We start from the raw sequence: 55818 nt of genomic DNA, 5'->3' as shown, positions 1-55818 counted from the left end.
TCGGGCCAGGGTTTGGCCCAGAGTTCGTCTCCGGCGTCAGGCGCGCCAGGGCGGCGGCGACGCCGGCGGCATAGGCGGGGTCCACCTTCTCGAAATGGGCGAGCTGGCGGTCGATGATGGCGCGCGGCACGCCCTGCATCGCGCCCGCGATATTGGCGAAGAGCCGCTGCTGCTGCTCCGCCCCCAGCAGGTGGAAGAGGGCGCGGGGCTGGCTGTAGTCGTCATTGCCGGCGCGGTGGTCGTAATGCGCGGCATCGCCGGAGAGGCGCAGCGGCGGCTCCTTGGCGCCGGGCGCCTCGGCCGGGCCGTTGAAGGAATTCGGCTCGTAATACGCATCCGTCCCCACCGGGGCGTCGAAGCGCATGGCGCCATCGGCGTGGTAGGTGTTCACCTGGCTGCGCGGGCGGTTGACCGGCAGCGCCTCGTAATGCGTGCCGACGCGGTAGCGGTGCGCATCCGCATAGGCGAAGAGCCGGCCCTGCAGCACCTTGTCCGGCGAGAAGCCGATGCCGGGGACGATGTTGGAGGGCGAGAAGGAGGCCTGCTCGATCTCCGCGAAATAGTGCTTCGCGTTGCGGTTCAGCTCCAGGATGCCGACCTCGATCAGCGGGTAGTCGGCATGCGGCCAGACCTTCGTCAGGTCGAAGGGGTTGTAGGGCGTCTTGTCCGCATCGGCCTCGGGCATGATCTGCACGCACATGCGCCAGCGCGGATACGCGCCGCGCTCGATCGCGTCATAGAGATCGCGCTGGGCGCTCTCGCGGTCCTGGGCGATGACGCTGTTGCCCTCGTCATTCGTCCAGGTGCGGATGCCCTGCAGGGACTTGAAGTGGAACTTCACCCAGTAGCGCTCGCCGGCATCATTCCAGAAGGAGAAGGTGTGGCTGCCATAGCCGTTCATGAAGCGATAGCCCTGCGGCAGGCCGCGGTCGCTGAACAGGATGGTCACCTGGTGCAGGCTCTCGGGCGAGAGCGACCAGAAGTCCCACATGGCGGTGGGGGAGCGCAGATGGGTGGCGGGGTGGCGCTTCTGGGTGCGGATGAAGTCGGGGAACTTCATCGGGTCGCGGATGAAGAAGACCGGCGTGTTGTTGCCGACGAGGTCCCAGTTGCCTTCTTCCGTGTAGAACTTCAGGGCGAAGCCGCGCACGTCGCGCTCGGCATCGGCCGCGCCGCGCTCGCCGGCGACGGTGGAGAAGCGCAGCAGCACCTCCGTCTGCTTGCCGATGGTGTCGAAGAGCTTCGCCCGGGTATAGCGGCTGATGTCGTGGGTGATGGTCAGCGTGCCATAGGCGCCGGAGCCCTTGGCATGGACGACGCGCTCGGGGATGCGCTCGCGGTTCTGATGGGCGAGCTTCTCGATCAGGTGGTAGTCCTGCAACAGCAGCGGGCCGCGCGGGCCGGCGGAGAGGCTGTTCTGGTTGTCGGGCACCGGGGCGCCGGCGGTCGAGGTCAGGACCGGGCGGGAAGTCGGGTCGGACATGCGGCAACTCCTTTGGCAGGGCAGGGGAAGCCTTAACAACCGAGCATTGATCGGTGAAATCGATCTTGTATTTTTGTGTGATAGGGAAAACCGAAGGATTCATATGCAGCCCCACAGCCTGGCCGGCCTCTCCCTGCGGGACCTGGAATATGCCGTGACGGTGGCCGAGCTGCGGCATTTCGGCCGCGCGGCGGAGCGCTGCGGCGTCAGCCAGCCGGCACTGTCCGAGCAGATCCGCAAGCTCGAGGCGCTGCTCGGGGTGACGCTGTTCGAGCGGGCCGCGCGCCGGGTGGAGGTGACGCCGCAGGGCGAGGCGCTGCTGGCGCAGGCGCGGGCGGTGATGCGGGAGGCGCGCGGCCTGCTCGACCTCGCGCAGACCCAGTCGGAACCGCTCAGCGGCCCGTTGCGGGTGGGGGTGATCGCGACGCTCGGCCCCTATTACCTGCCGGCGGTGCTGCGCGGGGTGCGGGACCGCTTTCCCCGCCTGGTGCTGCGCCTGCAGGAGGGGCGCACCGCCGGGCTCGTGGCGGCGCTGGAGCAGGGGGAGCTGGACGCGGTGCTGATGGCGCTGCCCCCCGCGGTGGAGACGCTGACGGCCGCGCCGCTGTTCTTCGAGCCCTTCCTGCTGGCCTGCCCGCAGGGCCACCCGCTGCTGGATCAGGCCGAGCTGTCCCTGGCCGATCTCGCCGATGGGGAATTGCTGCTGCTGGAGGAGGGGCATTGCCTGCGCGAACAGGCGCTCTCGCTCTGCGCCGTGCCGCGCGGGGAGCGCGACGGGCGCTTCGCCACCAGCCTGGAGATGCTGCGCCACATGATCGCGGCGGGCGAGGGTTTTTCCCTGTTGCCGCAGCTGGCGGCGCAGGGGCGGAGCGACCTGGGCGGGCTGATCGGGCTGCGGCGCCTCGCCGACCCGGCGGCCGGCCGGCGCATCGGCCTCGTCTGGCGCGGCACGGACCCGCGGCGGGAGAGTTTCCGTGCCCTGTCCCAGTTCCTGCGGGAGACCGCGCCGCTGCCGCTGCACTGAAAGGGCGAAGAGGGGGCGGCGCCGCCTCTTCGCTTCTCCTCAGCCCGCCGCCCGCAGCCGCCCGACCTCGATCCCGTTCCAGTTGCGCAGCACCGGCGCGGCGAGGGCGTCGATGGCCTGCGCCTCGGCCTCGTTCATCGGCAGCAGGCGGCGCAGCAGGGTGGCCATGACGACCTCCGCCGCGCGGCTGGCGCCGTCATCGCATTTGATGGCGACCCCCAGCCCCAGCTCCGGCAGGGCGGCGCAGAAGACGCCTTCCGCCCCCGTCTTGGTGAAGGCGCGCAGGCCGAGCGCCGCCATGGCCAGGGTGTCGAAACGCCCGGTGCCGGCGACCATGAAGGGGTGCCGGGCCACGGCCTCGCGCAGCCGCCGCGCCGCCTGGGCGCGCGTGGCGGGCATGCCCTCGCCAGTGGCGATGCGGGCGAAGCCGCGGGCCAGGGCGCGCAGCGGCACGGCATAGGTCGGGATGGAGCAGCCATCGATGCCGTGGCTGCCCTCGGCCAGGGGGTGGCCCGTCACCTCTTCCAGCGCCGCCTTCACCGCGCGCTGCACGGCGTGCTCGGGCCGCACATAGCCGCGCGGGTCCTCGTCCAGCCCGCAGGCGAGGCAGACGAAGCCGGCATGCTTGCCCGAGCAGTTGTTGTGCAGGGCGCTGGGCTCCTGCCCCGCGCGCGCCAGAGCCTGGGTGGCGGCTGGCAGCATGGGCCAGTGGGCGCCGCATTCCAGGCTGGCGGCATCGCGCCCCAGCCGCGCCAGGGTGCGCGCCGCCACCCCGGCATGGCGGGCCTCGCCATTATGCGAGGCGCAGGCCATGGCCAGGGCCTCGTCATCCAGGCCGAAGCGGTCGGCGGCGCCGCTTTCCACCAGCGGCAGGGCCTGGATGACCTTGACCGCCGAGCGCGGGAAGATGGCGCGGTCGATATCGCCGGCGGAAAGCACGATGCCCCCGGCCGCGTCAGCCACCGCGAAGGCGCCGCGATGGGCCGATTCGACGCGCCCGCCGCGCGTGACCTCGACGAGGATAGGGTCGTGCATCGTCATGCCTGGCTCTCTTGCCCCATGTCTCACGGCTGCCTGTGTCTCACGGCTGTCCCGGCTACTGCGCCGCGATCGGCGTGCTGGCCTCCTGGCGCGGGGCGTGGGCTTCCGCCAGCGCCGCCAGGAACTCCTCCTTGGTGATGACATCGCGCAGGCTGGCGGCGAGGCGGGCATGGGTCTCGGGCTGGGCCGCCTCCAGCAGCACGCGGGCGAGATCGACGGGCGAGGCGCGCTTGAAATGCAGCCCGTCCACCCCGTGCCGCACCTTCTCCGCCATGCCGCCGATGTCGGATGCGATGAGCGGCGTGCCGATGCGGCGTGCCTCCTGGATCACCACGGGCGAGTTCTCCCACCAGATGGAGGGGATCACCACCCAGCCCACGGCGCCCATCAGCGAGAGGACATCGGCCGGGTCGTAGCGCCCGGCGAAGGCGATGCTGTGCGCGGCCTCGTCGAGGACCGGCTTTAGCTCGGGGAAGAAGCGCAGCACATCCTCCCGCTCGGCCCCGAAGATGGTGAGGGTGATGTCCTTGTCCTCGGTGATGGCGAGGGAGAGGCCCTTCACCAGGATGTCGAGCCCCTTGAAGGGCGTGGGCTGGCCGAAGAAGCCGAAGCGGCGCGCCATGGCCGGGGCCAGGGCCGGGGCCGCGCGGCGCGGGATGGCGGCGAGCTCGTCGCCCAGGTAGTTCTCCAGCACGCTGGCGCGCGGGCCGGCGAGGCCCCAGGCCTCATAGCGCTCGCGGATGAAGGCGCTGGGGTAGAGGATGTGATCGAAGCGGCGCAGCGTGTCGAGCAGCACGGCCTTGCGCAGCACCATGGCGTCGATCGCCTTGTCCGGGAAGCAGCCGAGGCAGCGCAGCGGCGCCTCCGCGCGGCACAGCTCGCGCCCGCGGGTGCGGATCATCTGGCCGTGGTGCAGGCAGATGGCGAGCATCTCGTGCAGCGTCATGACGAAGGTGGCGTCGGGGCGCGCCTCCATCAGCTCGGCGATCATGTCGGCGCCGATGCGCCAGTAGTGGTGGAAATGATAGACCTGCACGGGCAGGCCGGCGAGGAAGCGCACGAGGTTGCGGCGCTGGAAGGGGTCGTCCCACCACAGCCGCTCCGGCTCCATGCCGCCGAAGGAGAAGAGATACTCATCCTCCCCATAGGGCGTGACGAGGTCGAGCGGGCGCTGCGCCGCGTAGCTCGTATTGACCTCCGAGGCGCCGACATAGATGGCGCGCTGCCCGGCGCTGCGGTGGGTGAGCACCTGCCGGTAGGCCGAGACCTCGCCGCCGCCCTTGGAGAAATCCGGGTGGGAATGGGCGATGACGCAGATGCTGCGCGGCTCGGTCATCAGGCGTGCGCCTCCTGCGTGCGGGGGGGGAGCGTCCAGAGCCGCTCCAGATGGGCGTTGACGAGGTGGGCGGCCAGCGGGCTGCGCCAGCCATGGCCGGGCGGCTGCCAGGGCTGGCCCGGCGCCTCGCGCTGGCGCAGCAGGCGGGCGAGGCTGTCGGCCAGGTCGGCGCTGCATCCGGCGGCGGCGTGCAGGCCGCGCAGCAGGGCGAGTTCCTCCCCCTCCAGCCGGCGGGCGAAGAGGCTGTCGAGGTCGTTGTCGATGACGGCGCGGCCGAGGCGCAGCGGGTCGAGCGGGACGACGGGCGCGCCGGCCTCCGCCGCGCGGCCGAGGGCGAGGCCGGCATCGCCCTCGGTGCCGGCCTCGATGCGGCCGCGGCGCTGGAAGACCTGCACCGCCTGCTCGGCGCGCCGGCCGATCAGCAGCAGCGAAGCGCAGCGCGCCTCGATGCGGGGCGCCAGGATGTCGAGCAGGGGAACGCAGGCCGGCTCATCCACCCCCACCATGACGGCGAGGCCGGGGCGCGGCGCGGGGCGGGGCGGGGCGGCGGCGAGGCTGTCCAGCGCCGGCTTCAGCGCGCGCTCGCGGCTGGCCAGCACCTCGCGCAGCAGGGCGGCGGCGATGGCGCCATCCATGGCCGGGCCGGGCAGGGCGGCGATGCCGTCGAGGAAGCCGGGCACCTGCTCCTCGCGCGGTTCGGCGCGCAGCCACAGCGTCTCCTCGTCGAAGGTGATCTGGGCGATCACCTCCAGCCGCCGCAGGCGGGGCAGGAGGTCGGGCGCGATGCGGCCATAGAGGCAGCCGAGGCTGGCCGCCTGATGGAAAACGCTGTCCACCAGAGGCACGAGGCGAAGCTCATCGGGCCCGCCATCGGCGGCGCGCAGGGCGGCGATGGCGGTGGCCTCGATCTGCATCAGCCGCTCGGGCCGGCCGGCGAAGTGGATGCCGAGGGCGAATTCGCCGGCCGGGGAGCGGCTGCACTCCATCCGCGCCATGATGCCGAAATTCTCCGCCTGGCCGCGCACCAGGGGCAGGCGGGAGAACCAGGTGGCGAAGGCGCCATAGGGCCGGTACTGGTGGCGCATCAGCGGCAGCGCGTCCTCGCGCTCCGCCGCCGCCCGCAGCAGGCGGTAATTGATGCGCCAGTGCTGGCCGGCGAGCACCGCCTGCAGATCATGGCTGAGGCTGCTGTCCCGCAGGTTGATGCGGCCGCCGGTCTCCCCGGAGGAGAGCAGGATCTCCAGCGGATCATTCTCGGCGACCTGCCCGATCACCAGGGTGAAGCCGCTGACCAGGGCGGCCTCCGGGTCGGCCGGGGTGACGTCGGGGCGGGCGTAGAGGAGGCGGAAATCGGGGCGCTGCTCACGGCCCTGGGCGCCGACCACCCGCATGTCGAAGGGCGTGCCGCGTGGCGTCATGATCCAGCCGCAGACGAGGTGCCGCCGCCCGCCCAGCGCGGCGACGCAATCCACCGCGATCTGCAGGGTCTCGGAGAAGTAAATGACCATCCATCGCTCCCAGCGGCGCCAGCCGGCCCGCCGCGATCCTGCCGCGGCTGGTGGCCCCGGCGGGGCCACGGCCGCGCACCGCGCCTGACGTCCCGCGGCAGGTTACCCCACAGGGCCGGCCGGGCGCCAGAGGCCCCCCGGCCGGTGGCCCGGCGCCACGGCCCCGCCGGGTGGAGGACCCGCCGGAAGATCGGGCGGGAGGCGCCCGTTCAGGCGGCGGCCTGGGGCGCCTGGCGCACCGCGCCGCGGGCGAAATCGGCCATGGCCTGCAGGGCGCGGCGCGACACGGCACGGCCGAACTGCTGCCGCCCGAAGGCATGCGCGGCGAGGGAGAGGCGCTCGCGCAGCGGCGCATCCCGCAGCAGGCGGTCGAGGGCCGCGACATAGTCGAGCCGCGAGCGGGCCAGCAGGAAGGCCGTGCCCGCGCCGCCCTCGATGCCGAAGACGGCTTCCTCCGTCAGCACGGAGGGGATGCCGCGGCAGAGATATTCCACCGTCTTGATCTTCAGCCCGCCGCCATAGAAGACCGGGTTGATGCCGATATCGGCGGCGCTGAGGAAGGCGGTGAGATCCGGCACCTGCCCGTGCAGCACGAGCTGGGCGGTGCGCGGGGCGAGGTCGCGCACCGTCTCGCAGACGCCGCCCGCGACGTGCAGCGTGGCCTCGCGCCCCTCGAAGCAGGGCCAGACCTGTTCGAGGAACCAGCGCAGCCCGTCGCGGTTCATCGGGCTGTCGCCGCCGACGAAGACGACGCGCCGCGCCGGGCGGGCGGTGTCGATGCGCGGCACCGCCGGCTGGCTGTGCGGCAGGTAGAGCGACTTGCCCGGCAGGCTGGAGGAGAGGAAGCGGTGTTCCGCCGCCTGGATGGCCAGCAGCAGGTTGAAGCCGTCGAGGATGCGCAGCTCGTCCTGCACCTCGATGCGGATGTGATGCTCATGCCCGAAATGCGCGAAGTTCAGCGCGCGCAGCGACATCACGTCATGCGTGTCGAGCACGGAGGCGGGCGGGAAGCCGCGCACATGCCGCAGGTAGCTGAGGCGGATATATTCGATGATGCCCATGGCGTAGCTGTGCTTCGCCAGATGCGCCTCCAGCGCGCCGAAGAAGGCGCGGGCGAACTGCGTGCGCTCATAGGGCTGCATCACGCCCTGGGTCTCGATCCAGCAGGGCATCGGGGTGACGCCGGCCGGATAGTCCTTGAAGGAGAAGACGCGGCTGCGCCCGCCGGCGACGCGCTGGGCCGCCGCGCGCTCCGCCGGGCTCAGGCTGCGCAGGACGAAGACGTCGAAATCCATCACCTGGCGGCCGACGCGCAGCATCTCGGTGATGCGGACATGGTTGCCGAGGCTCTCCTGCCAGAAGGGCAGATCGGTCACCAGCAGGGCGCGCGGGCGGCGCAGCAGGCCGCGCAGCGTGGCGGCATCGCGCAGGATGGCGGCCTGCCGCTCCACGGTCGCGACGTAGCGGGCATAGAGCGCCCGGCTCGCCCCGGCCACCTCGGCGCGGAAGGCCGGCTCCCGCGCATAGCGCAGCAGCTGCGGCGCCAGGGCGGTGGCATTGGGCGCGGCGTGGAAGGGGGCCTCCGGCTCCAGCCCCAGGAAGGCATCGGCGGTGCCGAGGATCGGCCGGCCATGCGCCAGCGCCTCCACCGTCTTGATCTTCAGCCCCGTGCCGCCCTGGTGCGGGTTCACCGCCAGGTCGATGCCGGCATAGAAGGCGGAGAGCCGCGCCACCTCGCCCACCGCCTCGACCGGGGGCGGCGCATCGGCCGCGGCGCGGCTGGCGCCGCCGCCCACCAGCAGCCGCGCCCCGCTGGCCGAGAGCGCCGGCATGTCGAGCGCGCCGAACAGCGCCTTCAGCGCCGACTGGTTGATGGGGTTGGCGCTGCCGAGATAGCCGATCACCGCCGGGCCCGTGGCGGCCTCGGGCCGTGGCGGCGGGGCCAGCACCTCCGGCACATGGCCGAGGGTCAGCACCAGGGCGCGGGTGCGCTCCTCCAGCTCGCGCCGCTCCTCGTCCTGGATGGCCAGCACGATGTCGGCGCGGTCGAGGCCACGCCCCTCCTCCTCCGGCGAGGTCCAGAAGAAGGCCGGCTCCAGCCCGATGTCGCGCAGCCGCCGGTCGCGGTTGGCGAAGACGTCGTGCGTGTCGATCACCTTCAGCGTGCCGGCGGGGAACAGCTCCAGCGCCTTGCTGAGGAAGACATACTCGACCAGCACCATGTCATAGCTGCGCGCCTCGGCGATGGCGCGGATGGCCTCCTCCACCGGGGCGGGGAACCAGTCGTCGATGCCGTAGTGGCTGCCCTTGCTGCGCCGCTCCTGCCGCCGGTCATAGGGCAGGGTGGTGAGGGAGTCCCAGGCGCTCCGCATGGCGGCAAGATCCTGTTCCTCCACCGCCTCGCGCATCACGAAGCAGAGATGCACCTCGTGGCCGAAACCCTTCAGCCGGCGCAGCAGCGCCTGGATGCGCTGGCGGTTGCCGGCATTGCCGGGGTGGCTGGGTGTGGGGGAAATCACCAGGCAACGCATCGGGCGGGCATCCCTTCGGGCTCGCGGCCATCTTACCATTCCCGCCGCCCCTGCCCAGCGCCCCGCCGGCCACCGCCCCTCCCTCCCGCCCCCCTGCTGTTGCCCCCCCCGCTGTTGCCCCACTGGTCCATCCCGGCCGGGCCCGCCTATACTGGCCGGGCATTGCCTGCGACCCCTGTCGTCCTCCTTCTCCTTCCTGCCGCGCGAGGCCTTTCCGTCCCGATGCGTATCGCCTTGATCATGAGCCATGCCGACCGTTCGATGGGCGGCGCGACCCGCGAGCTGCATTTCATGCGGACGCTGCGCGAACAGGGGGCGGAGGTCGCGGTCTTCCGCATCCATCCAGGGCGCGAGGTCGAGCAGGAGAGCTTCCTGGAGGGTGGCGTCACCGTCACCTTCTGCCCCGAGGACCTGCCGGCCCCGCCGGTGCCGCACCGCAAGCTCTCCGCCGCCATGGTGGAGGCGCTGCGCGCCTTCGGCCCGGATGTGGTGATGTTCAAGGGGCTGAGCTACGCCATCAATGCCGCCGTGGCCGATGCGCTGGGCCATGCCGTGTTCTATGGCTTCATCGTCGGCGGCGCGGTGACGGACCCGGCGCTGGAGCGCGGCGCCTTCGTCTTCGGCGAGTATGAGGAACAGCTGGACCGCTATTTCGGCCGCTTCCAGGCGCTCGGCGCCGCCTTCATCCTGCCCAAGTATATCGACCTGGCGGCGACGCGCCCGCCCGCGCCGCGCCCGGCGGCGGAGTATGACATCGCCAATGTCGGCAATTTCTATGAGAAGCGGAAGAACCAGAAGGACCTGCTCCGCTTCCTGCCGGATTACCGCCTGCTGCTGGCCGGCGGCGGCAAGCCGGACCCGGCCGTCTTCGGCGAGGCCGCGGCCAGCGGCCGCGCCACCTTCCCCGGCCGGCTGGACCACCAGACCCTCTTCCCCCTGCTGCACCGCAGCCGCATCATGGTGCACACCTCCACCATGGACGGCCTGCCGCGCGCGATGGTCGAGGGCATGGCCTGCGGCCTGCCGGTCATCGCCTATCGCGACACGGTGCGCGGCGGTCTGGAACATGGCGTGCAGGGCTTCCTCATCACGCCGGAGGAACTGGACGCCACCGTCCGCCATCTGCTGGAGGATGAGGCGCTGCGCCAGCGCATGAGTGCCGCGGCGCGTGCCCATGTCGAGGCCACCCACGGCGTGCCGGCGATTCGCGAGGCAGCGCGGGGCTTCCTCGACTTCCTCCGCCGCACGCTCTGACCCTCCGCCCCGCTGCAGCCCGGAAAAACGCCATGCGCACCGTCGAACACATTGTTGTGACAGGCGATTTCCTGCGCCCGGTCGACCGCGAGTTCCGCCCTTCGCAGAACGAGAATATCCGCTGGCTGCACCGGCTGCTGCGCGGGCATGTGGAGCGCGCCAGCGGCCTGCCGGTGCGCCATCTCGCCTGGGGCGAGGGGCTCGACCCGCTGCCTTTCTACGAGGCCTTCGGCGCCGAGTTCAGCGCCGCCGGCTGGGCCTCCTTCTTCGCCGCCGAGGCCGTCCCGCCCGAGGTGCTGGAGGCGCTGGAGAACCGCTTCGGCCGCGCCCTCGTCATCGGCTTCGAACTGGCCGAGTGGTGCAAGGCCGCGCTCTCCCATCTCGGTATCGCCTTCGTGGATCTCAGCATCCACCCGGTGCGCTTCCTGCCCGATGTCTTCTTCGCCGCGCAGACCAACGACCCCGAGATCTTCGCCGCCCTGCTGCCGCACCATTCCGACCCGGATGGCTTCTATGGCTGGGCCGATCTGCTCTCCGCCACGGCGGTGAAGTTCGCGCCGGAGCTGAAGCTCGAATCCGCCCTCCTGCTCGTCGGCCAGACGCGGGTGGACCGCTCCCTGGTGCGCGGGGGGGAGCTGCTCGACCTCTCCCATTTCGCGCCGGAGCTGCAGGCGCTGCAGCAGCGGCACCGCGCCTTCTGCTTCAAGCCGCACCCTTATGGCAGCGGCGATTTCGGCCTCTTCACCGCCGGCGTGCCCTTCCGCCGCGTGCAGATGCTCAAGGCCAACGCCTATGCCGCCCTGGCCCAGGACGGGCTGCGCGAGGTGGTGGGCATCAGCTCCTCCCTGCTGGTGGAGGCGCCCTATTTCGGCAAGAGCGCGACCTTCCTGCACCGCTCGCCCTTCGACCTCGCGGGGGCACCGGGCATGGCGCGGGAGGGGCAGCATCTCAGCCTGGTGGACCGCGTGCTGGATGCCGATTTCTGGCGCGACATCCTCGCCCCGCGCCTGCCGGTGACGGCGCCGGATGGGCGCCGCTTCGTGCTGCCGCCCAACACGCTGCGCATCTCGCTGCGCAATTTCTGGGGCTTCAACGAGCTGAGCAGCGACTTCGTCGTCCAGCTCTACCAGTCCGGCGCCGCCGCGCGGCGCTGAGCGCCGCGCCCCGCGGCACCCGCCGCCGCCTCAGCTGACGGCGGAGAGCACCCGCTCCACCTCCAGCCGCACCAGGCCAGGGCCGAGGGCGCGGCTGTCCCCGCCCGAGGGCGCGGTGTGGCGCGGCGCGATCAGCACCAGCGAGAGCGGGCCGAGCCCGGCATCCTCCTCCAGCACCACCTCCGCCTGGAGCAGGGGCTGGTTGCTGTCCGGCGGCGTCAGCACCGTCAGATGCGCCGGCGTGGCATTGACCACGAGCAGGCTGCGCTCGGCATTCCAGTGCGCGCCGAAGGGCATCATCATCTGCAGCGTCAGCCGCAGCCGGCCGGCGCCCAGGCTCGGCAGCAGCAGCGTGGCGCAATCGCCGTTCAGCCCGCTCCAGCGCCAGTCCCGCGCGCCATCGGTCTCGGCGCCATGCCAGCCACTGCCGGAGAAATGCTCGTCCCGCGGGGAGAGGACGAAGCGCTGCGGCAGGGCCTGGGCCGTGGCCCGGCGGCTGGCCGGGATGTAGCGCAGCGGGTCGAGGCGAACCCATTCCTCGCGGCTGCGGCGGCTGGCCGCCACATCCTGGCGCACCGCCTCGGTCGCCACGCCGATGCGCGCGACCTCCTGCGCCAGCGCCTGGGCCAGGGCCTGCACGCCCGGGTCGAGGCGGGCCAGCAGCGGTTCCAGCCGGCTCAGGATCGGCTCGGCCCGCAGCCGCAGCGCGGCATCGGCCACCAGGGCCTCGGCCCGGCGCAGAGCCGCCAGATCAGTCTCCTGCGAAGGCGCGACGGTGTCAGAGGCCAAGGGGGCGCTCCCGGTTTCTCACGATCAGGGCGGGCAGGATATCACAGCCCGCCGCCCCGGCAATCACGCCCCCCGCCTGCGCGCCGCTCCCCTCGCCCGCCCGGATGGGGGCTGCTGAAGCACTCGTGTCCGGGAGTAAAACTTTTTCGGTGTAGAGACGATGTCGTGGTTTTGCGATGCTGCGCGGTGGCAAGAATTCTGAGGGGGTGTGTGCGATGATCCGGGGCGCGATCGAGAGCCTGGCCGGCAATCAGGTCAATGGTTGGATCTATGCGCCCGTCGCGAATTTCCGCGGCAGCACGGTCCTCGCCTTCGTCGATGATGTCTGTGTGGGCGCCGGCAAGGTCGAGCTCTACCGCGCGGACCTCGCCGAGGCCGGGCTGGGGGATGGCTATCTGGGCTTCTCCTTCTGGGTGACGGTGCGCAACCGGGCCGATCTCGCCCGCCTCGTGGTCCGGCTCGATGGCAGCGATGCCGTGCTGCTCCAGCGTGGCAGCCGCGTGGTGGACGGCACGCCGCACGCCCCGGCGCCGCGCCAGGCCTCGCTCTCCGACCCCGCGGCGCTGGTGCGCTGGCTGCGCACGCGCGGCTGGCTCAGCCAGGCGGATTACGACCTTGCCCGCTACCTGCCGCAATTCGGTGTCTATGACCGCTCCCTGGTGATGCCGGTGGAGCCGCCCGGGCAGGCGGCGCCGCGCCTGGCCGATGTGGTGCCGACGGCGGCCGACCTGCTGCGCCTCGTCACCCTGAGCGATGCGGCGATGGAGCAGGAAAGCCTGGCCGCGCCGGAGGAGATCGCCCGCATCGCCGCCCTGCGTGGCCATGATGGCGGCCTCATCATGGCGCTGTGGAGCAAGGGGCATGGCTGCCTCGACGCCGTGCCGGGCTCCCATCTCGGCCTGGAAGCGGCGGCGGGCGAACTGGCCGAGATCGCCACCCTGGACACCGCCACCCTGGCCGATCAGGCGATCGGGCCGGACCGCCTGCTCTTCGTGGATTCCCGGTGCCGGCTGGGCGCCGGGGCTTTCTTTCCGGCGGAGGGGGTCCAGGCCTTCTTCATTCCGGCCCGCTGAGCGGCGGCCGGGCGGCTGAAGCCGCTGATCAGGCCGTGGCCCCGGCCGGCGCGGCCCAGCGCGCCCAGGTGGCCATCGCGGCCTCGCCGATGGCCAGCAGCGTCTCGCGCGGCGTGCCATCGACGGCCTGGATGGACAGCCCCATCAGCACCGTGCGGTAGAAGGCGGCCATGCCGGCGGTGTCGGTGCCGGGCGGCAATTCGCCGGCGCTGACCGCCGCGTCGAGCCGCGCGCGCAGCGCCGCTTCCCCCCGCTGCCGCCGCTCGCGCAGCGCGTCCCGCACCGCGGCGCTGGCCGGGGAGAAATTGGCCGTCGCCAGATCCACCAGGCAGCCGGCCGGCAGCCCGGGCGTGGTGTAGCGCAGGGCGGCCTCCCGCAGCAGCACGGCCACCGCCTCCCGCGCCGTGGGCAGGGCCAGCGCGGCGCCGCCCCACTGGCAGGTCTCGCTCTCATAGAGTTCCAGCGCCGCGCGGAACAACTGCTCCTTCGAGCCGAAGGCGGCATAGACGCTGGGGGCGCAGAGCCCGCCCATCGCGGCCTTCAGCTGCGCCAGGGTCGCGGCCTCATAGCCCATTTCCCAGAAGACGCGCATGGCCCGGCGCAGCGCCTCGGCGCGGTCGAAACCGGGGGGGCGGCCACGGCGCGGGGTCCTGGGGCATTCCATATCGGCCATTATAGAATGCTTGACACCATCGGCGCCACCTCCCTATGCATTTCTATATCGTTCATTCCAGAAATTCCTGCCCACCCATGAGGTCCGCCTATGACGAGCGCCGAAAGCCTCTTCCAGCCCTTTTCCTACAAGTCCCTGCGGCTGAAGAACCGTATCGTGATGGCGCCGATGACGCGCTCCTTCTCCCCCGGCGGCGTGCCGACCGAGGCGGTCGCCGCCTATTACGAGCGCCGCGCCGCCGGTGATGTCGGCCTGATCCTGACCGAAGGCACGGTGATCGGCCGCCCCGCCGCCTCCAACGACCCCGCCGTGCCGCATATCCATGGCGAGGCCGCGCTGGAAGGCTGGCGCCGCGCGGTGCGGGCGGTGCATGGGGCGGGCGGGCTGATCGCGCCGCAGATCTGGCACATGGGCGCCATTGGCCCGCATGCCTCCGGCTGGGTGGCGCCGGCGCCGCAGGAAGGCCCCTCCGGCCTGCGCGCCCCCGGCGAGACGGTGGGCGTGACGATGAGCGAGGCCGATATCGAGGCCACCATCGCCGCCTTCGCCCGCGCCGCCGCCGACTCCAAGGCCGCCGGCTTCGACGCGGTGGAGATCCACGGCGCGCATGGCTACCTGATCGACCAGTTCTTCTGGTCCGGCACCAATCTGCGGACCGATTCCTGGGGCGGCCCGACCATCGCCGAGCGCAGCCGCTTCGCCGCCGCCGTGGTGCGCGCGGTGCGGCAGGCGGTGGGGGAGGATTTCGTCATCATCCTGCGCCTGTCGCAGTGGAAGCAGCAGGATTTCGCCACCCGCCTCGCCGCCACGCCGGCCGAGATGGAAGCCTGGCTGGCGCCGCTGGCCGAGGCCGGGGTGGATATCTTCCACTGCTCGCAGCGCCGCTTCTGGGAGGCGGAGTTCGAGGGCTCGGACCTGAACTTCGCCGGCTGGGCCAAGAAGGTCACCGGCCGCCCCACCATCACCGTGGGCTCGGTGGGGCTGAGCGGCGAGTTCATCAGCACCTTCCGCGGCGAGACCGCGGACCCGGCCTCGCTGGATGAGCTGCTGCGCCGCTATGACCGGGGGGATTTCGACCTGGTCGCGGTGGGCCGCGCCCTGCTGGGCGATGCCGACTGGGTGCGCAAGGTGCGCGAGGGCCGGGGCGCGGAACTGCGCGGCTTCAGCCGCGACGCGCTCGCCGTTCTGGCCTGAGCGCCTCGGGCGCGGGCGGCGCCGGGGCATCCAGCGCCGCCAGCCCGCGATGCACCTGGCGGATCAGCTCCGGCACTTCCTCCCAGGGGAGATGGCCGCTGCCGGCCAGGGCGGCGGCCAGCCGGGCGGTTTCCACCTGGCGCTGCCGCAGGGCGGGGGAGGCCGCGGGGAAGGCCCCAAGAGAGGCCATAGGGTCCGCCGCCCAGGCGGCCGGCGCTGGCACGGCGGCGGGCGCGGACCAGGGGGCCACCACCTCGGGCCGGGCTGCGGCGGGCGGCTGGCCGGATTGCAGGGCCGCCTCCAGCTCCGCTTCCCAGTGGGGCAGGGGCAGGGGCAGGGCGGCCGCGACCGGCACGGCCTCCTCCGCCACCACCACGGGAGAGGCGGGGGGAGTGGCGGCCGGCTCGGCCTGCGGCGGGGCCACCAGGGCCTCCGGCGCGGCGGCGGGGGCATCTTCCAGCAGTTTTTCCAGCGTGGCGGCGGTTTCGAGGAAACCATCCTCGCGCTGGGCCAGCCAGGGCTTGCCATCCATCCAGAAGATGCGGCGCTGCATCGTCAGGCGTGAGACCTGGGCCGGCTCGGCGGGCAGGAAACGCCGCCCCTGCGCCAGGGCAGCCCGGTACTGATCGCGGGTCAGGTTCAAAGCCAGGATCTTCCTTCGCGGCCAGGGCAGGTCCGGTCTGCCGGAATACAGCGTGTTATAGACCGGACCGCGTCATATCCGAAGCAAGAACACCCTATGGTTGAAACCATTCCACCTTCGTTTAGACCAGATCGCGGAAATAAGGCTCGACCGTGCCCTGCAACTTGATCGTCATCGGGTTGCCCTTGCGGTCCAGCGTGGTGCCGACGGTCAGCCGCACCCAGCCTTCGCTGACGCAATACTCATCGACATTGTTCTTATCGACGCCCTTGAAGCGCACCCCCACGCCGCGCTCCAGCAGCGCCGCGTCATAGAAAGGGCTCTTGGGGTTGGAGGAGAGGCGGTCGGGCGGGGTGTCACTCATCGCGGGGAGCCTTCGCTGTGGGAGGGCGGGGGTGATAGCCAATCCCGCCCGGCTTTCCAAATGCCCCTTTCATGGGTTTTTGAGACGAGGTCAAAACAAATATCCCCTCCGCCGCTTTTCTGCTCATGGCGCGATGAATCAGACGCGGACTTTTGGCCCCGCCTCAGCCATGCTGGCGGCAAAAGGGGGAGAGAGACCGCACCCATGCGCATCGCCTTGATTCACGCCCTGCGCCACTCGCCGCCGCCGGTGGAGGCCGCCTTCGCCCGCCTCTGGCCCGAGGCGCGGCTGATGAACCTGCTGGATGACAGCCTGTCCGCCGACCTCGCCCGCGACGGCGCGCTGACCCCGGCGATGACGGAACGCTTCCTGGCCCTGGCCCGCTACGCGGCCGGCACGGGGGCGCGCGGCATCCTCTTCACCTGCTCCGCCTTCGGCCCCTGCATCGAGGCGGTGCGGGAGGCGCTCTTTCCCCTGCCGGTGCTCAAGCCCAATGAGGCGATGATCGAGGAGGCGGTGGCCGCCGGCCGGCGCATCGGCCTGCTGGCCAGCTTCGCGCCCACCCTGGCCTCCATGCCACCGGAATTCCCGGCCGGGGTGATGCTGCGCCCGGTGCTGGCCGTGGGGGCGCTGGCCGCGCTCGACCGTGGCGACACGGCCGAGCATGACCGGCTGGCGGCCGAGGCGGCCAGCCCCCTGGCCGATTGCGATGCCGTGGCGCTGGCGCAGTTCAGCCTGGCCTCGGCGGCGCCGGCGGTGGCCGCCGTGACGGGCCGGCCGGTCCTGACCACCCCGGACAGCGCCGTGCGCAAACTGCGCCGCATGCTGGAGGGCTGAGCGGGAGCGGAAGCCCGATCTGGAAGATTTGTCTTTAAATAAAGACATTTCGCCCGAAGGCTTTTTGCAAACGGATGCGCGCCCAGGCGCCCGTTTTTCATGCCTTGTTAGAAACAGCTGGCGCATTGCTTCCATGGTCGGCGCGAGGGCCAGCATGAGACTGGCCCGCGCCCCCAATTCGGGATGGAATCATGTTGAGCTTGCTTCGCAATGCCAAGGTCGCCGCCAAGCTGTCCCTGGCCTGCGGGCTCATGCTGCTGATCAGCGCCGCTCTGCTGGGCACCAGTCTGAAGGGGTTGTCGAGCGTTGGCACCACCTCGGCGGAACTGGCGGAAATCCGGGTGCCGCGCCTGATTCACGCACTGACCGCCCTGGCCCAGCTGAACAGCGCTGCGGTGTTCGAGAAGAACGCCATCCTGGAGGAGAACGCCGCGGGCGTGCAGCAGCAGCAGCAGGCCTTCGAAGCCGCCATCGGGCAGGCCACCCGTGAACTCGCCGAGCTGCGTGCCCTGGCCCGCCCGGCGAAGGTGGCCCCGGTCGAGCAGATGCAGAACAACCTCGCCGCCTATCGCGAGGTCACGCGGCGGGTCCTCGCTTTCGCCCTGGCGCAGGATGACAAGGCGGCGACGCAGCTTTCCCTGCATGAAGGCCGGCAGGTCCGCCAGCGCATCACCGAGGAACTGAACGATGCGGTGCGGCTGAACAACAGCGAGATCACCCAGATGGGCCGCGATGCCATGGCCTTCCAGAATTCCCTGCAATTCTGGCTGATCATCGGCGCCGTGGCCGGGCTGGGCCTCGCCGCGCTGCTCACCTTCTGGATCGCCAGCAGCCAGGTCAGCAAGCCCCTCGGCACCGTGACCCAGGCGATGGACCGGCTGGCCCAGGGGGATCTCGATATCCGCGTCGAGGGGCGGGAGCGCCAGGACGAGATCGGCGCCCTGGTGCGCGCGCTGGAGGTGTTCCAGCGCAATGCGCGGGAGGCACGCGACCTCGCCGCCGCCCAGGCCGCCGAGCAGCAGGGCAAGGAACGCCGCGCCACCCGCCTCGCCGAGCTGATCCGCCAGTTCGAGGGCACGGTGAGCGGCCTCACCGGCCATCTTTCCTCCGCCGCCGGCAAGCTGGAGACCACGGCGCGCAGCATGTCGCAGATCGCCCGGCAGACCAACGAGCAGGCCGGCACGGTGAGCAGCGCCGCCCAGTCCACCACCGGCGGCGTGCAGACCGTGGCCGCCGCGACGGAGGAACTCACCGCCTCCATCAGCGAGATCAGCCGCCAGGTGGCCCAGGCCACCGCCGTCACCAGCCGCGCCGTGCAGAATGCCCGCGACACCGATGGCACGGTGCGCGCCCTCGCCAGCTCCGCCAGCAAGATCGGCGATGTCGTCTCCCTCATCCAGAGCATCGCCGGGCAGACCAACCTGCTCGCCCTCAACGCGACGATCGAGGCGGCGCGCGCCGGCGAGGCCGGCAAGGGCTTCGCCGTGGTGGCCTCCGAGGTGAAGAACCTCGCCAGCCAGACCGCCAAGGCCACCGAGGAAATCAGCGCCCAGATCGCCGGTATCCAGGCCGCGACCGGGGCCACGGTGAACGCCATTCAGGCCATCACCATGACCATCGAGGAGGTCGGCTCCATCACCGCCACCATCGCCACGGCGGTGGAGGAGCAGCGGGGCGCCACCAATGAAATCGCCCGCACGGTGCAGAGCACCTTCCGCGCCACGCAGGAAGTGACGGAAACCATCGCCAGCGTCAGCCGCAATGCCGGGGATACGGGCAGTGCCTCCGGGCAGGTGCTCGATGCCGCTGCCGAATTGTCGCACAGCTCGGACAAGCTCTCCGCCGAGGTGAATGGCTTCCTGCGCGAAGTGAGAAGTGCCTGAAAATAATAGAATCTATCTTCTTTTTCTGAAGAAAAAGAACAATCATTTCAAAAAACTATTCAAATTTTCCAAAGCTTTATAAGCGGCCCGGTTGCTCTCCGCCTCCACCTGCCGGTATTCGCGGATGATGGCTTCCCCGGCGGCGGTCAGCTTTGCGCCGCCCCCCCGCGCCCCCCCGGCCGAGGTCTCCACCACCGGGCAGCCCAGCCCGGCCTTCAACTCCTCGACCAGTTCCCAGGCGCGGCGATAGGACATTTTGAGCGCCCGCCCCGCGCCGGAAATGGAGCCGGTGCGGCCGATTTCCTCCAGCAGCCGCACCTTGCCCGGCCCGATTCGCAAGCCGCCGGCCAGATCGAGCCGGATGCTCAGCCGGCCGGGCGGGGTGGGGTCAGTCATCCGGGGCTTCCTCTCCGTCCGGGCCGCTGAGGGCCACGGCTTTGACCAGCGCCCAGGCCGCCTGTCCAGGGGCCAGGGCAAGCCGGGCCACGGCCTCGCGCGTCACCCGCGCCAGAATCAGGCTGGGGCCGGCGCGCAGGCGCAGCATCGCGGCATGCCCCTCCGCCGCGGCCAGCCCCTCCACCACCACGGGCAGGATGTTGCGCACCGAGAGGCCGCGCGGCGCCTCGGTGGCCAGCACGACATCGCGCGCCCGCAGCCGCAGCCGCAGCGGCCCGCCCTCCGGCACCGTGGCGAGCGGCACCGCCAGTTCGCCACCGGGAAAGGCCAGATGCGTCAGCCCCTGCGCCGTGTCGTGCCGCAGCACCCGGCAGGCCAGCACCACCCCCGCATCCCGCCGCGCGCCGAGCAGGGGCAGGTCGGTGCGCGCCGCCACCTCCTCCACCGGCCCGCTGGCCAGCACCCGCCCGGCCTGCATCAGCACCAGCGTATCGGCCAGCCGGTCCACCTCCGCCATGGCGTGGGTGACATAGAGGATGGGCAGGCGCAGCCGCTGCTTCAGCCGCGCCAGGAAGGGCAGCACCTCCGCCTTGCGCCCCTGGTCCAGCGCCGCCAGGGGCTCGTCCATCAGCAGCAGCCGCGGGCGGGAGAGCAGGGCGCGGCCCAGCGCCACGCGCTGCTTCTCGCCGCCCGAGAGCAGGGCCGGGCGGCGGCCGAGCAGCGTGCCGATGCCGAGAAGCTCCACCACCTCGCTGAAATCCGGCCCTTCCGCCCCGCGCGGGGCGCGGCGCAGGCCGTAGCGCAGATTGGCCTCCACCGAGAGGTGCGGGAAGAGCCGCGCATCCTGGAACACCACGCCGCAGCGGCGGCGCTCGGGCGGCAGCATCACGCCCGCGCGGCTGTCGAACAGCACCGCCCCGCCCAGGGCGATGCGCCCCGCCTCCGGCCGCAGCAGCCCGGCCACGGCGGCGAGCAGCGTGGACTTGCCGCAGCCCGAGGGGCCGAAGAGCACCGTCACCCCCTCCGCCGGGGCGGCGAAGCTGGCCTCCAGCGTGAAGCCTGGGAAGCCGTGGCGCAGCGTGACCTCCAGCATCAGCGCGCCTCCCGCCCCAGCCAGGCCTGCAGGCGGCGGCGGGCGAATTCCGCCGCCAGCAGCCCGGCCACCGCCAGGGCGAAGGAGAGCAGCGCCAGCCGCGCCGCCATGGCCTCGCCGCCCGGCGTCTGGGTGGCGCTGTAGATGGCCAGCGGCAGGGTCTGGGTCTGGCCGGGAATATTGGAGGCGAAGGTGATGACGGCGCCGAACTCGCCCAGCCCGGCGGCGAAGGCGGTGATGGCGCCGGAGAGGATGCCCGGGCTGATCAGCGGCAGGGTGATGGTGAGGAAGCGGTCCACCGGCCCGGCGCCCAGGCTGCGCGCCGCCGCCTCCAGCCCCGGCTCCACCGCGTCCAGGCTGAGCCGGACGGCGCGGACGATCAGCGGGAAGGACATCACCGCCGTGGCCAGCGCCGCGCCGCCGGTGGTGAAGACGAGGCGCAGGCCGAACCACTCCTGCAGCAGCGACCCCACCGGCCCGCGCACGCCGAAGGTGACGAGCAGCAGCCACCCCACCACCACCGGCGGCATCACCAGCGGCAGATGCACCAGCGCATCCAGCAGCCCGCGCCCGGGGAAGCGCCCGCGCGCCAGCAGCCAGGCCACCAGCACCGCCGGCGGCACGCCGAACACCACGGAGCGCAGCGCCACGGAGAGGCTGAGGCGCACCGCCTCCCACTCCTCCGGCGAGAGCCAGGGCGGCATCACTCCGTGCGCAGGCCGAAGCCGAAGCGCGTCCAGGTGGCTTCCGCCGCCGGGCTGGTGATGAAGGCGAGGAAGCCGCGCGCCTCCGCATTCCCCGCCGCGCGGGTGGCCAGGGCGAAGGGATAGGTGACGGGCGGGTGGCTCTCCGCCGGGAAGGTGCCGATGACCTTCACCCCCTTCGAGGCCGCGGCATCGGTGGCGTAGACGATGCCCAGCGGCGCCTCGCCGCGCTCCACCAGCAGCAGGGCGGCGCGCACATTGTCGGCCCGCGCGATGCGGGGGGAGAGCGCCTCCCACTGGCCCATCCAGCCCAGCGCCGCGCGGGCATACTGGCCGACGGGGACATGGGCCGGGTCGCCCGTGGCGATGCGGCCCTGGGGGCCGGCCAGGGCGGCGAGATCCGTCGCGCGGCTGAGGGTGAGGGCGGGCTGCGCCGAATCCGCCGGGGCCACCAGCACGAGGCGGTTGGCCAGCGGGCTGCGCCGCGTCTCCGCCAGGATCAGGCCGCGCTGCTGGACATAGTCCATCCACGGCTCATCGGCGGAGGCGAAGAGGTCGGCCGGCGCGCCCTGCTCCATCTGCCGCGCCAGGGCGGAGGAGGCGGCGAAGGAGAAGCGCGGCAGCGGGTGGCCCTGCGCCCGCCAGGCTTCGCCCAGGGCTTTCATGGCATCGGTCAGGCTGGCGGCGGCGAAGACCACGGGGCCTTCCGCGCCCTGCGCCCGCGCCGGCGGAGAGAGGGTCACCGCCAGGGCGGCGGCGAGGAGAAGGGCACGGCGGCGCATGGTGGTGGTTCCTGGCGTTATTCCTGGTTGGATATATCGAATGGTGGAAAGCCGGGCAAGGCGGGAGGGCGCCGCCCTCCCGCACCCTCCCGCCGGGGAGGCAGGGCCTCCCCGGACCCCGCCATCAGGGGCGACGGCTTGACAGGGAGAACAAGCGGTCGGCCTCATGAGCCCCTTCCGCGCGCGAGGCCGAGGCATGACCGTGATCCGCAATTCCCCGCCCATCGAGGAAGGGCTGTGGATGCCCTTCACCGCCATGCGGAGCTTCCACGACGCGCCCATGCTCTTCGAGCGCGCCGAGGGCATGCACTACTTCACCCCGGACGGGCGCCGCGTGCTCGACATGATGGGCGGGCTGTGGTGCGTGAATGCCGGCCACGGCCATCCGCGCATCGTCGCCGCCATCCGCGAGGCGGCGGGGCATCTGGATTACGTCTCCTCCTTCCGCATGGGGCATCCGCCGGCCTTCGCCTTCGCGCGGCGGCTGCTGGATGCCGTGCCCTTCATGGCCCGCGCCTTCTTCTCCAATTCGGGGTCGGAGGCGGTGGACACCGCGCTGAAGATCGCCCGCGCCTATCACCGCGCGCGCGGCGAGGCCGGGCGCACCAAATTCATCGGGCGGCACAAATCCTACCACGGAGTCGGCTTCGGCGGGCTGTCGGTGGGCGGTATCGCCAGGCACAAGCGCGACTTCGGGCCGCTGCTGGCCGATGTCTTCCACATGCCCCTGCCGCACGACCCGGCGCAGCGCTTCCTGCCCGGCCGGCCGGAGGCGGATGCGCGCTGGCTCGCCGGGCTGGAGGACATCCTGGCGGTGCAGGACCCCTCCACCGTGGCGGCCGTGATCGTCGAGCCCGTCACCGGCTCGGGCGGCGTCTATCCGCCGCCGCTGGGCTATCTGGAGGCGCTGCGCGAGATCTGCACGCGCCATGGCATCCTGCTGATCTTTGACGAGGTGATCACCGGCTTCGGCCGCCTGGGCGCCTGCACGGCCTCGGAGGCGCTGGGCGTCACGCCGGATATCCTCACCCTCGCCAAGGGGCTGACCAATGGCGCCGTGCCGATGGGCGCCACCCTGGCCAGCCCACAGGTCTTCGAGGCTTTCATGAACCTGCCGGAGGGCGGGCCGGAATTCATGCATGGCTACACCTATTCCGCCCATCCGCTGGCCTGCGCCGCCGGCATGGCGGCGATGGATGCCTATCAGGAGGAGGGGATCTTCGCCGCCGCCGGCCGCATCGCCGCGCCCTTCGCCGAGGCGTTGCTGGCCCTGCGCGGCGCGCCGCATGTGATCGATGCGCGGCATTGCGGCGTGCTGGGCGCGGTGGAACTGGCGCCGCGCCCCGGCGCGCCGGGCGCCCGCGGCGCCGAGGTGGCGGAGCGCTGCTTCGCCGAGGGCGTGCTGATCCGCGCGGCGGGGGATACCATGGTGTTCTCCCCGCCACTGGTCATCAGCGCGGCGCAGATCGAGCAGGCCACCACCACCCTGGCACGCGCCCTGCACGCCGTCGCCTGACGCTCCGGGCGGCCTTGCGGCGGGGGAGTGCTCCCCCGCCGCGTGCTTGCCGGCCTGCCGGGGGGACGGCATTGTCACGGGCCGCTCCAGGGTGACGCACCGCCACGATGTCTTCGCTCTCCTCTCACACCACGCCGCCCGAGGCCCCCGGGGAGGGGCCGGAACAGGCAGCCGCGCGGGCGATGGCCGCCCTGTGCGGGCTGGACCCGCGCCATTTCAGCTATCCCGGCCGGGTGGCGGGGCGGGAATTCGCCACCTCCGCCCTGGCCGCCGCCTGTGACATCGTGGACGCCTTCCTCCCCCCCCGGGCGGAGGCAGGGCCAGAAGAGGCAGGGCCAGAGACAGAGCCCGGGGCCAGCGACGCCGCCTTGCTGGCGCGGCTGCGCCAGGCCTATGCCAACCGCGTCTGGACGCCGCGCTACCGGGCGATGAACGCGGCCTTCCTGGAGGGCGGGCCTCGGGGAACCCTCTTCTCACCCCTCTCCGGGGTGGAAGTGCCGGTCATCGGCAGCGTGCCCGTGCTGCACTATCAGCTCAGCCCCTGCCAGGAGGCGGAGGGGCTGAGCTTCTTCATCGCCATCGGGCCCATGCCTGTGGGCTTCTTCTACCCGGCGCACCGGCTCTTCCTGGTGCTGACGGAATTCCGCCTGCATTTCCCCGGCGTGCTGCGCCACCTGCTCGACGCGCTGCTGACCCGCCCGCTGGCCTGGGCGGAGTGGCTGCGCCGCGCCCGCACGCTCGGGCTGCGCCGGGCCCTCGCGCTCGGCGACAACCGCCCCACCCATTTCGTCCGCCAGGGCCTCGCCTACCTCGATGCCGAGGAAACGGCGCTGCGGGCCTTCGGCGCCGCCGGCGGCCTCTTCGTGATGATCCGCGACTGGTGCGCCATGGACCCCTTCGTGGTCTTCCCCGCCCTGGCGCAGGCCGACCGCCTGACCGTCGCCAGCCAGCGGGTGACCGAGGCCGTGCTCCTCGCCGGCCTCGACGCGCACCGGGTCTATCGCTTCACCATCCACCCGGATGCCGCCTGGCTGCGCCGCCGCCTCGCCGCCCGCCTCGCCTCCCCCGCGGAGGCCTCCTCCGCCGTGCCGGGCCGCCTGCGCGTGATGATCTCCCTCGATGCCGAGCGGCAGAGGGTGGTCAACGCCGTGGAGGCCTTCCGCTTCGTGCTGCGCCGCCTGGGCGAGGCCTGCACCGCGCGGGGCATGGCGCTCGACATCGTCTGGGATGGCTGGACGGTGAATGGCGAGCCCAGCCCGCAGGATCAGGAGGTGATGGCGCGCATCGAGGCCATGGCCGCCGCCATCCTGGAGGGGCTGCCCCTGCCGCCGGGCGAGCGCATCCGCGTCTTCGGCCGCACCGCCCTGGACAAGATCGCCGATCTGCATCGCTGCGACCTCGCCTTCACCACCCAGGGGGCGGGGGCGCTGGTCTGCTCCTGGCTGCTGCGGCGGCCGACCATCGTCTATCACCGCGGCGCGGCGGTGGCCAACCACGCCAATGTGGATGTGGCCAGCATCGTCGCCGTCGATCCCCGCGCCGTCGGTGGCCCGCCGCCCGGGGACCTGCTGGCGCAGAAGCATGACCGCTTCGTCCTGGCGCCCTGGGGCCTGGAAGCGGCGATGCGGCGCGCCCTGGCCGGCCGGCTGGAATGGCCGCCCGACCCGCTGGGCGAGGGCGAGCCGCCGCCGGGGCTGGAGGCCGGCGGCGCCTGAGCCAGCGCTCGGCCATGGGCGCCCGCCCCTGAGAGTCCGCTCCTGGGAGTCCGGTTCAGGGGGAGGCGGGGCCATCCAGCCGGGCCAGCAGGCGGCGCGCCTCCTCGGCCACGGCGCCACGTCCCTTGCTGACGGCCAGCGCCGCCTCCGCCAGCTCCCGCGCCTCGGCCGCGCGGTCCAGCAGCACGGCCTGCCGGGCGAAGTCCAGCCAGCCCTCCGACTGCCGCGCCGGCGGGGCCTTCGCCGCGCCGCGCCGCATCAGCGCCAGCCCGCGCTCATAGCGCGCCGGCAGGTTGCGCCGCGCCAGCAGCAGTTCCCGCGCCGGATTGGCCCGCCGCGCATGGCGGGCGACGCGTTGCACCAGCTCGTCATCCCGCGCGCGGGCGGCCTCCATCAGCATGGCCAGCAGCGTGGTGCTGGTGAAGGCGCGCACCGTGCCATGGCCGAGGAAGGGCATGCGCACCCGCCGTGTCGGCGCGATATGCTGGGCCACCTGCGCCGCGTGCCAGTCATCCGCCGGCCGGTGCGGGTCGTAGAGCAGGTAGAGCCGCGCCGCTTCCGGGAAATCCACCAGCTCCATGCCCTCATGCCGGTCAGGGCGGTGATACTTGCCATGCAGGTTGGGGATGCCGGGGCCGAGCCGGGCGGGGTCGATGGTCCATTGCGGCGCGCAGGCCACCACGCTGTCCAGGCCGAGCGCCCGGGCGTGGCGGATGGCGCCATGCGCGCCCATCGAGAAGCCATAGCCGATGCGGCAGGCATGCGCCGCCAGCACCGCCCGGCAGGATTCCAGCGCCGGGCGCAGGCTGGCCTCGGGGTACCAGTGCGGCGCCTTGGCCATGAAGCAGAGCAGGGGCACATCCAGCTTCTGCAGCGGCTCGCCCGCCCAGAGGGTGCGGCCATCCGCCAGCATGGCCAGCGGGCCGAAGGTCACCACGAGATAGCGGGCCTTGCCGGGCTGGTAGAAAACCTGGAGGTCCTCATTCTCGTGCAGCATCATTCCCGTGTCGTCTCGATCTGCCGGCTGGCGTTTCCGCCGCGCGGGGCGGCAAGGGCGGCATTCTAGCCGCCCCGGGCGGGGGCGAACACCCGTCCCGCACCGCCCGGCCTGGAGCGCGCCGCGCGCCGGTGGCATGCTGCCCCCCCACCCCGCCGGAGCCGCGCCATTTCCACCCCCCCGTCCCTGTCCTTGCAGGAGCAGGCCTACCGCGCCATCCGCTCGCGCATCATCCGCTGCCTGTATCGCCCGGGCGGGCGGCTGATCGAGGCCGAGGTGGCGGCGCAGCTCGGCCTGGGCCGCACGCCCGTGCGCCAGGCCTTCGACCGGCTTCGGCTGGAGCAGCTCGTCACCATCCATCCGCGCCACGGTGTCGAGGTGCGCGGGCTGGACACGGCGGAACTGCTGGATGTGGTGGAAGCGCGGCTGATCAATGAGGGCCATGCCGCGCGCCTCGCCGCCGCGCGCGCCACCCCGGCCGATCTCGCGGCGCTGGAGGATATCCTGCTGCGCAGCACCGCCGCGACAGGGCCGGAGCACACCGAGACGCTGATGCTGCTGGAACAGGAATTCCATGGCCGGCTGGCGGAGATGGCGGGAAACCCCGTGCTGGCCGGCATCCTGCGCAACCTGCAGGACCGCAGCATCCGCTTCTGGTTCATCGCGGCGGGGCAGCAGTCGCACCGCCGCGCCGTGGTGGCGCAGCATGCCGATATCGTCGGCGCCATCGCCGCCGGGGATGGCGAGGCGGCGGAAGCCATGATGCGCCACCATATCGAGGATTTCCGCCACAGCCTGCTGCGCCAGCCTGGCCCGCGGCGCTGAGCGACGCCTTGAGGGGGCTTTGCCCCCTCACCCCCCTTTCTTTCCCTTGGGCAGGGGACAGGGTCCCCTGCACCCGCCATCAGAAAGGGTTTCCAAAGGCCTCAGGCCTTTGGTGGCTGCGCGGCACTGCCGCGCAGGTTTGAGAGGGGAAAAGCCCCTCTCAAGAGCAGGCCACAGCCGCCTGCGGTGCGGCCGAAGGGTCGAAATGCGGGATGGCGGCGACGAGTTCCGCCGTATAGGCCTCGGCCGGGGCGTGCAGCAGGCGCGTGCTCTCCCCCTGCTCGACGATGCGGCCCTGGCGCAGCACGATGACGCGCTCGCACAGCATGCGCACCACATTGAGGTCGTGGCTGACGAAGAGATAGCCGAGGCCACGCTCCCGCCGCAGCCGGTCCAGCAGTTGCAGCACCACCGCCTGGACGGAGACATCCAGCGCCGCCGTCGGCTCGTCCAGCACCAGCAGGCGCGGTTCGATGGCCAGGGCACGGGCGATGCCGACGCGCGCCCGCTGCCCGCCCGAAAGCTGGTGCGGGAAGCGGTCCAGCAGCGCGCGCGGCAGGCCGACATCCTCGGCGCAGTCTTCGACTTTCCTTTGCAGCGCGGCGCCATCGCGCAGCCCGTCCAGCGTGCGCAGCGGGTCGGCGATGCTGTCGAAGGCGGTGAAGCGCGGGTTCAGGCTTTCCCCCGCATCCTGGAAGACGATCTGCACGCCGCGCCGCTGCGGCGCGCGGTGGAAGTCGCGTGCCGGAATGCCGCCGATATCGCCGCCCTCGAAGAGGATGCGTCCGCCGCTCGGGTCCAGCAGCCGGGTGACGAGGCGGGAGACGGTGCTCTTGCCCGAGCCGGATTCCCCCACCAGCCCGAGGCTCTCGCCCGGTTGCAGGGTGAAGGAGACATCATCCACCGCCACGGTGCCGTCCGGGTAGCGCTTGGCGAGGTTCTGCACCTCCAGCAGCAGCGGCGTGCCAGGAGGCGAAGTGCCGGGCGCGGGGGCTTTGCGCGGCGCGGCGGCGGGGCGGGGTGGCGCCTCGGGTGTCAGGCTGGCGATGGTGGAATCGCGGCGCGGGCAGGCGGCCACCAGCCGCGCCGTATAGGCATGGCGCGGCGTGCCGAAGAGCGCGGCCGGCGGCGCGCTCTCGACGATGCGGCCCTGCTCCATCACCGCCACCTGGTCGCAATACTGCGCGGCGAGGCCGAGATCATGCGTCACCAGCAGCATCGCCATGCCGCGCTCACGCGTCAGCGTGGCGAGCAGGTCCATCACCGCCTTCTGCGTGGTGACATCGAGGCCCGTGGTCGGCTCATCCGCCAGGATCAGGCGCGGCGCGCAAGCCATGGCCATGGCGATGACGATGCGCTGGCACATGCCGCCGGAGAGTTCATGCGGGAAGGCCTGCGCGCGCCGCGCCGCGTCGCGGATGCGCACGGCCTCCAGCAATTCCACCGCCTGCTTGCGTGCCTCGGCGCCGGTGAGCGGGCGGTGGGCGCGCAGCACCTCGGCGATCTGCTCACCGACGCGGCGGATCGGGTTCAGCGCGGCGCGCGGATTCTGGAAGACCATGGAGATCTCGGCGCCGCGCAGGCCGCGCAGTTCGCGCGGGCCGGCGCGGGTGATGTCGCGCCCGTCGAAGCGGATGCGCCCGCCGGTGACGCGCCCGGCGCGGTCCAGCAGCCCCATCACCGCCAGCGAGGTGACGGATTTGCCCGAGCCGCTTTCGCCCACCAGCCCGAGCACGCCGCCCGCCGGCAGGGCGAGGGAGACGCCGCGCAGCGCCTCCACCGTGCCGCGCCGGGTGGAGAAGGAGACGCGCAGATCCTCGACCGAGAGCAGGGGCGTGGTCATGTCCGCATCCTCGGGTCCAGGATATCGCGCAGCCCGTCGCCGAGCAGATTGAAGCAGAGCACGGCGAGCATGAGGGCGAGGCCGGGGAAGGCCACCAGCCACCATTGCCCGGCGGTGATGAAGCGGGCGCCCTCGGCCACCATGATGCCCCATTCCGGCGTCGGCGCCGTGATGCCGAGGCCGAGGAAGGAAAGCCCCGCCGCGTTCAGGATGGCCCAGCCGAGATTGAGCGAGATCTGCACGGCGATGTTGGGCAGGATATTGGGCAGCAGGAAGCCCAGCACCACCCCGGCGCGGCCATGGCCGGCGGCGCGCGCCGCCTCCACCCACCCCGCCTGCCGCCGCACCGCGACTTCCGTGCGGGCGAAGCGGATATAGAAGGGCAGGTTGATGATGGCCGTGGCGTAGACGATGTTCTCCACCCGGTTGCCCAGCGCCGCCACCATGGCCATGGCGAGGACGAAGAGCGGAAAGGCCATCAGCACATCGACGCCGCGGCCCACCGCGCGGTCCAGCCAGCCGCCCTGATAGCCGCAGAAGGCGCCGACCACCGCGCCCACCACGAAGGACAGCCCGACGGCGGAGGCGGCGATGGCGAGATCAAGCCGCGCGCCCATCAGCAGGCGGCTGAGAATGTCGCGCCCCAGCTGGTCCGTGCCGAACCAGTGCGCGGCGGAGGGCGGCTGCATCGCCATGCGCACATTGCTGGCGATGGGGTCATAGGGCACGAGCCAGGGGGCGAGCAGCGCCAGCAGCACCAGCAGCGCCGTGCCGAGCATGGCCAGCGCCGTCACCGGATTGCCGCGCAGCACCCAGCCGGCATGGCGCAGCAGGGGCGGCAGGCCCGAGGTGGCGGCGCTCATCCGGCGGCCCTCGGGTCGGCGAGGCCGTAGAGCAGGTCGATCACCAGATTCACCAGGACGAAGATGCTGGCCATCAGCAGCACGAAGCCCTGCACCGGCGCGTAGTCCGAGGCCTGCAGCGCATCGAGCGCGTAGGAGGCGACGCCGGGCCAGGAGAAGACCTTCTCCACGAGCACATTGGCGCCGAGCATGGTGGAAAAAACGATGCCGGTGATGGTGATGACCGGCAGCAGCGCGTTGCGCAGCGCATGCACGAGGATGACGCGCCAGCCCGGCAGCCCCATGGCCCGCGCCGTGCGGATGAAATCGCCGCCCAGCACGGCCAGCATGGAGGCGCGCGTCATCCGCGCCAGCGGCGCCAGGACGAAGAGCGCCATGGTGCAGGACGGCAGGATCAGCTGTGCCGCGGCGGCGCGCCAGCCCTCGCCATCGCCCACCAGCGCGAAATCCACCAGCAGGAAGCCGGTGATTTCCGGCGGCGAGGCGGCGAAGACATCGATCCGCCCCGTCGGGTCCGGCGCCCAGCCGAGCAGGTAGTAGAAGACATAGACCAGCAGCAGGCCGGAGACGAAGGTGGGCATGCAGACGCCCATGGTGCAGAGGAAGCGCACCAGGTGGTCCACCGCCGAGCCCGGCCGCAGCGCCGCCAGGATGCCGAGCGGCAGCGCCGCCAGCAGCGCCAGCAGCAGCGCGGTGAGGGTGAGTTCCAGCGAGGCCGGCAGGCGCTGTGCGATATCCACCACCACCGGCTGCCCGGTGGTGAGCGAGCGGCCGAGATCGCCGCGCGCGATATCGCGCAGATAGGTGAGAAGCTGCACGGGAAGGGGCTTGTCGAGCCCCATCTGCACGCGCAGGGCGTCGATCTGCTCCTGCCCCGCGCTGGGGCCGCCGGCGAAATACACCGCCGGGTCGCCGGGCAGGACGCGCATCACCAGGAAGGTGAGCACGACCACGCCCAGCACCGCCGGGACCGAACTCAGCAGCCGCCCGCCGACGCGCAGGGCGGCGCGCCGCAGAACCTGCATGCCGCTCAGGCCCGCTTCAGATCGCGGAAATCGACCTGCCGGTAGAACTGGTAGGTGAAGCCCTCGATCGCCTTGTTCATTACCGCATCCATGTTGGGCTGCCAGAGCAGCAGCAGCGGCAGCTGGTCCGCCAGGATGGAAATCATCTCCTTGCACTGTGCCTCATAGGCCGCCGTGTCGCGCTCGAAGCGCGCGGCGTTGGACAGCTCAGTGATGCGCGCATTCTCCCAGTTCGCGAAGTTCCAGCGCTGGTCGCGCGTGAAGTAGAGGTAGAAGAAGTAATAGGTGGCCGGCAGCCAGGCCGTGCCGGAGTCGGTGTAGAAGGCCAGCTTCTTCTCCGCCTGCAGCGTGTTGAGCTGGGCGTCCGGCAGCTTCTGGATCTCGACGCGGATGCCCACCTTGGCCAGCGCCTCCTGCACCAGCGCGGCCAGCGGCTCGGAGGTGGCGGCGGTGCTGGTGCCGAAGGAGAAGGTGGTGGCGAAGCCATCCGCCAGCCCGGCCTCGGTCAGCAGCGCGCGGGCGCGGGCGAGGTCCTGCCTCATCGGCAGGGCCTGCGGGAAATCCGCATTCGGCGGCACTTTCCAGTCGGCGCCGAACAGCACGCGGCCACGGCTGAAGAGCGAGGCCTTGAACATGTCCTCATAAGGCAGCGCGGCGGCGATGGCCTGCCGCACCTTCGGATTGTCGAAGGGGGCCTGCCGCGTGTTGAAGGAAATATGCGTGAAGCCGTTGCTCTGCGGGATGGAGGCCACCTTCACCTGCGCCCGCTGCGTCAGCGCGGCGATATCGCCCGCCTGGAGATCGATGGCGAGGTCCGCATCGCCCTTCTCGATCAGGTTGGCGCGCGTCGCCGCCTCCGGCACGCTCTGCGAGATGACCCGGCGGAAGAAGGGCAGGGGGCCACCCTTCCAGGCCTCGTTGCGCGCCAGCACCACCTGCACGCCGGGGCGGAAGCTTTCCACCTTATAGGCGCCGCCGGCGGCGGTGTTGGCCTGCATCCATTTCTGCGCCCAGGGGTCATCCGGCGTCGCATTCTGCTTCGCCAGCCTGCTGTTGATCATGATGGCATACGGCACGGCGAGGTTGGAGAGCGCCAGCCGGTCCGGCTTGTCCAGCACCACCTGCACCGTATGCGCATCGACGATGCGGAACTGCTCTGTGCTGGTCAGGGAGCCCGTCTGGAACTGCGACACCGCCAGCGACTTCGAACTGACATGGCGGTCGAGCGACCACTTCACATCCTCCGCCGTCACCGGCGTGCCGTCATGCCACAGCGCGTCGCGCCGCAGATGCAGGGTGATGACGAGGCCATCGGCGCTGATCTCGTAGCGCTCCGCCAGCTCGCCGCGGATCTCGGTGTGGTCGAAGACCCAGTTGCCACCGACCATCTTGCGGCCGAAGCCAACAAGGCGGTCATAGACATTCATGCTGATGCCGAAGGACTCGCGCGTCGAGCCCGGCATGGTCGGGTCCAGTGTGTTCACCGCGCCGCCGGTCACCTGGCGGAGCGTCTCGGCGCGGCTCTGGGCGGCGGCCTCGCCGGGCAGCAGGGCCGGCGCGGCGGCCAGCGCGGCAAGGCCCATCAGGCCCTGGCGGCGGGTGATTTCCATGCGTCGCACTCCTTCGTCATGCGCCCGGGGCAAGGCGGGGCGTCGGGTGGGGAAAATCCGGTGCTCAGGCGGTGGCCCTGGCGGGTTCCGGGCGGCGCAGCACCGCCTGCGGCATGTCCCAGGCCCGCAGCGAGGCCCAGTGATGCTCCAGATCCTCGCGGAACAGCGCGCCGGTCAGGCCGGAAACCAGCTTCGGCACCGCCGTCGTCATCGCGTTGATCGAGGAGCCGGAGGCACCGAAGCTCATCGTCGCGGCGATCGAGAAGACATGCAGCCGCGTGATCCACGGCGTCTCCCCCGCCACGCGCTCCTGCAGGGCATAGTCCGGGCCGAGATAGGGGAAGCGGCCGAGGCGTTCATTGCGCTCCGCCTCGGGCGGGGTGTAGCGGTCTGCCCAGCGGGCGATGTTGTGGGCACAGAGGGCAAGTTCCGGCCGCAGCGCCGGGTTCATCTCGATGCCCGTGCCGCAGATCAGGAAATCCGCCTGGAAGGGGCCCTGCGGCGTGTCGATCTCCACGCCATCGCCCGCCACGCGCGCGCCCGTCCAGGGGCGCCCATTGTGCAGGGTGAAGCCGGCATGGCGCGCGCAGCGGTCCCAGGTCGGCTGCGGGAAGCCCTCGCGCAGGCCGAGGATATGCTGCATCATCCGCCAGCGCCAGGAATCCTCCAGCTCCGAGGCATGGCGCAGGAAGCCGGCGAAGGTCAGCCAGAGATAAGGCTGCACCAGCTGCGGCTCCGCCCGGCGGCAGAAGAGATGCACCTCCGCCGCGCCGGCCTCCAGCGCCATGGCGGCATTGTCCATGGCCGAGGCCCCGGCGCCGAGCACCGCGACGCGCCTGCCGCGCAGCGCGGCGAAGTCGATCGCATCGGCGGTGTGGGCGCGCAGCGCGGGCGGCAGCGCCGCGACGAAATCCGGCATGGACCAGCGCCCCATCCCGTCCTGCCCCGTGGCGAGCACGACACGGCGGGCATAGCGCAGGCTCTCCGCCCCCGCCGCGTCGCGCAGCGTCACGGCCAGAAGCTCGCCCGCCGGTGCGATGCCGGTCACCTGCGTGTCATTCAGCACCGGCACGGCGATGACATCGCGCAGCCACAGCAGATAGGCCGCCCAGTCCTCGCGCGGGATACGGTCCAGCGCCTGCCAGTGTTCCGCGCCATAGCGGGCCTCGTGCCAGGACTGGTAGGTGAGGCTCGGCACGTCGAGATCGGGGCCGGTGAATTCCTTCGGGCTGCGCAGCGTCGGCATCCGGGCATAGGTCAGCCAGGGGCCTTCCAGCCCGCGCGGCGCCGCATCCACCAGGAGGATATTGGACACCTGCGCGCGCATCAGGCCGAAGCCGGTGGCCAGGCCGCACTGCCCGGCGCCCACCACCAGCACGTCCAGCGCCGTGCCGCCATCCGGCGCGGCATGGGGCGGCACCCAGGGGCGCGCGGGATGGGCGATGCGCGCCAGATCCTCCCGCGCATGCGCCGCCAGGCGCTGCAGGGCGGGACTGCCGAGCGCGGTCACGCGCGGCCTCGCGGCGGCAGGGAAGGGGAGCGGGATGGGCCGCTGGGAATCATTCGGGGTGGCCTCGGCGCAGGCTGCGCCCGCCCTGGCGGGGCGGGCTGTCTGGAGGGGATGGTGCGGGGCGCACCCCACCGGGTCAACCGCGCGAACACCCCCGGCGCGAGGCAATTGCGCCGCTTTTCGCCCCTGGTGGGATATCACGGCCTCCTGTGCGGCACTCCGCCTTTTTCCTGTGCGGCGGCGGCTTGCCAGCCCGGGCGGGGCGGCACATGGTCAGCCCCGCCGGCGCCGCGCGCACGGCTCAAGGGAAGGAAATCCGCGCATGCTGAAGGGCATTTCGCCGCTGCTCTCGCCCGAGCTGCTCCAGACACTCTGCGCCATGGGCCATGGCGATACCATCGTGCTGGCCGATGCCAATTTCCCCGCCTCCGCCCGGGCGCGGCGCCTGCTGCGCCTGCCGGGCCTCGCCGCCGATGCGGTGCTGGATGCGGTGCTGGCCCTGCTGCCCATCGATACCTTCATTGGCGACCCGGTGCGCACCATGCAGGTGGTGGGCGACCCCGCCGCCGTGCCCGAGGCGGTGCGCGCCTTCACCACCGTGCTGGCGCGCCATGCCGGGCCGGCGCCTGTCGGCATCGACCGTTTCTCCTTCTACGCCCAGGCCGAGCAGGCCTATGCCATCGTGCAGACGGGGGAAACCCGGCTCTATGGCAATATCCTGCTGACCAAGGGCGTGATCGAGGCGCCGCGCGCATGAGCTGGGTGGATGCGCATCATCATATCTGGGACCTCGCCCGCCCCGGCTATGACTGGATCGCGCCCGGCTCGCCGCTGCGGCGCGATTACGCGCTGGCCGATCTGCGTCCCCAGCTCGGCCCGGTCGGGGCCACGCTGCTCGTCCAGGCCGACCCCTCGGAGGCGGAGACGGCCTTCCTGCTGGAGGCCGCCCGCGCCTCGGGCGGGCTGGCGCGGGGCGTGGTGGGGTGGGTGGACCTCGCCGCGCCCGAGGCCCCCGCGCGCATCGCCGCCCTGGTGCGGGACCCGCTGCTGAAGGGCCTGCGGCCGATGTTGCAGGACCTGCCGCGCACGGACTGGATCCTGGACCCCGCGGTGCAGCCGGGGCTGCGCGCCATGGCCGCAGCCGGGCTGCGGCTGGACCTGCTGGTGCTGCCGCGCCACCTGCCGCTGCTGCCTGAACTGGTGGCGCGCCATCCGGACCTGCCGATGATCATCGACCACGGCGCCAAGCCCGCCATCCGCGATGGCGCGATGCAGCCCTGGATGGACGACATGGCACGCGCCGCCGCCTGCCCGGGCCTGCACTGCAAGCTGTCCGGCCTGCTCACCGAGGCCGCGCCAGGGGCCACGGCGGAGACGCTGCGGCCCTTCGTGGCGCATCTGCTCGCCTGTTTCGGGGCGGAGCGCCTGGTCTGGGGCAGCGACTGGCCGGTGCTGACCCTCGCCGCCTCCTACGGCGCCTGGCAGGATATCACCCTGGATTTGCTCCAGGGCCTCACGCCTGTGGAGCAGGCGGCAATCCTGGGGGGGAATGCGCGACGCTTCTATGGGGTATGAAAGAAAGCGTTCTTTTTTGAAAAAAAAGAACCAAAAAACTTTTTCAGAGTGCAGGTGGTATTTAAAAATTATTTATTAATACTGAAAAAGTCTTTTTGTTTCTTTTTCTTCAGAAAAAGAAAATACTGCAATAAATAACCCTCAATTCTGTGCGGAAAAGAAACCATTTTGCGCGGGGTGCGTCAAGAAGAAGACTGGCGCACCCTGTCCGAGCTTCGTAAAGATTCGCTAAGGGCAGAGGGTCTTGCCGGGCATCGCCCCGGCACGGCGGGCCTGTGCCGTCCGCGCGGCCAAGGGGAGCCATCATTGTGACACGCCGCGCCCTGCTGGGCATGCTCACCCCTTCCTCCAACACGGTGCTGGAGCCGGTGACGCAGGCGATGATCGCCGGCCTGCCTGAGGTCTCGGCGCATTTCAGCCGCTTCCGCGTCACCGAGATCGCGCTCTCCTCCACCGCGCTGGCGCAGTTCGATGACAGCGAGATCCTGCGCGCCGCCGAATTGCTGGCGCATGCGAAGGTGGATGTCATCGCCTGGAACGGCACTTCCTCCGGCTGGCTGGGCTTCGCGGCGGATGAGCGGCTGTGCCGGCGCATCACCGAGGCCACGGGCATTCCCGCCACCACCTCCATGCTGGCGCTGAACGAGATCCTGGCGCGCAGCGGCGTGCGGCGGCTGGGCTTCGTCACGCCCTATCTGGAGGATGTGCAGGCGCGCATCCTGGAGAATTACGCCGGGCTGGGCATTGCCTGCGCCGGGGAGCGGCATCTGGGGTTGCGGGATAATTTCTCCTTCTCCGAGGTGCCGGCGGAGACGCTGTGCCGCATGGCGCGGGAGGTGGCTGCGGAGGGGGCGGAGGCCATCGCGGTGATCTGCACCAATCTGCGCGCCGCGCCGCTGGCCGCCGCGCTGGAGGCGGAGATCGGCCTGCCCGTCTATGACACCATCGCGACCGTGGTGTGGAAGAGCCTTCTCCTGGCCGGGGTGGATCCGGGCCGGGTGGAGGGCTGGGGCCGCCTCTTCCAGACCTTGCGGAGCTGACGGATGCGCATCCTGCTGACCGGTGCCGCTGGCTTTGTCGGGCTTGCCATCACCGAGGCGTTGCTGGCCGCCGGGCATGAGGTGGCCGGCTTCGACCGCGCGCCTGTCCCGGAGGCGGCGCGGGCGGCCTTTGCCGCCCTGCCTGGCCGCCTGACCGCCTATGCCGGCGATGTGCGCGACCCTGTGGCGCTGGGTGCCGCGCTGCGCCATTCGGGGGCGGAGGCGGTGATCCTGGGCGCCGCGATCACCGCCGGCCCGGCGCGTGAGCGCAGCGAGCCGCTGCCGGTGGTGGAGGTGAATGTGGCCGGTGTCGCCGCCGCCCTGCAGGCGGTGGCCGCGCTGGAGCAGCGCCCGGGCCGTGTTCTGCTGCTCAGCTCGAATGCTGTCTATGGCGATGGCGCGCCCGATGGCTCCCCCTCCGACGAGGCGATGACGACGCCGCGCCCGCAGAACCTCTATGCCCTGACCAAGTGGATGGCCGAGCTGACGGGGCTTCGCCTGGCTTCCGCCATGGGGCTTGGGCTGCATGTGGCGCGGCTGGGCGTCTGCTGCGGCCCGTGGGAATACGAGACGGGCCTGCGCGATACGCTGAGCGCGCCGTGGCAGGTGCTGCGCGCCGCGCTGGCGGGCGAAGAGGTTGTGCTGGGGCGCGACTCCCGCCGGGACTGGCTGTATTCGCGCGACATGGGCGAGGCGGTGCGGGCGCTGCTGGAAGCGCCGGCCCTGGCGGAGGCGCGCTACAATATCGGCGGCGGGCATCTCTGGCCGCTCAGCGCGTGGTGCGCCCTGCTGGCCGAGCGGCTGCCTGGTTTCCGCTGGCGCATCGCCGCGCCGGGCGAGGCGCCGAGTGTGGAACTGCATGGCCTGCGCGACCGTCCGCCGATGGCGATCCACCGCCTCTCCCTGCTGACCCCGGCCTCCTGGCCGCGTGCCCCGGCGGTGATGATGGCCGACTGGCTGGACTGGCACACCCGCCATGGCCAGAAGCTCGGCCCGCACTGAAAAAGTTTTTTGGTTCTTTTTTCCAAAAAAGAACCTCTCTTCCCCTCCCTTTTCTGACCCCCTGTTGCTTCCCCCTGAGGCCCGGGGCAGGGTTGCCGCGCCGCGGAGAGACAGAACCCGATGTCCACCGAACTTGCTTCCTCCAGACCTTCCTCCTGGCCGCAGCCGCTGGATGGCACGGTGACGCCGCGCTTCGCCGGCCCGGTCAGCTTCATGCGCCTGCCGCAGCGGCCGGACGCGGCGGGGCTGGATCTCGCGCTGCTCGGCGTGCCCTTCGATGGCGGCACCACCAACCGCCCCGGCACCCGCCATGGCCCGCGTGAGATGCGGGTGATGTCGGCCATGATCCGCCGCGTCCATCCGGTGACGCGGCTTGACCCTTTCGCGCTGTGCCGCGTGGCCGATCTGGGCGATGTGCCGGTGAACCCCTTCGACCTGGAGGCGACGCTGGAGGCCATCGCCGCCGCGGTGGAGGCCGTCCAGCGCGCCGGGGCCTGGGCGCTGGCGGCGGGGGGCGACCACCTGATCTCCCTGCCGCTGCTGCGCGGCATCCTGCGCGCGAAGCCGGAGCTTGGCCCGCTCGGCATGGTCCATTTCGATGCCCATTCCGACACCAATGACAGTTATTTCGGCGGCCAGCGCCTGACCCATGGCACGCCCTTCCGCCGCGCCATCGAGGAGGGGCTGCTCGACCCGCGCCGCGTCGTGCAGATCGGCATCCGTGGTTCCCTGTTCGCCGTGGATGACATGGTGTGGGCGCGGGAACAGGGTGTCCGCATCATCACCATCGAGGAGTTCGACGATCTCGGCCCCGCTGCCGTGGCCGCCGAGGCGCGCCGCGTGGTGGGGCCGGGGCCGGCCTATCTCACCTTCGACATCGACAGCCTGGACCCCGTCTTCGCCCCTGGCACCGGCACGCCCGAGGCCGGGGGGCTGACGACGCGCGAGGCGCAGCGTCTGCTGCGCGGGCTGGAGGGGCTGAACTTCGTCGGCGCCGATGTGGTGGAGGTCGCGCCGCCTTTCGACCCCACCGGCGGCACCGCCCTGGCCGGGGCGACGATGATGTTCGAGATCCTCTGTCTGCTGGCCCGTGCGCGGCAGGCGGCAGGTCTGACGGTCAGTGATGTGGTGGGGGCCGGGTAGCCGGCGGCGGCGGCGCGGGCTACTCAGCCGCCATGCCGATGCGCCGCCCTTTCCTCCCGCTCCTCCTGGCCCTCGCTGCCCTGTCCGGGTGCGACGACCCGCCGAAGAAGCCGGCCCAGCCCGAGGCCGTGCCTGATGCCGTCGGCGCCGAGGTGCGCCGCGCGGCGGAGGAGCAGGTTCGCGGCCGGCTGCGCATCGTGGGGGAGATGCGGCTGCGCGCGGTACAGGTCTATCGCCAGCAGCTGGCCGGGACCTATGCCGTCTGCGGCCAGATCAACCCGACCGGCGCGGTGAGCGACCCCTTCATCCCCTGGGTGTCCACCGTGGCGGTGGAGAATGGCAGGGCCAGCCGCGCCACGCTGGTGATCGGCCTGTCCAATGCCGAGGCCAGCCGCGTCTATCTGGAGATGGTCGAGCGCTGCTTCGAGGGTGGTGGCCCGCGCAGCGCCCAGGCGCCCATGCCCGGCGGCCTGCCACCCCTGCCGGCGGATACCGCGCTGGACCGCATGGCGGCTCCGCCGGTAGCCGCCCCGCCGGTGGCGTCCCCCGCCGCGCCCCCCGTGGCCGCCGCGCCGCGCCTGCCGGCCGAGGGCGGCACCAGCGTGGCGCCGGGGCCGGGCACCGTGACCACCAGCCCGGCGCATCCAGTGAATATTCGCAGCGCGCCGGGGGGTGGCGGCAGCATCGTCCGCATTGTGCCGCGCGCCTCGGTGCTGCGCGTCTTCGGCGAGGCGCCGGGCGGCTGGTATCAGGTGGGCGAGGACGGGCCGCTCGGCTGGGTGCACGAGTCTGTTTTAAGCCGCTAATTTTTCCAGGCATCCACCGTCCCCCGTCCGGGTGGGACGCTGCACCGATGAAAGTTTTTTGGTTCTTTTTTCCAAAAAAGAACCCTCTTCGCTTTCCTCCCGCCTTGCCCTGATTTCAGCACGCTCTGCTGTTGCCCCCCGGCCTGCGCGGCGCCCTCTGCCGTGCCGCCATGGCTAGCCTGCCTGCGCACGCCCAGGAGGCCCGCATGCGTCATCTTCTGAAGAATCCCGCCCTGTTCGTCGAAGCCGCGCTGGTCGGCGGCGAGTGGGTGGGCAGTGACACCACCATTCCTGTGCTGAACCCCTCGGATGGCTCGCTGGTGGGCCATGTGCCGGCGCTGGGCGCCGCCGAGGTGACGCAGGCCGTGGAGGCCGCCGAGGCCGCCTGGCCCGCCTGGCGCGCCCTGCCCGCCGCCGCCCGCGCCACGCTGCTGGAGAAGTGGCATGACGCGATGCTGGCCGCCGCCGATGACCTCGCCCTCATCATGACGCTGGAGCAGGGCAAGCCGCTCGCCGAGGCGAAGGGCGAGATCGCCTATGGCGCCAGCTTCGTGAAGTGGTTCGCCGAGGAAGCCCGCCGCATGCGCGGCGACACCATTCCGGCGCCGGGCGCCGACCGCCGCATCCTGGTGCTGAAGCAGCCGGTGGGCGTCTCCGCCGCGATCACGCCGTGGAACTTCCCGAATGCGATGATCACGCGCAAGGCCGCCCCGGCCCTGGCCGCGGGTTGCCCCATCGTCATCAAGCCCTCGGAGCTGACGCCTTTCTCCGCCCTGGCGCTGGCCGTGCTGGCGGAGCAGGTGGGCTTCCCGCCCGGCGTCATCAGTGTCGTCACCGGCCAGCCGGCGGCGGTGGGCGGCGTGCTGACGGGGCATATGGCCGTGCGCAAGCTCTCCTTCACCGGCTCCACCGGGGTTGGCCGGCTGCTGATGCGCCAGTGCGCCGATACGGTGAAGCGCCTGAGCTTCGAACTCGGCGGCAATGCGCCTTTCATCGTCTTCGACGATGCCGATGTGGATCAGGCGGTGGCTGGCATCATGGCCAGCAAGTTCCGCAATGCCGGGCAGACCTGCGTCTGCGCCAACCGCATCCTGGTGCAGGATGGCATCCATGACCGGCTGGTGGAGCGCCTTGCCGCCGCCATTTCCGGCCTGCGCCTGGGCGATGGGCGGGAGCCCGGTGTCACCATCGGCCCGCTGATCAACGACGCGGCGGCGGAGAAGGTGCTGGCCCATGCGGAGGATGCGCTCTCCCATGGCGCGAAGGCCATTCTGGGTGGCGCGCGCGATGCGCGGGGCGGCCGCTTCGTGCAGCCGACGCTGGTGACGGGCGCCACCCCCGCCATGCGCGTGGCGCAGGAGGAAACCTTCGGCCCGCTGGCGCCGATCTTCCGCTTCGGCGCGGAGGCGGAGGCGCTGGAGATCGCCAATTCCACCCCCTATGGCCTCGCCGCCTATTTCTATACCAACGACATCCGCCGCGCCTGGCGCGTGGGGGAGGCGCTGGAATTCGGCATGGTCGGGCTGAACACCGGCAGTGTCTCGATGGAGGTGGCGCCCTTCGGCGGCATCAAGCAGTCCGGGCTGGGGCGCGAGGGTTCGCATCTCGGCATCGAGGAATATCTGGAGGCCAAGAGCTTCCACATGGCCGGCCTGGTCTGAGGCAAGCCGCCCTTTCCTCCCCAGAACTTCCCTGGAGGGGCCTGCCCGGCCCCCCTGCACTGAGGACGGCAGAGGATTCTGCCGTCCTCCCCCGCCACAACGCACAGATGCGCTGCACCGGCAGGCTTTGCCGCCGATTGCACCGGTTCCGAGGCCTTAGCCTCGCCGCACGCGCCGTTTCGGAGAAGTCCATGCTCGACACTGTCAACCGCACCGAACAGGCCCTGCGCGGGCGCGAGCGCCATGTGCCGCGTGGCGTGCTGACCGCCCATCCGCTGGTCCTGGAGCGCGCCCAGGGTGCCGAGGTCTGGGATGTGGATGGCCGCCGCTATCTCGACTTTGTCGGTGGCATCGGCGTTCTCAATGTCGGCCACAACCACCCGCGCGTTGTCGCGGCGGTGCAGGAGCAGCTGACAAAAATCAGCCACGCCGCCTTCCAGGTGGCGGCCTACCCGCCCTATCTGGCGCTGGCCGAGCGCCTCGCCACGCTGGTCGGCCAGGGGGAGGCCTATAAGAGCGTCTTCTTCACCTCGGGCGCCGAGGCGGTGGAAAATGCCGTGAAGATCGCGCGTGGCCATACGAACCGCCCGGCGGTCATCGCCTTCCGCGGGGCCTTCCATGGCCGCACCCTGCTGGGCACGACGCTGACGGGCATGAGCCAGCCCTACAAGCAGAATTTCGGCCCCTTCGCCTCGGAAGTGTTCCATGTACCCTTCCCGAACGCCTATCATGGCGTGACGACGGAGGCGGCCCTGGCAGCGCTGGAGGAATGCTTCGCGACGGAGATCGCGCCCGACCGCGTGGCGGCGATCCTGATCGAGCCCGTGCAGGGCGATGGCGGCTTCCTGCCCGCGCCCGCCGGATTTCTGCGCGCGCTGCGCGAGATCACGGCGAAGCACGGCATCGTGCTGATCCTCGACGAGATCCAGTCCGGCTTCGGCCGCACCGGCACGCTCTTCGCCTATGAGCATGCCGGCATCCGCCCGGATCTCGTGACCGTGGCGAAGAGCCTGGCCGGCGGCCTGCCGCTCTCCGGCGTGGTCGGCAAGGCGGAGATCATGGAGGCGCCGCTGCCGGGTGGCCTCGGCGGCACCTATGGCGGCAATGCGCTGGCCTGCGCCGCCGCGCTCGCCGTGCTCGACGCCTTCGAGCAGGATGGGCTGCTGGAGCGCGGCCGCGTGCTGGGCGCCGCGATGGAGGCGGGGCTGCGCGCCCTGGCGGCGAAGCATCCCGGCATTGGCGATGTGCGCGCCACCGGCTTCATGTGCGCCATCGAGATGGTGGCCGACCCCGCGACCCGCGCCCCGGATGCGGCGCTCGCCCAGCGCGTGATCGACGCGGCGCGCGAGGGCGGGCTGCTGGTCATCAAGTGCGGCGTGCAGCGCAATGTCGTGCGCTTCCTGGCGCCGCTGGTGACGACGGATGCGCAGCTTCAGGAAGGGCTGTCCATCCTGTCCGCCGCGCTGGAGCGCGCGGGCGCCTGAACAGGGCCGCGCCCTTTCCGGGGCGCGCGAGGAGATTTCGCCGGGCGGAAAACCGCCCGGCGCCGGGGAACGACCCGGGGGGGCAAACGCCGCATAGACGGCGTGTCACGGCAGCGCGGCCCTGCGAGGGCCGTGCGCGAAGGAGGGCTAGGACGATGGGTGAGAGCAGGGATTCCCTGACGGTGCTGGGCGCGGCCGAGTCCGCGCGCATCCAGGACGCGCTGCGGCGTGGCGCCTCGCGCCGCGACGTGCTGCGCATCCTGACGGCGGCGGGCATGAGTATGGCCCTGGCCGGCGGCATCGCCGGCGCGGCGGGCGAGGCCCATGCGCAGGCGCCGAAGCGTGGCGGGCGCATCCGTGTCGCCGGGACATCGACCTCGACGGCGGATACGCTGGACCCGGCGAAGCAGTCGCTGTCCACCGACTATGCCCGCTGCAACATGTTCTACAACGGGCTGACCTCGCTCGATGGCAGCCTGACGCCGCAGCCCTGCCTGGCCGAGAGCTGGAGCACGGAGGATGGCAAGTCCTGGATCTTCAGGCTGCGCCAGGGCGTCACCTTCCATGATGGCAAGACGCTGGACGCGGAGGACGTGGTCTATTCGCTGACCCGCCATGCCGACCCGGCGGTGGCCTCGCGCGCCAAGTCCCTCGCGGCCCAGATGGTGGAGATCAAGGCCAATGGCCCGCGCGAGGTGGCGATCACCCTGAGCGCGCCGAATGCCGACCTGCCGGTGGTTCTCGGCACCTTCCACTTCCATATCATCAAGGCAGGCACGACGGAGTTCACCACGGCGAATGGCACGGGGCCGTTCCTGTGCAAGGAATTCACCCCCGGCGTGCGCTCCATCGCCGTGCGCAACCCGAATTACTGGAAGCCCGGCCAGCCCTATCTGGACGAGATCGAGTTCATCGGCATTCCTGACGAGCAGGCGCGGGTGAACGCGCTGCTCTCCGGCGATATCCATCTGACGGCGGGCATCAACCCGCGCTCGGTGCGCCGCATCACCGGCACGCCCGGCTTCACCGTGCATGAGACGAAGTCTGGCTACTACACCAACCTGGTCATGCGCCTCGACATGGCGCCCGCCAGCAACCCCGATTTCGCGATGGCGATGAAGTATATGCTGGACCGCCAGCAGATGCTGACGGCGGTGGTGCGTGGGCACGGCATCGTCGCCAACGACCAGCCGATCGACCCGAGCAACCGCTTCTACTTCGCCGGCCTGCCGCAGCGGCCCTATGACCTGGACAAGGCGAAGTTCCATTTCCAGAAGTCGGGCATCGGCGCCAGCGCGCTGCCGCTGGTCTGTTCCCCGGCTGCCGAGCATTCGGTGGAGATGGCGACACTGATCCAGGAGAGCGCGAAGAAGATCGGGATGAACATCGATCTCAAGCGCGTGCCGGCGGATGGCTACTGGTCGAACCACTGGTTCAAGCATCCGCTGGGTTTCGGTGCCATCAATCCGCGGCCGAGCGCGGATATCCTGTTCACGCTGTTCTTCAAATCCAATGCGGCGTGGAATGAGAGCGGGTGGAAGAACGAGAAGTTCGACCAGCTCGTTGACGCCGCGCGCAGCGAGACGGATGACGCCAAGCGGCGCCAGATGTATGCCGACATGCAGGTGCTGATCCACGAGCAGTCCGGCATCGGCATCCCGCTGTTCTTCAACCTGCTCGATGCGCACACGAGCAAGCTGAAGGGTCTTGGCTCCATCCCGCTGGGCGGGCTGATGGGCTATGGCTTCGCGGAGCATGTCTGGCTCGACGCCTGACCCTGGCGGTGAAGAGAAGTTTGGGGGAATGAATTCCCCCAAACCCCCTTCTCTTTTTATCAGGGCCGGCGGGCGCTGCCCGCCGGCGGCTCACTGACAGAAGAAAGATGGGGGTCCGGGGGAATTCCTTCCCCCGGCCTTCTCCTTCACCGCGGCATCGAACGGAGACGCTGCATGAAGGATTTTGCATTGGCGCGTCTGGTGGCGATGCGGCTGGGCCTGGGCCTGGTGTCGCTGCTGCTGGTTTCGCTCGCGGTGTTCGCCATCACCAGCCTGCTGCCCGGCGATGTGGCGCAGGAATTGCTTGGCCAGGCGGCGACACCGGAGGCCGTGGCGGGCTTGCGTGCCTCGCTGGGCCTCGATCAGCCGGGGTGGCTGCGCTACCTGCACTGGCTTGGCGCGCTTTTCACGGGGGATGCCGGGAAGTCTCTGGTCAATGGCCAGCCCGTCGTGGCGCTGATCGGCTCGCGCCTGCCCAATTCGCTGATGCTGGCGGCCGCCACGGCGCTGGTCTCGGTGCCGCTGGCGCTGTGCATCGGCATCACCGCGGCCATGTGGCGCGGTTCGTTCTATGACCGCCTGGTCTCCACGCTGACGGTCTCCGTCGTCTCCGTGCCGGAATTCCTGGTGGCGACGGCGGCCGTGCTCGTCTTCGCGGTGCATCTGCGCTGGCTCTCGGCCCTGTCCAGCGTCAGCAGCATTGATGGCATTGTCAGCTTCCTCCGCGTCTTTGCCATGCCGGTACTCAGCCTGTGCTGCGTGATCGTAGCGCAGATGGTACGGATGACGCGCGCCGCGCTGATCGACCAGCTCCGCGCGCCCTATGTGGAAATGGCGATCCTGAAGGGCGCCGGGCCGGTGCGGGTCATCTGGTCCCATGCCCTGCCCAATGCGCTGGGGCCGATCGCCAATGCCATCGCGCTGAGCCTGTCCTATCTGCTCGGCGGCGTCATCATTGTCGAGACCATCTTCAACTATCCCGGCATCGCCAAGCTGATGGTCGATGGCGTCTCGACGCGTGACATGCCCCTCGTTCAGGCCTGCGCGATGATCTTCTGCGCGGCTTATCTCTTCCTCGTGCTGGCGGCGGATCTATGCGCGATACTCTCCAATCCACGGCTGCGGCACCGGTGAGCGAGGCGGCGCAGCCCGCCCCCGCGCCCCGCCGCAAGCGCCGCCGCTGGCCGCTCGCCGGCCTGCTCGGTGGCGTCCTCGTCCTCTTCTGGCTGATGATGGCCCTCTTTGGCCCGATGGTCGCGCCGCACGAGGCGGGGCGTATCGTCGACATGGATGTCTTCACGCCCATGACGGCGAAGTTTCCGCTTGGCACCGATTATCTGGGCCGCGACATGCTGAGCCGCATCCTGCACGGCGCGCGCTATACCGTGGGCGTCGCGCTGCTGGCGACGCTGATGGCAAGCGGCAGCGGCCTCATCCTCGGCATGAGCGCCGCGGTCTGGGGCGGATGGCTGGACATGCTGGTCAGCCGCTGCCTCGATACCCTCAGCGCCATGCCGAGCAAGATGTTCGCCCTCGTCGTCGTTGCCGCCTTCGGCTCCTCCGTGCCGGTGCTGGTGCTCTCCGCCGGGATCATCTACACGCCGGGCGCCTACCGCATCGCGCGTTCCCTCGCCGTTGGCATCAACGCGATGGACTATGTGCGCATCGCGCGGGCGCGCGGCGAGAGCACCGCCTTCATCGTGCGGGAGGAGATCCTGCCGAACATGACGGGGCCGGTGCTGGCCGATTTCGGCCTGCGCTTCGTCTTCATCGTGCTGCTGCTGAGCGGGCTTTCCTTCCTCGGCCTTGGCATCCAGCCACCGGAGGCGGATTGGGGCTCGCTGGTGCGCGAGAATATCGGCGGCCTCGCTGAAGGCGCGCCGGCCGTGCTGATGCCGGCCCTGGCCATCGCCAGCCTGACCATCGGCGTCAACATGCTGATCGACAATCTCGGTGGCTTCCGCCGCCGCGCGGGTGGGGAGGGCTGAGGCATGGCCGCATTGCTGGAGGTCTCCGGCCTGCGCGTCACCGCGCGCGATGCCAGTGGCGGGGAGGTCACCATCGTCGAGGATGTCGGCTTCTCGCTGGAGCGTGGCGAGGTGCTGGCGCTCATTGGTGAATCCGGTTCGGGCAAGACCACGACGGCGCTGGCGCTGATGGGCTATGCGCGCGGCGGCTGCCGCATCGCGGGGGGCAGCGTGCGGCTGGGGGAGACGCAGATTCTCTCCCTCTCCGCTTCCGGGCTGCGCGCTCTGCGTGGCCGGCGCGTCGCCTATGTGGCGCAGAGTGCTGCGGCGGCCTTCAACCCCTCCCGCCGCATCATGGACCAGGTGGTGGAAAGCGCGCTGATCCATGGCACCATGACGCGCGCCGAGGCGGAGACGGAGGCGGTCGAGCTGTTCCGTGCCCTGGCCCTGCCGCAGCCCTACCGCATCGGCCAGCGCTATCCGCACCAGGTCTCGGGCGGGCAGTTGCAGCGGCTGATGGCGGCGATGGCGCTGATCACACGGCCTGACCTCGTGGTGCTGGACGAGCCGACCACGGCGCTTGACGTCACCACCCAGATCGAGGTGCTGCGCGCCTTCAAGGCGGTGGTGCGCCAGCGTGGCACCACGGCCGTCTATGTCTCGCACGACCTCGCCGTGGTGGCGCAGATGGCGGACCGCATCCTGGTGCTGCGCGATGGCCGCATGCGCGAGGTGGGAGAGACGGCGCGCATTCTCGCCAGCCCCGAACATCCCTACACGCAGAGCCTTCTGGCCGCCGCCGCGCCGCGCCCGCATGGGGATGGCGTGGTGCCGGAGGAGGCGCCCCCCGTGCTGGAGGTGCGTGGGATGACCGCCGGCTATGGCAGCCTCACCGCCGGGGGCGCGCCGCTGATCACCGTGCTGCGCGATATTTCCTTCAGCATCAGGCGTGGCGCGGCGCTGGGCGTGATCGGTGAGAGCGGGTGCGGCAAGAGCACGCTGGCGCGCGTCATCGCGGGCCTGCTGCCGATGGCGCAGGGCGAGATGTCCCTGGGTGGCGAGGCCCTGCCGCCCGCGGTGGAGCAGCGTGACCGTGACCAGCTGCGCCGCGTGCAACTCGTCTTCCAGATGGCGGATACGGCGCTCAATCCATCGCGCAGCGTGGGCCGTATCCTGGGCCGCCCGATCACCTTCTTCCACGGCATCAAGGGCAAGGAATGCGCGCGGCGGGTGCGGCGCCTGCTCGATCTCGTGCAATTGCCGGCCAGTGTGATCGACCGCCTGCCGGGGGAATTGTCCGGCGGGCAGAAGCAGCGCGTCAACCTCGCCCGTGCCCTGGCGGCCGAGCCGGATCTGATCCTCTGCGATGAGGTGACGGCGGCGCTGGACACGGTGGTGGGCGCGGCGATCCTCGACCTGATGGACGGGCTGCGCAAGGAACTCGGCCTCGCCGTGATGTTCATCAGCCACGACCTGCACATGGTGCGCGCCGTGTGTGACGAGGTGATGGTGCTCTATGCCGGCCAGCGCGTCGAACTCGGCAGCCGCGCCAGCATGGCGGTGGAGCCATGGCATCCCTACACGGATCTTCTCATCCGCTCGGTGCCGGAATTGCGGCAGGGCTGGCTGGAGGAGGCGGCTGCCGTCCGCGCGCCGGAGGATGCGGCGCGCCGCACGGCCTGCGCCTTCTACAACCGCTGTTCCGTGCGCATCGAGGGGATTTGCGACCGCACCGCGCCGCCGGTGCAGGCCGTGGCCAAGGGGGCCGAGATCCTGTGCCATCGCGGCGAGGCGGAACTGCTGAGCATGCTGCCGCCGCGCCGCCGCCACGCGGCCTGAGCGGGGTTTGAAAATGAGGGGGCTTTGCCCCCTCAAACTCCCCCCTTTCTTTCCCTTGGGCAGGGGACGGGGTCCCCTGCTCCCGCCTTCAGGAAAGAGTTTTCAAAGGCCACAGCGCTGTAGCCGCGCGGCGTGGCCCTCCGGCTACTGCATTTTGTCCTTGAGGCTGAAATAGGCACCGACGAGCGGCAGGAACCAGGCCGGGCCGAAATGGCCGGGCACCCAGGGCCAGTCCAGCCCGTGCAGCGGGTTCGCGGCATCCTGGCCGCCCATCACCGCTGCCATGCATTGCCCCATATGCACCGACATCTGCGCGCCATGGCCGCTATAGCCCATGGCGTAGAGCAGCCCCTCATGCTCACCCGCGCGCGGCAGGCGGTCGGCCGTCATGTCCACCAGCCCGCCCCAGCAGTACTCCACGCGGGTGTCGCGCAGCTGCGGGAAGGCGGTGCGCATATTGGCGTCGAGGATCTCGCCGCTCTTCCGGTCGGAGGTGGGGTTGGACATGGCGAAGCGCGCGCGCCCGCCAAAGATCAGCCGGTCATCGGGGCTGATGCGGAAATAATGGCCGATGATGCGCGAGGTGGTGGCGTTGCGCCGCGTCGGCATGATCGCGTCCAGCGTGGCCTTCGGCAGCGGCTCGGTCGCGATGATGAAGCTGCCGACAGCGACGATGCGGCGGCGGAAGAAGCCGAAGGGGCCGTTCTGGCTCGGCCCCGTGGCCACCAGCACCTGTTCCGCCTCGATGCTGCCGCGCGGTGTCGCCACGCGGTGCCGGCGGCCTTGCAGCCGCGTCAGGCCGGTGACCGGGGTTTCCTCGAAGATGCGGCCGCCATGGCGCGCCACGGCATCGGCCAGGCCCGCGCCGAAGCGCCCCATATGCATCTGCGCGCTGCGGTTGTAGACGACGCCGCCGTGATAGAGGTCGGAGCCGACCTCCTCGCGGATGCGCTCGCGCGGGATGAGGGCGGTCTCCGGGTCCGCCTCGCGGTGCAGCACCTCGAAGCTGGCGGCGAGCTTGCCGAAATGCTCGGGCTTGGCGGCCAGCTTGATCTTGCCGCAGCGGCGGAAATCGCAGGCGATGCCCTCTTCCGTGACGATGCGCTCGACGCTGTCCACCGCGTCGTTGAAGGCGTGGTAGAGGGCGCGGGCGCGTTCCATCCCGAGGCTGGCGGCGACACTGGGAAAATCATGCGCCAGGCCGTTGTTGAGATGCCCGCCATTGCGGCCGGAGGCGGCGGCGGCGACGCGCGCCGCCTCCAGCACCACGACGCTGGCGCCGCGCTTCGCCAGGGCCAGCGCGGCGGAGAGGCCGGTGAAGCCGCCGCCGATGATGGCGACATCCACCTTGCCCTCCAGCGGCCCGCTGGCGCCGCCGGCGAAGGGGGTGGCCGTGTCCTGCCAGTAGGGGAGCAGCTTCATTCCATCCTCTCCTTCGGGGCGCCGGCTTAGAGGCCGAGCAGGCCGGGCAGGCCGCCGATGTCGTCGATCACATGCGCGCCGTAATAGGGCGTGACCGGCTCATGCCCGCGCGCCACATGGGCGCGGTGGCCGATGCGCAGGTCATAGGCCGACATCAGGTCGTAGCGGTAGCTCGAGGAGACATGCAGGATGTCCTTCGGGTCGCAGCCGAGCTGGTCGAACATGTATTCGAAGGCCTGGAAGCGCGGCTTGTAGGCCTGCGCCATCTGCGCCGTGTAGACGGCGTGGAAAGGCGCCTGCAGCAGCTTCACATTGTGGTGGATCTGCTCGTTCATCGCGTTGGAGAGGATGACGAGGGGGAATTCGCGGCCCACGCGGGTCAGCGGCTCCGGCACGTCCGGGTGCGGGCCCCAGCCCGGCACGGCGTCGTAGAAGGCGCGGCCATCCGGGTCGGTGAAGGGGATGCCGTGCAGCTTGCAGGTGCGCAGCACCGCATTGTGCAGCACCTCGGCATAGGGCTTCCAGGCGCCCATCACCTCATCCATGCGGTAGGCGGAGAAGTCCTTGACGAAAGCGTCCATCCGCTCGGCCGGGACGCGGTCGGCGAAGATCTGGCGGGCGAGGGGGCCCATCTGGAAATTCGTCAGCGTGCCGTAGCAGTCGAAGGTGATGTATTTCGGCCGCAGAGCGGTCATCGGTGTCAGTCCTCGGCTGTGCGGGCCAGGCCCGCGAGGGAAGAGGGCGCCGGCGGGGTGGAAGGGCGGCATGCCCTGCGTGGCGGCCGCCTGCGGCCCTCCACGCTCACGATGCACGCCACGCCTTGCCTCCGCCAGGGTTCGCGGATGATGCTGCGGCCGGGGGGCCATGCTGTCTGCCGCCGCCGCGCGCGCCGCGCAGCGGATCGTGCCGAATTTCCGGCATAGTCCGGCAGCATGTTCTTGCCCGTTGCGGTATCGCTGGGGCCGCCCCGCGCGGGCACGACAGGAGGAATGAAAACGGTGTCAGACGGCAAGATGGTGGAGGCCCCGGCCCTGCGGCAGTTCCAGGCCGCGGATCTGGAGGGCGGGCACGCCCTGACGCGCGGCGTCTCCTGGCCGCACCGCCTGGAGGACTGGCACTTCTTCCACAGCCTGGGCTTCGGCTTCGCCGCCGAGGAAGGCGGCCAGCTGCTGGGCACGGCGCTGGGCTGGGAATTCGGCGAGGATCATGGCGCGGTCGGCCTGATCGTCGTCGCGCCGGAGGCGCAGGGGCGTGGCCTCGGCCGCCTGCTCACCAGCGCCGTGCTGGAGCGCCTGGGAGACCGCAGCGTGGCGCTGACGGCGACCGATGCCGGCTATCCGCTCTATGTGAAGCTCGGCTTCGAGGTGGTGGGCGCGGTGCACCAGCACCAGGGTGCGGCCTTCTCCGTGGGCCTCGTGCCGCTGGCGGCGGGGGAGCGGCTGCGCCCGCTCGGCCGCAGCGACCTCGAACTGGTGCGCGGCCTCGATGCCGCCGCCACCGGCCTCGACCGCGCGGCCCTGCTGGAGGCGCTGCTGGGTGTCGCGGAAGGCGTGGTGCTGGAGCGCGGTGGCCAGCCCGTCGGCTTCTCCCTGCTGCGCCGCTTCGGCCGCGGCCATGTCATCGGCCCCGTGGTCGCGCCGGATCTGGCGGCGGCGCAGGCGCTGGTGGCGCACTGGCTCGGCGTGCGCAGCGGGCAGTTCCTGCGCATCGACGTGCCGGCGGAGAGCGGCCTCTCCCCCTGGCTGCAGGAGATGGGGCTGGCCCAGGTGGACAATGCGCGCGCCATGCGGCGCGGCCCTGCGCCCGTCCCGCGCGGCGATGTGGCGCGCTTCGCCCTGGTCAGCCAGGCGCTGGGCTGAACCCGCCCCGCGCCTGCGGCCATTGACCCGCGCCCGGCACCGGATAGGCTGGGCAGGCTGAGACGGATTTGCCTTCATGGTCAATGGATTGCCTAAACTCGACCGGATCGACCTGCGGATCCTGGCGCATCTGCAGAAGAACGGGCGGATGACGAATGTGGATCTGGCGGAGGCCGTCGGCCTTTCCGCCAGTCCCTGCCTGATGCGCGTCAAGCGCCTGGAGAAGGCCGGCTATATCACCGGCTATGGCGCGCATGTGCACCTGCAAAAGCTCGGTGACACCATGACCATCTTCACCGAGGTCACGCTGTCCGACCACCGCAGCCACGATTTCCAGCGCTTCGAGGCGCGCATCCGCGCGGTGGACGAGGTGATGGAATGCCACCTCGTCTCCGGCGGCTATGACTACCTGCTGAAGTTCGTCACCCGGAGCATCCAGCACTACCAGGACACCATCGAGGTGCTGCTGGCGCAGAATATCGGGATCGAGAAGTATTTCAGCTACGTCGTGATCAAGACGGTCTTCACCAAGCAGCACTACCCGCTGGAGCGGTTCTTCGCGCCGCAGGAATGAGGCGCCGCGGCGCCCCGGCGGGGCGGCATATCCTGCCGCGCCGGGCGCGCAAACGGCAGGCCCCGCTGCGCCGCCGGGCCTAGCCTTGCTCCCGCCAACGCCAACAGGGGGCATGACAATGGCGCAGGAACCCAAGGTTCTGACATTCGACGTGGTCGGCACGCTGATCGATTTCGAGAAGGGGATGCTCGACTATCTGCGCGCGGAATGCGGCGCGGCGGCCGCGGCGCATGATGACGACACCATCCTCGCGCATTACCGCCGCACCCGCGGCAACGCCAAGCCGAAGCGCTTCCCGGATGATCTGGAGCGGGTCTATCACGAGATCAGCGGCCCGCTCGGCCTGCCGCAGAGCGAGCGCATCGCCAGGGGCTTCGTGCAGTCCATCGCGCAGTGGCCGGCCTTCCCGGATTCCGTCGCGGCGCTGAAGCGCCTCGGCGCGCGCTACAAGCTGGTGGCCATGACCAATGCCCAGCGCTGGGCGCTCAACCACATGGAGAAGACGCTGGGCAACCCCTTCCACGACAGCATCACCGTGGATGACGCGCTCTGCGAGAAGCCGAACCCGCTCTTCTTCGCCTTCGCCCGTGGCCGGCTGAGCCGTGATGGCTACCAGCTCGGCGATATCCTGCATGTGGCGCAGAGCCAGTATCATGATATCGGCGTGGCCCGGCAACTCGGCTACACCGTGTGCTGGATTGAGCGGCGCCAGGGCATGAAGGGCTTCGGCGGCACGCTGGAAGTGCCGGAGCTGACGAAGCCCGACTACCACTTCGCCACGCTGGCGCAGCTTGCCGACCTCGCCGAGGCGGGTGGCCTCTCCATGCTGGCTCAGGCGGCCTGAGGGGGCTTCGCCCCCTCACCCCCAGCAGGGGACGGGGTCCCCTGCACCCGCCTTCAGGGGGGACCCCTGATGGGTTTCCAAAGGCCTCAGGCCTTTGGTCGGGAGAGTTTGAGAGGGGCGAAGCCCCTCTCAAGACCACGCAGCCTTTCAGGCCGGGCCGTATCCGCTGCCAAGCAATTCGCCCAGCACGCGGCCGATATCGCGCCGCGCCGCCGCCGCCGCCGCCGGATGCCCGCCCGCATGCGGGTCGGTGCGGACGCAGGCATCGGCGTAGCTGAAGGGCGCGCCGGTGCAGGCATTGATCAGCACCCCCGGCGCGCGCTCCTCAATGGTGCAGTCGCGCAGCGATTGCGAGCCGGTGGCCGGCTGGTGTGTCTCGCTCAGCGGATTGTCGAAGCCGTGGTGCCCGCCGGCATAGGCGGTGAAGCGCGCATCCACCCCGGCGGCGCGCAGCCGCTCCACATAGGCACGCGCGGTGTGCGGCGGATTATAGTCGTCGGCCAGGCCATGGAAGACGCGCACCGGCACCGGCGGCAGGATCGTCTCCTCCAGGAAGCGCATCGAGCAGTCCGGGTAGAAGGCGAGATGCGCCATCGGCGTGATGCCGCTGCGGTTCCACAGCGCCTGGAAGCGGCTGAGCGCGGCATAGAGCGTGGCCTGCCCGCCGCGTGAGAAGCCCAGCAGGATGACGCGCTTCGGGTCGATGGCCGGGTGGGCCGCCAGCTTCTCCAGCGCGCGGTAGATGTCGAGGATGAAGTTCAGCCGCCCCAGCAGGGCCTGCTGCGTGCTGGTGCTGGTGAGGCCACGCCCGGTGAAGCCATCCATCACCAGGCTGGCGGCGCCGAGCGCGGTGACCTGCCGCGTCCAGTTGGCCACCGCGCTGCCGATGCCGCCGGAGCCATGCATCAGCACCACCAGCGGATGCGGCCCCGCGCCCACGGGCAGGTGCAGCGCCGCCGTCAGCAGGGCCGGGCGGCCCTCGGCCGCGGCGCCGCGCAGGAAGGCGCCGTCGCTGAGCGTCAGGCTCTCGAAGGCATGCAGTTCGATCCGCTGCGGAAGATCCATGTCCGGGCCCCATGATGAAGTCGCGCGCGGCCCGGTATAGGCCCGCCCCTCCGGGGGGTCGATGCGGCGGCAGGGGGTTTTCCGCCGGCCCTGCCTGCCGCCTGCCCGGGAAAGGAACATTGCCCTTCAGGAGTTGATGACGATATGCCCATTTCCCGAACGCGGTTTCCGCTTCCGGCGCCACGGAATCGAAAGGGTGATCGGGCAAGCTTTGTGTCACGCGGCCCGGGGCGCTATGCCGGGGCTGGCATCGCCGCGAAGGAGGGACAGCATGTCCGGATTTGCCCACCCGCATGATGAACTGGACGAGGCCGAGGACGGCCCCTCCCCGGTCTGGCGCGCCGTGAAGCTGGCGGTCTGGGCGGTGGTGAGCTTCGCCCTGACCTTCGTCGAGCTGGTGGCGGAATGGGTGGCGCCGCTGGTGCTGCTGGCCGGGCTGGCCTGGTGGGGCGGGCTTCAGGTGATCGGCTCCATCCGCGTGGAACCGGAGGTGCAGCACCTGCTCGCCTATGTGCCGCGCCAGCTTCTCGTCGGCGGCACGCTGTGGACGCCCAGCGGCCTGATCGGCCAGGGCCTGACGCTGCTGGCCATCGTGGCTGGCTGCCGCACCCTGAACCGGCTGATCTCGCGGGAGGTCTGAGACCCCCCGCGCGCGCCGCCGCCGCCTTCAGCGGCGGATCTGGTAGAGCAGCCCGTTCCACTCCGTGCGGCGCCACGGCCCCTGGGTGAAGCGGGTCTCGATATCCCGCCAGCCCTTGTTGCTGCTGTCGAGGATCTGCACGGCATCGCCGAAGAAGCTGCCGACCTCCTGGAAGCGGCCACGCTCGGAGCGGCGGTGTAGCACGACCAGCGGGCAGTTGCGCAGGCCGAGCGCGGCGCAGCGGTCCGGCGCCTGGACCACCGCCACGATTTCCGCCACGCCATCGCCATCGAGGTCGATGCGCGCCGTGGCGACGCGCGGGGTGACACCGGCCTTCTGCGCCCGCTCGAACTGCCAGCTCCGCGCGGCCTGGACGGCCTCCTGCGCCGGCTGGTCAAAGGGGGTGAAGCTGACCGGCTGGGCCACCGCCCCGCCGGGAAGGGCCATCAGGGGGGCCGCCAGCATGGCGGCCGTCACGATGCTGCGCCACATCGGGCCATATCCTCTTGCCGGGCGCGCGGGGCGCGCGCCGCCGGGCTCCTGCCGGCCGGGATATGCTGCGGCAGGCGGGTAAAGGCGGGGTGAAGCGCGGGGGCCTCAGACCGCCCGGTGGAAGAGGACGAGGCGATTATTGGCCGGCATCCGCTCCACCGGGCCGGGGATGAAGCCGGCGGCGCGGGCGGCCTGCGCCACCTCTTCCAGATCGCGCAGGCCCCAGGCGGGGTCGCGGGCGCGCAGGCTGGCATCGAATTCGGCATTGCCAGGCCCGGTATGGCCGCCGCCCTCGCGGAAGGGGCCGTAGAGGATCAGCGGTGCCCCCGCCGTGGCCAGGCAGCGCGCCGCCCCGGCCAGCAGCCCCGGCGTGGCGGACCAGGGCGCGATGTGGATCATGTTCACCGCCAGCACCGCATCTGCCCGCAGGGGCGGCCAGGATTCCGGCGCGGTGGCATCCAGCGCCAGGGGCGGGCGCAGATTGGGCCGCCCCGCCTCCGCCACGCGCGCGGCGATGCTGGCGCGGGCGGCCGGGTCCGGGTCGCTCGGCTGGATCACCCAGCCCGGCAGGCCGGCGGCGAAATGCTCCGCATGCTCGCCGCTGCCGCTGGCGATTTCCAGCAGCAGCCCGGCGGGCGGCAGGAGGCGGCGCAGCGCCTCCAGGATGGGGTCGCGGTTGCGCAGCGCGGCGGGGGAGGAATAACGCGGGTCCATGCCGGCATCCTGACCACGCCGTTGCCCGCCCGGCAACGGGGCGTTCCGCACCCCATGGCTTGCCGGAATGCCGCCGCCGCCCGATCCTCCCGGTGAAACGGGGAGGGCCGGCATGGCCGAGGTGGAGCACGCGATGGAGCACGCGATCTGGCAGCGCCTGCGGGCGGAGGCCGCCACCCTGGCCGGGCAGGAGGCCGCGCTGGCCGGGGCGCTGGCCGCCAGCGCCGGCGCCGCCACCCCGGCCGCGGGG

The 55818-nt window shown here is 71.1% G+C and carries 50 protein-coding genes (1 of these 50 only partly in view); 26 read left to right on the top strand and 24 right to left on the bottom strand.

Annotation, left to right across the window (positions count from 1 at the left end; translation table 11 throughout):
* Nucleotides 1-1483, bottom strand: the 5' portion of a protein-coding gene (locus NON00_RS07140) for a catalase (protein WP_256019075.1). The gene continues 23 nt to the left of window position 1, outside the view; 1483 of the gene's 1506 nt are visible here — the first part of the coding sequence; the start codon lies at nucleotides 1481-1483; its stop codon lies off the left edge, out of view.
* 103 nt (nucleotides 1484-1586) lie between these two features.
* Here NON00_RS07140 and NON00_RS07135 point away from each other — a divergent pair, with 103 nt between their 5' ends.
* Nucleotides 1587-2507, top strand: coding sequence for a LysR substrate-binding domain-containing protein (locus NON00_RS07135; RefSeq protein ID WP_256019072.1), 921 nt, complete (start codon nucleotides 1587-1589; stop codon nucleotides 2505-2507).
* A gap of 39 nt (nucleotides 2508-2546) precedes the next feature.
* On the opposite strand, the gene NON00_RS07130 is transcribed toward NON00_RS07135, so the two are convergent.
* The 4 genes from NON00_RS07130 to NON00_RS07115 all read right to left on the bottom strand — a co-directional run bounded on the left by NON00_RS07130 (nucleotide 2547) and on the right by NON00_RS07115 (nucleotide 8923).
* Complete coding sequence (locus NON00_RS07130; RefSeq protein ID WP_256019146.1) at nucleotides 2547-3542, bottom strand: asparaginase; 996 nt, start codon at nucleotides 3540-3542, stop codon at nucleotides 2547-2549.
* 61 nt (nucleotides 3543-3603) lie between these two features.
* Nucleotides 3604-4884 carry a glycosyltransferase gene (locus NON00_RS07125; protein ID WP_256019070.1) on the bottom strand — a complete coding sequence of 427 codons (1281 nt, stop codon included), beginning with the start codon at nucleotides 4882-4884 and terminating at the stop codon, nucleotides 3604-3606.
* On the bottom strand, nucleotides 4884-6392 hold the full coding sequence (locus NON00_RS07120) for a hypothetical protein (protein WP_256019067.1): 1509 nt from the start codon (nucleotides 6390-6392) through the stop codon (nucleotides 4884-4886). Before NON00_RS07120 ends, NON00_RS07125 begins: the two co-directional genes overlap by 1 nt.
* A gap of 209 nt (nucleotides 6393-6601) precedes the next feature.
* On the bottom strand, nucleotides 6602-8923 hold the full coding sequence (locus tag NON00_RS07115) for a glycosyltransferase (protein ID WP_256019064.1): 2322 nt from the start codon (nucleotides 8921-8923) through the stop codon (nucleotides 6602-6604).
* A 222-nt stretch (nucleotides 8924-9145) separates the two neighbouring features.
* Between NON00_RS07115 and NON00_RS07110 the strand changes: the two genes are divergently transcribed.
* Entirely contained in the window at nucleotides 9146-10177 is a 1032-nt protein-coding gene (locus tag NON00_RS07110) for a glycosyltransferase family 4 protein (RefSeq protein ID WP_256019062.1), read from the top strand.
* Nucleotides 10178-10209: 32 nt separating this feature from the next.
* Nucleotides 10210-11331, top strand: a complete 1122-nt coding sequence (locus NON00_RS07105; RefSeq protein WP_256019059.1) for a hypothetical protein — start codon at nucleotides 10210-10212, stop codon at nucleotides 11329-11331.
* Nucleotides 11332-11361: 30 nt separating this feature from the next.
* Here NON00_RS07105 and NON00_RS07100 read toward each other — a convergent pair whose 3' ends face one another.
* Nucleotides 11362-12120, bottom strand: a complete 759-nt coding sequence (locus NON00_RS07100; RefSeq protein ID WP_256019056.1) for a hypothetical protein — start codon at nucleotides 12118-12120, stop codon at nucleotides 11362-11364.
* Nucleotides 12121-12335: 215 nt separating this feature from the next.
* On the opposite strand from NON00_RS07100, the gene NON00_RS07095 reads away from it, so the two are divergent.
* Nucleotides 12336-13193 (top strand): hypothetical protein, encoded by an 858-nt coding sequence (locus NON00_RS07095; RefSeq protein ID WP_256019054.1) that lies wholly within the window; start codon nucleotides 12336-12338, stop codon nucleotides 13191-13193.
* 28 nt (nucleotides 13194-13221) lie between these two features.
* Here NON00_RS07095 and NON00_RS07090 read toward each other — a convergent pair whose 3' ends face one another.
* The gene (locus NON00_RS07090; protein WP_256019051.1) at nucleotides 13222-13857 is read right to left on the bottom strand and encodes a TetR/AcrR family transcriptional regulator; all 636 of its coding nucleotides are present in this window, start codon (nucleotides 13855-13857) and stop codon (nucleotides 13222-13224) included.
* Between the two features lie 99 nt (nucleotides 13858-13956).
* Between NON00_RS07090 and NON00_RS07085 the strand changes: the two genes are divergently transcribed.
* Nucleotides 13957-15060 (top strand): NADH:flavin oxidoreductase, encoded by a 1104-nt coding sequence (locus NON00_RS07085; RefSeq protein ID WP_256019048.1) that lies wholly within the window; start codon nucleotides 13957-13959, stop codon nucleotides 15058-15060.
* Here NON00_RS07085 and NON00_RS07080 read toward each other — a convergent pair.
* Together NON00_RS07080 and NON00_RS07075 are read right to left on the bottom strand one after the other, a co-directional pair.
* Nucleotides 15029-15703, bottom strand: coding sequence for a hypothetical protein (locus NON00_RS07080; RefSeq protein ID WP_256019046.1), 675 nt, complete (start codon nucleotides 15701-15703; stop codon nucleotides 15029-15031). The two genes, NON00_RS07085 and NON00_RS07080, sit on opposite strands and share 32 nt — an antisense overlap.
* Before the next feature lie 121 nt (nucleotides 15704-15824).
* The gene (locus NON00_RS07075) at nucleotides 15825-16067 is read right to left on the bottom strand and encodes a DUF3297 family protein (protein ID WP_256019044.1); all 243 of its coding nucleotides are present in this window, start codon (nucleotides 16065-16067) and stop codon (nucleotides 15825-15827) included.
* A 204-nt stretch (nucleotides 16068-16271) separates the two neighbouring features.
* Here NON00_RS07075 and NON00_RS07070 point away from each other — a divergent pair, with 204 nt between their 5' ends.
* Entirely contained in the window at nucleotides 16272-16904 is a 633-nt protein-coding gene (locus NON00_RS07070) for an aspartate/glutamate racemase family protein (RefSeq protein ID WP_256019043.1), read from the top strand.
* Nucleotides 16905-17095: 191 nt separating this feature from the next.
* A complete protein-coding gene (locus NON00_RS07065; protein ID WP_256019035.1) occupies nucleotides 17096-18787 on the top strand; it encodes a methyl-accepting chemotaxis protein in 1692 nt (563 codons plus the stop codon).
* 42 nt (nucleotides 18788-18829) lie between these two features.
* Here the strand turns inward: NON00_RS07065 and NON00_RS07060 are convergent, their stop codons facing one another.
* Genes NON00_RS07060 through modA form a run of 4 tightly spaced genes read right to left on the bottom strand, consistent with a single transcriptional unit; the run spans nucleotide 18830 to nucleotide 21762 of the window.
* Entirely contained in the window at nucleotides 18830-19183 is a 354-nt protein-coding gene (locus NON00_RS07060; RefSeq protein WP_256019029.1) for a winged helix-turn-helix domain-containing protein, read from the bottom strand.
* Complete coding sequence (modC, locus tag NON00_RS07055; RefSeq protein WP_256019028.1) at nucleotides 19176-20276, bottom strand: molybdenum ABC transporter ATP-binding protein; 1101 nt, start codon at nucleotides 20274-20276, stop codon at nucleotides 19176-19178. The genes NON00_RS07060 and modC overlap by 8 nt, the downstream gene beginning before the upstream one ends.
* Nucleotides 20276-20980 carry a molybdate ABC transporter permease subunit gene (modB, locus tag NON00_RS07050; RefSeq protein WP_256019027.1) on the bottom strand — a complete coding sequence of 235 codons (705 nt, stop codon included), beginning with the start codon at nucleotides 20978-20980 and terminating at the stop codon, nucleotides 20276-20278. The genes modC and modB overlap by 1 nt, the downstream gene beginning before the upstream one ends.
* On the bottom strand, nucleotides 20980-21762 hold the full coding sequence (modA, locus tag NON00_RS07045) for a molybdate ABC transporter substrate-binding protein (RefSeq protein ID WP_256019026.1): 783 nt from the start codon (nucleotides 21760-21762) through the stop codon (nucleotides 20980-20982). Before modA ends, modB begins: the two co-directional genes overlap by 1 nt.
* 196 nt (nucleotides 21763-21958) lie before the next feature.
* On the opposite strand from modA, the gene NON00_RS07040 reads away from it, so the two are divergent.
* Both NON00_RS07040 and NON00_RS07035 read left to right on the top strand, forming a co-directional pair.
* Nucleotides 21959-23278, top strand: coding sequence for an aminotransferase class III-fold pyridoxal phosphate-dependent enzyme (locus NON00_RS07040; protein ID WP_256019025.1), 1320 nt, complete (start codon nucleotides 21959-21961; stop codon nucleotides 23276-23278).
* A 107-nt stretch (nucleotides 23279-23385) separates the two neighbouring features.
* The gene (locus NON00_RS07035) at nucleotides 23386-24993 is read left to right on the top strand and encodes a hypothetical protein (protein ID WP_256019024.1); all 1608 of its coding nucleotides are present in this window, start codon (nucleotides 23386-23388) and stop codon (nucleotides 24991-24993) included.
* A 55-nt stretch (nucleotides 24994-25048) separates the two neighbouring features.
* Here the strand turns inward: NON00_RS07035 and NON00_RS07030 are convergent, their stop codons facing one another.
* Nucleotides 25049-25993, bottom strand: coding sequence for a hypothetical protein (locus NON00_RS07030; protein WP_256019021.1), 945 nt, complete (start codon nucleotides 25991-25993; stop codon nucleotides 25049-25051).
* Nucleotides 25994-26182: 189 nt separating this feature from the next.
* On the opposite strand from NON00_RS07030, the gene NON00_RS07025 reads away from it, so the two are divergent.
* Nucleotides 26183-26815: a GntR family transcriptional regulator gene (locus tag NON00_RS07025; protein WP_256019018.1), complete on the top strand. Its 633-nt coding sequence runs from the start codon at nucleotides 26183-26185 to the stop codon at nucleotides 26813-26815.
* Between the two features lie 160 nt (nucleotides 26816-26975).
* Here NON00_RS07025 and nikE read toward each other — a convergent pair whose 3' ends face one another.
* The 5 genes from nikE to NON00_RS07000 all read right to left on the bottom strand — a co-directional run bounded on the left by nikE (nucleotide 26976) and on the right by NON00_RS07000 (nucleotide 33666).
* Complete coding sequence (nikE, locus tag NON00_RS07020) at nucleotides 26976-28658, bottom strand: ABC transporter ATP-binding protein (RefSeq protein WP_256019015.1); 1683 nt, start codon at nucleotides 28656-28658, stop codon at nucleotides 26976-26978.
* Nucleotides 28655-29521, bottom strand: a complete 867-nt coding sequence (locus tag NON00_RS07015; protein WP_256019012.1) for an ABC transporter permease — start codon at nucleotides 29519-29521, stop codon at nucleotides 28655-28657. The genes nikE and NON00_RS07015 overlap by 4 nt, the downstream gene beginning before the upstream one ends.
* On the bottom strand, nucleotides 29518-30546 hold the full coding sequence (locus NON00_RS07010; RefSeq protein WP_256019010.1) for an ABC transporter permease: 1029 nt from the start codon (nucleotides 30544-30546) through the stop codon (nucleotides 29518-29520). The genes NON00_RS07015 and NON00_RS07010 overlap by 4 nt, the downstream gene beginning before the upstream one ends.
* Nucleotides 30547-30551: 5 nt before the next feature.
* Nucleotides 30552-32156: an ABC transporter substrate-binding protein gene (locus tag NON00_RS07005; protein ID WP_256019007.1), complete on the bottom strand. Its 1605-nt coding sequence runs from the start codon at nucleotides 32154-32156 to the stop codon at nucleotides 30552-30554.
* A 64-nt stretch (nucleotides 32157-32220) separates the two neighbouring features.
* The gene (locus tag NON00_RS07000; protein ID WP_256019004.1) at nucleotides 32221-33666 is read right to left on the bottom strand and encodes an NAD(P)/FAD-dependent oxidoreductase; all 1446 of its coding nucleotides are present in this window, start codon (nucleotides 33664-33666) and stop codon (nucleotides 32221-32223) included.
* 322 nt (nucleotides 33667-33988) lie between these two features.
* Between NON00_RS07000 and NON00_RS06995 the strand changes: the two genes are divergently transcribed.
* The 12 genes from NON00_RS06995 to NON00_RS06940 all read left to right on the top strand — a co-directional run bounded on the left by NON00_RS06995 (nucleotide 33989) and on the right by NON00_RS06940 (nucleotide 47958).
* Nucleotides 33989-34423 (top strand): RbsD/FucU family protein, encoded by a 435-nt coding sequence (locus NON00_RS06995; RefSeq protein WP_256019001.1) that lies wholly within the window; start codon nucleotides 33989-33991, stop codon nucleotides 34421-34423.
* Nucleotides 34420-35241 carry an amidohydrolase gene (locus NON00_RS06990; protein WP_256018998.1) on the top strand — a complete coding sequence of 274 codons (822 nt, stop codon included), beginning with the start codon at nucleotides 34420-34422 and terminating at the stop codon, nucleotides 35239-35241. Before NON00_RS06995 ends, NON00_RS06990 begins: the two co-directional genes overlap by 4 nt.
* A gap of 308 nt (nucleotides 35242-35549) precedes the next feature.
* Nucleotides 35550-36281 carry an aspartate/glutamate racemase family protein gene (locus NON00_RS06985; RefSeq protein WP_256018995.1) on the top strand — a complete coding sequence of 244 codons (732 nt, stop codon included), beginning with the start codon at nucleotides 35550-35552 and terminating at the stop codon, nucleotides 36279-36281.
* 3 nt (nucleotides 36282-36284) lie between these two features.
* Nucleotides 36285-37283: an NAD(P)-dependent oxidoreductase gene (locus tag NON00_RS06980; RefSeq protein ID WP_256018992.1), complete on the top strand. Its 999-nt coding sequence runs from the start codon at nucleotides 36285-36287 to the stop codon at nucleotides 37281-37283.
* 120 nt (nucleotides 37284-37403) lie between these two features.
* Nucleotides 37404-38426 carry an agmatinase gene (gene speB / locus NON00_RS06975; RefSeq protein WP_256018990.1) on the top strand — a complete coding sequence of 341 codons (1023 nt, stop codon included), beginning with the start codon at nucleotides 37404-37406 and terminating at the stop codon, nucleotides 38424-38426.
* A 32-nt stretch (nucleotides 38427-38458) separates the two neighbouring features.
* Nucleotides 38459-39232, top strand: coding sequence for an SH3 domain-containing protein (locus NON00_RS06970; RefSeq protein ID WP_256018987.1), 774 nt, complete (start codon nucleotides 38459-38461; stop codon nucleotides 39230-39232).
* A gap of 206 nt (nucleotides 39233-39438) precedes the next feature.
* A complete protein-coding gene (locus tag NON00_RS06965) occupies nucleotides 39439-40893 on the top strand; it encodes an NAD-dependent succinate-semialdehyde dehydrogenase (protein WP_256018984.1) in 1455 nt (484 codons plus the stop codon).
* Nucleotides 40894-41084: 191 nt separating this feature from the next.
* Complete coding sequence (gabT, locus tag NON00_RS06960) at nucleotides 41085-42377, top strand: 4-aminobutyrate--2-oxoglutarate transaminase (protein WP_256018981.1); 1293 nt, start codon at nucleotides 41085-41087, stop codon at nucleotides 42375-42377.
* A gap of 155 nt (nucleotides 42378-42532) precedes the next feature.
* Nucleotides 42533-44152 (top strand): ABC transporter substrate-binding protein, encoded by a 1620-nt coding sequence (locus NON00_RS06955; RefSeq protein ID WP_256018978.1) that lies wholly within the window; start codon nucleotides 42533-42535, stop codon nucleotides 44150-44152.
* A gap of 174 nt (nucleotides 44153-44326) precedes the next feature.
* A complete protein-coding gene (locus tag NON00_RS06950; RefSeq protein WP_256018975.1) occupies nucleotides 44327-45286 on the top strand; it encodes an ABC transporter permease in 960 nt (319 codons plus the stop codon).
* Nucleotides 45247-46140 carry an ABC transporter permease gene (locus tag NON00_RS06945; RefSeq protein WP_256018972.1) on the top strand — a complete coding sequence of 298 codons (894 nt, stop codon included), beginning with the start codon at nucleotides 45247-45249 and terminating at the stop codon, nucleotides 46138-46140. The genes NON00_RS06950 and NON00_RS06945 overlap by 40 nt, the downstream gene beginning before the upstream one ends.
* Before the next feature lie 3 nt (nucleotides 46141-46143).
* A complete protein-coding gene (locus NON00_RS06940; protein WP_256018969.1) occupies nucleotides 46144-47958 on the top strand; it encodes an ABC transporter ATP-binding protein in 1815 nt (604 codons plus the stop codon).
* A gap of 144 nt (nucleotides 47959-48102) precedes the next feature.
* Here the strand turns inward: NON00_RS06940 and NON00_RS06935 are convergent, their stop codons facing one another.
* Nucleotides 48103-49380: an FAD-binding oxidoreductase gene (locus tag NON00_RS06935; protein ID WP_256018966.1), complete on the bottom strand. Its 1278-nt coding sequence runs from the start codon at nucleotides 49378-49380 to the stop codon at nucleotides 48103-48105.
* A 26-nt stretch (nucleotides 49381-49406) separates the two neighbouring features.
* Nucleotides 49407-50075: a haloacid dehalogenase type II gene (locus tag NON00_RS06930; protein ID WP_256018963.1), complete on the bottom strand. Its 669-nt coding sequence runs from the start codon at nucleotides 50073-50075 to the stop codon at nucleotides 49407-49409.
* Between the two features lie 303 nt (nucleotides 50076-50378).
* Between NON00_RS06930 and NON00_RS06925 the strand changes: the two genes are divergently transcribed.
* From NON00_RS06925 to NON00_RS06915, 3 genes are all read left to right on the top strand, one after another.
* Nucleotides 50379-51239: a GNAT family N-acetyltransferase gene (locus NON00_RS06925; RefSeq protein ID WP_256018960.1), complete on the top strand. Its 861-nt coding sequence runs from the start codon at nucleotides 50379-50381 to the stop codon at nucleotides 51237-51239.
* Between the two features lie 76 nt (nucleotides 51240-51315).
* On the top strand, nucleotides 51316-51813 hold the full coding sequence (locus NON00_RS06920; RefSeq protein WP_256018957.1) for an Lrp/AsnC family transcriptional regulator: 498 nt from the start codon (nucleotides 51316-51318) through the stop codon (nucleotides 51811-51813).
* Nucleotides 51814-51931: 118 nt separating this feature from the next.
* Entirely contained in the window at nucleotides 51932-52657 is a 726-nt protein-coding gene (locus NON00_RS06915; RefSeq protein WP_256018954.1) for an HAD-IA family hydrolase, read from the top strand.
* A gap of 147 nt (nucleotides 52658-52804) precedes the next feature.
* On the opposite strand, the gene NON00_RS06910 is transcribed toward NON00_RS06915, so the two are convergent.
* Complete coding sequence (locus tag NON00_RS06910) at nucleotides 52805-53722, bottom strand: dienelactone hydrolase family protein (protein ID WP_256018951.1); 918 nt, start codon at nucleotides 53720-53722, stop codon at nucleotides 52805-52807.
* 271 nt (nucleotides 53723-53993) lie between these two features.
* On the opposite strand from NON00_RS06910, the gene NON00_RS06905 reads away from it, so the two are divergent.
* Nucleotides 53994-54362, top strand: a complete 369-nt coding sequence (locus NON00_RS06905) for a hypothetical protein (RefSeq protein WP_256018948.1) — start codon at nucleotides 53994-53996, stop codon at nucleotides 54360-54362.
* 27 nt (nucleotides 54363-54389) lie between these two features.
* Here NON00_RS06905 and NON00_RS06900 read toward each other — a convergent pair whose 3' ends face one another.
* Together NON00_RS06900 and NON00_RS06895 are read right to left on the bottom strand one after the other, a co-directional pair.
* Entirely contained in the window at nucleotides 54390-54854 is a 465-nt protein-coding gene (locus tag NON00_RS06900) for a hypothetical protein (protein ID WP_256018945.1), read from the bottom strand.
* 105 nt (nucleotides 54855-54959) lie between these two features.
* The gene (locus NON00_RS06895) at nucleotides 54960-55568 is read right to left on the bottom strand and encodes a DUF938 domain-containing protein (RefSeq protein ID WP_256018942.1); all 609 of its coding nucleotides are present in this window, start codon (nucleotides 55566-55568) and stop codon (nucleotides 54960-54962) included.
* Nucleotides 55569-55818 lie beyond the last annotated feature (250 nt).

This window comes from Roseomonas sp. GC11, from assembly GCF_024437745.1.
GTDB lineage: Bacteria > Pseudomonadota > Alphaproteobacteria > Acetobacterales > Acetobacteraceae > Pseudoroseomonas.
This window is presented reverse-complemented; position numbering and strand designations above follow the sequence as displayed.

Excerpts from the sequence above, each read along its gene's own strand:
- NON00_RS06940 (WP_256018969.1), top strand. The coding sequence starts at position 46,144 with ATGGCCGCATTGCTGGAGGTCTCCGGCCTGCGCGTCACCGCGCGCGAT.
- modA (WP_256019026.1), bottom strand. The coding sequence starts at position 21,762 with ATGCGCCGCCGTGCCCTTCTCCTCGCCGCCGCCCTGGCGGTGACCCTC.
- NON00_RS07110 (WP_256019062.1), top strand. The coding sequence starts at position 9,146 with ATGCGTATCGCCTTGATCATGAGCCATGCCGACCGTTCGATGGGCGGC.
- NON00_RS06935 (WP_256018966.1), bottom strand. The coding sequence starts at position 49,380 with ATGAAGCTGCTCCCCTACTGGCAGGACACGGCCACCCCCTTCGCCGGC.
- NON00_RS06900 (WP_256018945.1), bottom strand. The coding sequence starts at position 54,854 with ATGTGGCGCAGCATCGTGACGGCCGCCATGCTGGCGGCCCCCCTGATG.
- NON00_RS07095 (WP_256019054.1), top strand. The coding sequence starts at position 12,336 with ATGATCCGGGGCGCGATCGAGAGCCTGGCCGGCAATCAGGTCAATGGT.
- NON00_RS06950 (WP_256018975.1), top strand. The coding sequence starts at position 44,327 with ATGAAGGATTTTGCATTGGCGCGTCTGGTGGCGATGCGGCTGGGCCTG.
- NON00_RS07040 (WP_256019025.1), top strand. The coding sequence starts at position 21,959 with ATGACCGTGATCCGCAATTCCCCGCCCATCGAGGAAGGGCTGTGGATG.
- NON00_RS07130 (WP_256019146.1), bottom strand. The coding sequence starts at position 3,542 with ATGCACGACCCTATCCTCGTCGAGGTCACGCGCGGCGGGCGCGTCGAA.
- NON00_RS07125 (WP_256019070.1), bottom strand. The coding sequence starts at position 4,884 with ATGACCGAGCCGCGCAGCATCTGCGTCATCGCCCATTCCCACCCGGAT.
- NON00_RS06970 (WP_256018987.1), top strand. The coding sequence starts at position 38,459 with ATGCCGATGCGCCGCCCTTTCCTCCCGCTCCTCCTGGCCCTCGCTGCC.
- NON00_RS07135 (WP_256019072.1), top strand. The coding sequence starts at position 1,587 with ATGCAGCCCCACAGCCTGGCCGGCCTCTCCCTGCGGGACCTGGAATAT.
- NON00_RS07015 (WP_256019012.1), bottom strand. The coding sequence starts at position 29,521 with ATGAGCGCCGCCACCTCGGGCCTGCCGCCCCTGCTGCGCCATGCCGGC.
- NON00_RS06895 (WP_256018942.1), bottom strand. The coding sequence starts at position 55,568 with ATGGACCCGCGTTATTCCTCCCCCGCCGCGCTGCGCAACCGCGACCCC.
- gabT (WP_256018981.1), top strand. The coding sequence starts at position 41,085 with ATGCTCGACACTGTCAACCGCACCGAACAGGCCCTGCGCGGGCGCGAG.
- NON00_RS07085 (WP_256019048.1), top strand. The coding sequence starts at position 13,957 with ATGACGAGCGCCGAAAGCCTCTTCCAGCCCTTTTCCTACAAGTCCCTG.
- nikE (WP_256019015.1), bottom strand. The coding sequence starts at position 28,658 with ATGACCACGCCCCTGCTCTCGGTCGAGGATCTGCGCGTCTCCTTCTCC.
- NON00_RS07060 (WP_256019029.1), bottom strand. The coding sequence starts at position 19,183 with ATGACTGACCCCACCCCGCCCGGCCGGCTGAGCATCCGGCTCGATCTG.
- NON00_RS06905 (WP_256018948.1), top strand. The coding sequence starts at position 53,994 with ATGTCCGGATTTGCCCACCCGCATGATGAACTGGACGAGGCCGAGGAC.
- modC (WP_256019028.1), bottom strand. The coding sequence starts at position 20,276 with ATGCTGGAGGTCACGCTGCGCCACGGCTTCCCAGGCTTCACGCTGGAG.
- NON00_RS06915 (WP_256018954.1), top strand. The coding sequence starts at position 51,932 with ATGGCGCAGGAACCCAAGGTTCTGACATTCGACGTGGTCGGCACGCTG.
- speB (WP_256018990.1), top strand. The coding sequence starts at position 37,404 with ATGTCCACCGAACTTGCTTCCTCCAGACCTTCCTCCTGGCCGCAGCCG.
- modB (WP_256019027.1), bottom strand. The coding sequence starts at position 20,980 with ATGCCGCCCTGGCTCTCGCCGGAGGAGTGGGAGGCGGTGCGCCTCAGC.
- NON00_RS07120 (WP_256019067.1), bottom strand. The coding sequence starts at position 6,392 with ATGGTCATTTACTTCTCCGAGACCCTGCAGATCGCGGTGGATTGCGTC.
- NON00_RS07105 (WP_256019059.1), top strand. The coding sequence starts at position 10,210 with ATGCGCACCGTCGAACACATTGTTGTGACAGGCGATTTCCTGCGCCCG.
- NON00_RS07070 (WP_256019043.1), top strand. The coding sequence starts at position 16,272 with ATGCGCATCGCCTTGATTCACGCCCTGCGCCACTCGCCGCCGCCGGTG.
- NON00_RS07090 (WP_256019051.1), bottom strand. The coding sequence starts at position 13,857 with ATGGAATGCCCCAGGACCCCGCGCCGTGGCCGCCCCCCCGGTTTCGAC.
- NON00_RS06920 (WP_256018957.1), top strand. The coding sequence starts at position 51,316 with ATGGTCAATGGATTGCCTAAACTCGACCGGATCGACCTGCGGATCCTG.
- NON00_RS07010 (WP_256019010.1), bottom strand. The coding sequence starts at position 30,546 with ATGCAGGTTCTGCGGCGCGCCGCCCTGCGCGTCGGCGGGCGGCTGCTG.
- NON00_RS06955 (WP_256018978.1), top strand. The coding sequence starts at position 42,533 with ATGGGTGAGAGCAGGGATTCCCTGACGGTGCTGGGCGCGGCCGAGTCC.
- NON00_RS06945 (WP_256018972.1), top strand. The coding sequence starts at position 45,247 with ATGCGCGATACTCTCCAATCCACGGCTGCGGCACCGGTGAGCGAGGCG.
- NON00_RS07075 (WP_256019044.1), bottom strand. The coding sequence starts at position 16,067 with ATGAGTGACACCCCGCCCGACCGCCTCTCCTCCAACCCCAAGAGCCCT.
- NON00_RS06930 (WP_256018963.1), bottom strand. The coding sequence starts at position 50,075 with ATGACCGCTCTGCGGCCGAAATACATCACCTTCGACTGCTACGGCACG.
- NON00_RS06910 (WP_256018951.1), bottom strand. The coding sequence starts at position 53,722 with ATGGATCTTCCGCAGCGGATCGAACTGCATGCCTTCGAGAGCCTGACG.
- NON00_RS06980 (WP_256018992.1), top strand. The coding sequence starts at position 36,285 with ATGCGCATCCTGCTGACCGGTGCCGCTGGCTTTGTCGGGCTTGCCATC.
- NON00_RS07065 (WP_256019035.1), top strand. The coding sequence starts at position 17,096 with ATGTTGAGCTTGCTTCGCAATGCCAAGGTCGCCGCCAAGCTGTCCCTG.
- NON00_RS07005 (WP_256019007.1), bottom strand. The coding sequence starts at position 32,156 with ATGGAAATCACCCGCCGCCAGGGCCTGATGGGCCTTGCCGCGCTGGCC.
- NON00_RS07115 (WP_256019064.1), bottom strand. The coding sequence starts at position 8,923 with ATGCGTTGCCTGGTGATTTCCCCCACACCCAGCCACCCCGGCAATGCC.
- NON00_RS06990 (WP_256018998.1), top strand. The coding sequence starts at position 34,420 with ATGAGCTGGGTGGATGCGCATCATCATATCTGGGACCTCGCCCGCCCC.
- NON00_RS07030 (WP_256019021.1), bottom strand. The coding sequence starts at position 25,993 with ATGATGCTGCACGAGAATGAGGACCTCCAGGTTTTCTACCAGCCCGGC.
- NON00_RS06995 (WP_256019001.1), top strand. The coding sequence starts at position 33,989 with ATGCTGAAGGGCATTTCGCCGCTGCTCTCGCCCGAGCTGCTCCAGACA.
- NON00_RS07035 (WP_256019024.1), top strand. The coding sequence starts at position 23,386 with ATGTCTTCGCTCTCCTCTCACACCACGCCGCCCGAGGCCCCCGGGGAG.
- NON00_RS06965 (WP_256018984.1), top strand. The coding sequence starts at position 39,439 with ATGCGTCATCTTCTGAAGAATCCCGCCCTGTTCGTCGAAGCCGCGCTG.